This window comes from Mesorhizobium sp. P2_E9 (genome assembly GCF_056403815.1).
Genome location: NZ_JBFUET010000031.1, coordinates 1 through 53,111 on the forward strand (window position 1 = coordinate 1; position 53,111 = coordinate 53,111).

At 62.8% G+C, this 53,111-nt stretch carries 53 protein-coding genes, 4 pseudogenes and 1 riboswitch; of the genes and pseudogenes, 38 read left to right on the plus strand and 19 right to left on the minus strand.

What is annotated here, in order from left to right; all coding sequences use genetic code 11:
- A pseudogene (locus AC1D05_RS34460) lies at window positions 1–142 on the plus strand (IS5/IS1182 family transposase); the annotation flags it as partial.
- 240 nt (window positions 143–382) lie between these two features.
- On the opposite strand, the gene AC1D05_RS34465 reads toward AC1D05_RS34460, so the two are convergent.
- Window positions 383–844, minus strand: a complete 462-nt coding sequence (locus tag AC1D05_RS34465; RefSeq protein WP_477447307.1) for an N-acetyltransferase family protein — start codon at window positions 842–844, stop codon at window positions 383–385.
- A 223-nt stretch (window positions 845–1,067) separates the two neighbouring features.
- On the opposite strand from AC1D05_RS34465, the gene AC1D05_RS34470 reads away from it, so the two are divergent.
- From AC1D05_RS34470 to AC1D05_RS34485, 4 genes are all read left to right on the plus strand, one after another.
- Window positions 1,068–2,054, plus strand: a complete 987-nt coding sequence (locus tag AC1D05_RS34470) for a glycine--tRNA ligase subunit alpha (protein ID WP_477447309.1) — start codon at window positions 1,068–1,070, stop codon at window positions 2,052–2,054.
- A gap of 34 nt (window positions 2,055–2,088) precedes the next feature.
- Window positions 2,089–2,856, plus strand: coding sequence for an endonuclease domain-containing protein (locus AC1D05_RS34475; RefSeq protein ID WP_477447311.1), 768 nt, complete (start codon window positions 2,089–2,091; stop codon window positions 2,854–2,856).
- Between the two features lie 75 nt (window positions 2,857–2,931).
- Window positions 2,932–5,310 carry a glycine--tRNA ligase subunit beta gene (gene glyS / locus AC1D05_RS34480; protein ID WP_477447313.1) on the plus strand — a complete coding sequence of 793 codons (2,379 nt, stop codon included), beginning with the start codon at window positions 2,932–2,934 and terminating at the stop codon, window positions 5,308–5,310.
- Window positions 5,311–5,485: 175 nt separating this feature from the next.
- Window positions 5,486–5,812 (plus strand): ATPase, encoded by a 327-nt coding sequence (locus AC1D05_RS34485; RefSeq protein ID WP_477447315.1) that lies wholly within the window; start codon window positions 5,486–5,488, stop codon window positions 5,810–5,812.
- Between the two features lie 82 nt (window positions 5,813–5,894).
- On the opposite strand, the gene AC1D05_RS34490 is transcribed toward AC1D05_RS34485, so the two are convergent.
- Together AC1D05_RS34490 and AC1D05_RS34495 are read right to left on the minus strand one after the other, a co-directional pair.
- Window positions 5,895–6,284, minus strand: a complete 390-nt coding sequence (locus tag AC1D05_RS34490) for a hypothetical protein (RefSeq protein ID WP_477447317.1) — start codon at window positions 6,282–6,284, stop codon at window positions 5,895–5,897.
- Window positions 6,285–6,466: 182 nt separating this feature from the next.
- Complete coding sequence (locus AC1D05_RS34495) at window positions 6,467–6,904, minus strand: hypothetical protein (RefSeq protein WP_477447319.1); 438 nt, start codon at window positions 6,902–6,904, stop codon at window positions 6,467–6,469.
- A gap of 172 nt (window positions 6,905–7,076) precedes the next feature.
- On the opposite strand from AC1D05_RS34495, the gene AC1D05_RS34500 reads away from it, so the two are divergent.
- From AC1D05_RS34500 to AC1D05_RS34510, 3 genes are all read left to right on the plus strand, one after another.
- Window positions 7,077–8,057 carry an L-threonylcarbamoyladenylate synthase gene (locus tag AC1D05_RS34500; RefSeq protein ID WP_477447321.1) on the plus strand — a complete coding sequence of 327 codons (981 nt, stop codon included), beginning with the start codon at window positions 7,077–7,079 and terminating at the stop codon, window positions 8,055–8,057.
- Between the two features lie 9 nt (window positions 8,058–8,066).
- Entirely contained in the window at window positions 8,067–9,497 is a 1,431-nt protein-coding gene (locus AC1D05_RS34505; protein ID WP_477447323.1) for an FAD-binding oxidoreductase, read from the plus strand.
- A 184-nt stretch (window positions 9,498–9,681) separates the two neighbouring features.
- On the plus strand, window positions 9,682–10,248 hold the full coding sequence (locus AC1D05_RS34510; RefSeq protein ID WP_477447325.1) for a DUF6101 family protein: 567 nt from the start codon (window positions 9,682–9,684) through the stop codon (window positions 10,246–10,248).
- A gap of 95 nt (window positions 10,249–10,343) precedes the next feature.
- Here the strand turns inward: AC1D05_RS34510 and ubiA are convergent, their stop codons facing one another.
- Both ubiA and AC1D05_RS34520 read right to left on the minus strand, forming a co-directional pair.
- A complete protein-coding gene (gene ubiA / locus AC1D05_RS34515) occupies window positions 10,344–11,327 on the minus strand; it encodes a 4-hydroxybenzoate octaprenyltransferase (RefSeq protein ID WP_477447393.1) in 984 nt (327 codons plus the stop codon).
- A gap of 68 nt (window positions 11,328–11,395) precedes the next feature.
- The gene (locus AC1D05_RS34520) at window positions 11,396–12,307 is read right to left on the minus strand and encodes a LysR family transcriptional regulator (RefSeq protein WP_477447327.1); all 912 of its coding nucleotides are present in this window, start codon (window positions 12,305–12,307) and stop codon (window positions 11,396–11,398) included.
- 89 nt (window positions 12,308–12,396) lie between these two features.
- Between AC1D05_RS34520 and AC1D05_RS34525 the strand changes: the two genes are divergently transcribed.
- Window positions 12,397–13,218, plus strand: coding sequence for a phytanoyl-CoA dioxygenase family protein (locus tag AC1D05_RS34525; protein WP_477447328.1), 822 nt, complete (start codon window positions 12,397–12,399; stop codon window positions 13,216–13,218).
- Window positions 13,219–13,373: 155 nt separating this feature from the next.
- Window positions 13,374–14,654: a phosphoribosylamine--glycine ligase gene (purD, locus tag AC1D05_RS34530; RefSeq protein WP_477447330.1), complete on the plus strand. Its 1,281-nt coding sequence runs from the start codon at window positions 13,374–13,376 to the stop codon at window positions 14,652–14,654.
- 58 nt (window positions 14,655–14,712) lie between these two features.
- Here the strand turns inward: purD and AC1D05_RS34535 are convergent, their stop codons facing one another.
- From AC1D05_RS34535 to AC1D05_RS34545, 3 genes are all read right to left on the minus strand, one after another.
- Window positions 14,713–15,381, minus strand: a complete 669-nt coding sequence (locus AC1D05_RS34535; RefSeq protein WP_477447332.1) for a hypothetical protein — start codon at window positions 15,379–15,381, stop codon at window positions 14,713–14,715.
- 337 nt (window positions 15,382–15,718) lie between these two features.
- Entirely contained in the window at window positions 15,719–16,831 is a 1,113-nt protein-coding gene (locus AC1D05_RS34540) for a glycoside hydrolase family 25 protein (RefSeq protein ID WP_477447395.1), read from the minus strand.
- Window positions 16,832–16,964: 133 nt separating this feature from the next.
- Window positions 16,965–17,201, minus strand: coding sequence for a hypothetical protein (locus AC1D05_RS34545; RefSeq protein WP_477447334.1), 237 nt, complete (start codon window positions 17,199–17,201; stop codon window positions 16,965–16,967).
- A 209-nt stretch (window positions 17,202–17,410) separates the two neighbouring features.
- On the opposite strand from AC1D05_RS34545, the gene AC1D05_RS34550 reads away from it, so the two are divergent.
- Together AC1D05_RS34550 and AC1D05_RS34555 are read left to right on the plus strand one after the other, a co-directional pair.
- Window positions 17,411–19,180 carry an acyl-CoA dehydrogenase gene (locus AC1D05_RS34550; protein ID WP_477447336.1) on the plus strand — a complete coding sequence of 590 codons (1,770 nt, stop codon included), beginning with the start codon at window positions 17,411–17,413 and terminating at the stop codon, window positions 19,178–19,180.
- Between the two features lie 32 nt (window positions 19,181–19,212).
- Complete coding sequence (locus AC1D05_RS34555; protein ID WP_477447338.1) at window positions 19,213–19,965, plus strand: crotonase/enoyl-CoA hydratase family protein; 753 nt, start codon at window positions 19,213–19,215, stop codon at window positions 19,963–19,965.
- Between the two features lie 6 nt (window positions 19,966–19,971).
- Here the strand turns inward: AC1D05_RS34555 and pdxH are convergent, their stop codons facing one another.
- Window positions 19,972–20,589, minus strand: coding sequence for a pyridoxamine 5'-phosphate oxidase (gene pdxH, locus AC1D05_RS34560; protein WP_477447340.1), 618 nt, complete (start codon window positions 20,587–20,589; stop codon window positions 19,972–19,974).
- Window positions 20,590–20,629: 40 nt separating this feature from the next.
- Between pdxH and AC1D05_RS34565 the strand changes: the two genes are divergently transcribed.
- From AC1D05_RS34565 to AC1D05_RS34580, 4 genes are all read left to right on the plus strand, one after another.
- On the plus strand, window positions 20,630–21,091 hold the full coding sequence (locus tag AC1D05_RS34565) for an RT0821/Lpp0805 family surface protein (protein WP_477447342.1): 462 nt from the start codon (window positions 20,630–20,632) through the stop codon (window positions 21,089–21,091).
- Between the two features lie 100 nt (window positions 21,092–21,191).
- Window positions 21,192–22,121, plus strand: coding sequence for a DnaJ C-terminal domain-containing protein (locus AC1D05_RS34570; protein ID WP_477447343.1), 930 nt, complete (start codon window positions 21,192–21,194; stop codon window positions 22,119–22,121).
- A 105-nt stretch (window positions 22,122–22,226) separates the two neighbouring features.
- Window positions 22,227–23,048 carry an enoyl-ACP reductase FabI gene (gene fabI, locus AC1D05_RS34575; protein ID WP_477447345.1) on the plus strand — a complete coding sequence of 274 codons (822 nt, stop codon included), beginning with the start codon at window positions 22,227–22,229 and terminating at the stop codon, window positions 23,046–23,048.
- A 52-nt stretch (window positions 23,049–23,100) separates the two neighbouring features.
- Window positions 23,101–23,688, plus strand: a complete 588-nt coding sequence (locus AC1D05_RS34580) for a histidine phosphatase family protein (RefSeq protein ID WP_477447347.1) — start codon at window positions 23,101–23,103, stop codon at window positions 23,686–23,688.
- Window positions 23,689–23,802: 114 nt separating this feature from the next.
- Here AC1D05_RS34580 and AC1D05_RS34585 read toward each other — a convergent pair whose 3' ends face one another.
- Complete coding sequence (locus AC1D05_RS34585; protein ID WP_027041441.1) at window positions 23,803–24,063, minus strand: DUF1344 domain-containing protein; 261 nt, start codon at window positions 24,061–24,063, stop codon at window positions 23,803–23,805.
- A 185-nt stretch (window positions 24,064–24,248) separates the two neighbouring features.
- Here AC1D05_RS34585 and aroC point away from each other — a divergent pair, with 185 nt between their 5' ends.
- Both aroC and ribB read left to right on the plus strand, forming a co-directional pair.
- Window positions 24,249–25,364, plus strand: a complete 1,116-nt coding sequence (gene aroC, locus AC1D05_RS34590) for a chorismate synthase (RefSeq protein ID WP_477447348.1) — start codon at window positions 24,249–24,251, stop codon at window positions 25,362–25,364.
- A gap of 100 nt (window positions 25,365–25,464) precedes the next feature.
- Window positions 25,465–26,565, plus strand: coding sequence for a 3,4-dihydroxy-2-butanone-4-phosphate synthase (gene ribB / locus AC1D05_RS34595; RefSeq protein ID WP_477447350.1), 1,101 nt, complete (start codon window positions 25,465–25,467; stop codon window positions 26,563–26,565).
- A gap of 57 nt (window positions 26,566–26,622) precedes the next feature.
- Here ribB and AC1D05_RS34600 read toward each other — a convergent pair whose 3' ends face one another.
- Window positions 26,623–27,846 carry an MFS transporter gene (locus AC1D05_RS34600; protein WP_477447352.1) on the minus strand — a complete coding sequence of 408 codons (1,224 nt, stop codon included), beginning with the start codon at window positions 27,844–27,846 and terminating at the stop codon, window positions 26,623–26,625.
- A 119-nt stretch (window positions 27,847–27,965) separates the two neighbouring features.
- On the opposite strand from AC1D05_RS34600, the gene AC1D05_RS34605 reads away from it, so the two are divergent.
- Together AC1D05_RS34605 and AC1D05_RS34610 are read left to right on the plus strand one after the other, a co-directional pair.
- Window positions 27,966–28,565 (plus strand): TetR/AcrR family transcriptional regulator, encoded by a 600-nt coding sequence (locus AC1D05_RS34605; protein WP_258584948.1) that lies wholly within the window; start codon window positions 27,966–27,968, stop codon window positions 28,563–28,565.
- 106 nt (window positions 28,566–28,671) lie between these two features.
- Window positions 28,672–29,655, plus strand: a complete 984-nt coding sequence (locus tag AC1D05_RS34610; RefSeq protein WP_477447354.1) for a hypothetical protein — start codon at window positions 28,672–28,674, stop codon at window positions 29,653–29,655.
- A 95-nt stretch (window positions 29,656–29,750) separates the two neighbouring features.
- Here the strand turns inward: AC1D05_RS34610 and bluB are convergent.
- Window positions 29,751–30,389: pseudogene (bluB, locus tag AC1D05_RS34615) on the minus strand (5,6-dimethylbenzimidazole synthase); the annotation flags it as partial.
- Window positions 30,390–30,437: 48 nt separating this feature from the next.
- A riboswitch (cobalamin riboswitch) is annotated at window positions 30,438–30,617 on the minus strand.
- Window positions 30,618–30,737: 120 nt separating this feature from the next.
- Here bluB and AC1D05_RS34620 point away from each other — a divergent pair.
- From AC1D05_RS34620 to AC1D05_RS34645, 6 genes are all read left to right on the plus strand, one after another.
- Window positions 30,738–31,664 carry a histone deacetylase family protein gene (locus AC1D05_RS34620; protein ID WP_477447356.1) on the plus strand — a complete coding sequence of 309 codons (927 nt, stop codon included), beginning with the start codon at window positions 30,738–30,740 and terminating at the stop codon, window positions 31,662–31,664.
- Window positions 31,665–31,667: 3 nt separating this feature from the next.
- Entirely contained in the window at window positions 31,668–31,919 is a 252-nt protein-coding gene (locus AC1D05_RS34625; protein ID WP_027034215.1) for an exodeoxyribonuclease VII small subunit, read from the plus strand.
- A gap of 112 nt (window positions 31,920–32,031) precedes the next feature.
- Window positions 32,032–32,298, plus strand: a complete 267-nt coding sequence (locus AC1D05_RS34630; protein ID WP_023759114.1) for a DUF2277 domain-containing protein — start codon at window positions 32,032–32,034, stop codon at window positions 32,296–32,298.
- 40 nt (window positions 32,299–32,338) lie between these two features.
- A complete protein-coding gene (locus AC1D05_RS34635) occupies window positions 32,339–33,259 on the plus strand; it encodes a pirin family protein (RefSeq protein ID WP_477447358.1) in 921 nt (306 codons plus the stop codon).
- A 184-nt stretch (window positions 33,260–33,443) separates the two neighbouring features.
- Complete coding sequence (gene dxs, locus AC1D05_RS34640) at window positions 33,444–35,357, plus strand: 1-deoxy-D-xylulose-5-phosphate synthase (protein WP_477447360.1); 1,914 nt, start codon at window positions 33,444–33,446, stop codon at window positions 35,355–35,357.
- 148 nt (window positions 35,358–35,505) lie between these two features.
- Window positions 35,506–35,796 (plus strand): hypothetical protein, encoded by a 291-nt coding sequence (locus tag AC1D05_RS34645; protein ID WP_477447362.1) that lies wholly within the window; start codon window positions 35,506–35,508, stop codon window positions 35,794–35,796.
- Here the strand turns inward: AC1D05_RS34645 and AC1D05_RS34650 are convergent.
- Entirely contained in the window at window positions 35,793–36,194 is a 402-nt protein-coding gene (locus tag AC1D05_RS34650) for a GFA family protein (RefSeq protein ID WP_477447364.1), read from the minus strand. The genes AC1D05_RS34645 and AC1D05_RS34650 overlap by 4 nt on opposite strands.
- A 163-nt stretch (window positions 36,195–36,357) precedes the next feature.
- Between AC1D05_RS34650 and AC1D05_RS34655 the strand changes: the two genes are divergently transcribed.
- The 3 genes from AC1D05_RS34655 to AC1D05_RS34665 all read left to right on the plus strand — a co-directional run bounded on the left by AC1D05_RS34655 (window position 36,358) and on the right by AC1D05_RS34665 (window position 41,043).
- The gene (locus AC1D05_RS34655; protein WP_477447366.1) at window positions 36,358–37,122 is read left to right on the plus strand and encodes a TlyA family RNA methyltransferase; all 765 of its coding nucleotides are present in this window, start codon (window positions 36,358–36,360) and stop codon (window positions 37,120–37,122) included.
- Entirely contained in the window at window positions 37,119–38,354 is a 1,236-nt protein-coding gene (locus AC1D05_RS34660) for a class I SAM-dependent RNA methyltransferase (RefSeq protein ID WP_477447368.1), read from the plus strand. The genes AC1D05_RS34655 and AC1D05_RS34660 overlap by 4 nt, the downstream gene beginning before the upstream one ends.
- Before the next feature lie 187 nt (window positions 38,355–38,541).
- Window positions 38,542–41,043: a caspase family protein gene (locus tag AC1D05_RS34665; protein WP_477447370.1), complete on the plus strand. Its 2,502-nt coding sequence runs from the start codon at window positions 38,542–38,544 to the stop codon at window positions 41,041–41,043.
- Between the two features lie 173 nt (window positions 41,044–41,216).
- Here AC1D05_RS34665 and AC1D05_RS34670 read toward each other — a convergent pair whose 3' ends face one another.
- The 5 genes from AC1D05_RS34670 to AC1D05_RS34690 all read right to left on the minus strand — a co-directional run bounded on the left by AC1D05_RS34670 (window position 41,217) and on the right by AC1D05_RS34690 (window position 45,458).
- Entirely contained in the window at window positions 41,217–41,906 is a 690-nt protein-coding gene (locus tag AC1D05_RS34670) for a transglutaminase-like cysteine peptidase (protein ID WP_477447397.1), read from the minus strand.
- A 147-nt stretch (window positions 41,907–42,053) separates the two neighbouring features.
- Window positions 42,054–42,761 carry an NAD-dependent deacylase gene (locus AC1D05_RS34675; RefSeq protein ID WP_477447372.1) on the minus strand — a complete coding sequence of 236 codons (708 nt, stop codon included), beginning with the start codon at window positions 42,759–42,761 and terminating at the stop codon, window positions 42,054–42,056.
- Between the two features lie 60 nt (window positions 42,762–42,821).
- A complete protein-coding gene (gene tldD, locus AC1D05_RS34680; RefSeq protein WP_477447374.1) occupies window positions 42,822–44,234 on the minus strand; it encodes a metalloprotease TldD in 1,413 nt (470 codons plus the stop codon).
- Window positions 44,235–44,352: 118 nt separating this feature from the next.
- On the minus strand, window positions 44,353–44,820 hold the full coding sequence (locus AC1D05_RS34685; protein WP_477447376.1) for a YbjN domain-containing protein: 468 nt from the start codon (window positions 44,818–44,820) through the stop codon (window positions 44,353–44,355).
- Between the two features lie 77 nt (window positions 44,821–44,897).
- Window positions 44,898–45,458: an invasion associated locus B family protein gene (locus tag AC1D05_RS34690; protein WP_475451837.1), complete on the minus strand. Its 561-nt coding sequence runs from the start codon at window positions 45,456–45,458 to the stop codon at window positions 44,898–44,900.
- Window positions 45,459–45,834: 376 nt separating this feature from the next.
- Between AC1D05_RS34690 and coxB the strand changes: the two genes are divergently transcribed.
- From coxB to AC1D05_RS34735, 9 genes and pseudogenes are all read left to right on the plus strand, one after another.
- On the plus strand, window positions 45,835–46,734 hold the full coding sequence (coxB, locus tag AC1D05_RS34695; RefSeq protein ID WP_477447378.1) for a cytochrome c oxidase subunit II: 900 nt from the start codon (window positions 45,835–45,837) through the stop codon (window positions 46,732–46,734).
- 38 nt (window positions 46,735–46,772) lie between these two features.
- Window positions 46,773–48,425: a cytochrome c oxidase subunit I gene (gene ctaD / locus AC1D05_RS34700; protein WP_477447380.1), complete on the plus strand. Its 1,653-nt coding sequence runs from the start codon at window positions 46,773–46,775 to the stop codon at window positions 48,423–48,425.
- Window positions 48,426–48,501: 76 nt separating this feature from the next.
- Window positions 48,502–49,446: a heme o synthase gene (locus AC1D05_RS34705; protein WP_477447381.1), complete on the plus strand. Its 945-nt coding sequence runs from the start codon at window positions 48,502–48,504 to the stop codon at window positions 49,444–49,446.
- On the plus strand, window positions 49,443–49,607 hold the full coding sequence (locus AC1D05_RS34710) for a hypothetical protein (RefSeq protein ID WP_477447383.1): 165 nt from the start codon (window positions 49,443–49,445) through the stop codon (window positions 49,605–49,607). The genes AC1D05_RS34705 and AC1D05_RS34710 overlap by 4 nt, the downstream gene beginning before the upstream one ends.
- Window positions 49,607–50,239, plus strand: coding sequence for a cytochrome c oxidase assembly protein (locus tag AC1D05_RS34715; RefSeq protein WP_477447385.1), 633 nt, complete (start codon window positions 49,607–49,609; stop codon window positions 50,237–50,239). Before AC1D05_RS34710 ends, AC1D05_RS34715 begins: the two co-directional genes overlap by 1 nt.
- Window position 50,240: 1 nt before the next feature.
- Window positions 50,241–51,122, plus strand: coding sequence for a cytochrome c oxidase subunit 3 (locus tag AC1D05_RS34720; protein WP_477447387.1), 882 nt, complete (start codon window positions 50,241–50,243; stop codon window positions 51,120–51,122).
- 91 nt (window positions 51,123–51,213) lie between these two features.
- Window positions 51,214–51,691, plus strand: a pseudogene (locus AC1D05_RS34725) (L,D-transpeptidase family protein).
- Between the two features lie 3 nt (window positions 51,692–51,694).
- Window positions 51,695–52,081, plus strand: coding sequence for a DUF983 domain-containing protein (locus tag AC1D05_RS34730; RefSeq protein WP_477447389.1), 387 nt, complete (start codon window positions 51,695–51,697; stop codon window positions 52,079–52,081).
- On the plus strand, window positions 52,078–52,833 hold the full coding sequence (locus tag AC1D05_RS34735) for an SURF1 family protein (RefSeq protein ID WP_477447391.1): 756 nt from the start codon (window positions 52,078–52,080) through the stop codon (window positions 52,831–52,833). Before AC1D05_RS34730 ends, AC1D05_RS34735 begins: the two co-directional genes overlap by 4 nt.
- A 54-nt stretch (window positions 52,834–52,887) precedes the next feature.
- On the opposite strand, the pseudogene AC1D05_RS34740 reads toward AC1D05_RS34735, so the two are convergent.
- Window positions 52,888–53,111, minus strand: a pseudogene (locus AC1D05_RS34740) (ISAs1 family transposase); the annotation flags it as partial.

The window sequence follows — 53,111 nt, forward strand, 5'->3', positions numbered from 1 at the left end:
CAAGCAACTGCATGGTCACCGCTATGCGCGGTTCCGAAGTCTCATCAGGGTCGCCTGCCAGTGCCTGATCGCCGCCGCCGCCCAGAACATCAAAAAGATCGCCCTTTGCCTATGGCCGAACCCCAAACCGGCCCTCGCATGAGGCCCTACGCCTCCTGTCAAAATCTCCTGACACAAACATTCCAAGACACTTCAATCACATAACAAAAAAACCCCGCCGAAAATCGACGGGGTTTGTCAGCAGTCTGACGGGGCTCTTTGGGAGCCCCGTTTTCGTTTAGAGCAATTCGAGGAAAAGTGTGAACGGTTTTCCCGGGAAAAGCGCGTAGCGCTTTCCCTTGGGAATTCCGTCAAAACAAGGACTTGGAACGGCGCGTCGTCCTCAAAATAGTTTGCGGTAGACGACGAACCCGGAGCGTTCGCCGACCTTGTCATAGAGCTTCATCGCGGTTTGATTGGTTTCGTGCGTCAGCCAATACACCCGGCCTGAGCCGGCGGTCTGGGCGCGCTCATAGACGCCTTCGATCAGCGCCCGGCCGATGCCCTTTCCGCGCGATGCCTGCGTGGTGAAAAGGTCCTGCAAATAACAGTTCGGCGCGATCGCCGCCGTGCTGCGGTGGAAGAGATAGTGCACGAGGCCGAGAAGCTGTCCCTTGCTTTCGCCCACCAGCGCATGCATCGGCTCATAGGCATCGAAGAAGCGCGACCATGTCATCGCGGTGATCTCGCTCGCCAGCGCCGTCTCGCCCGAGCGGTCATAAAACGCGTTGTAGCCATCCCACAGCGGCAGCCATCGGTCGAAATCCTGTCGCGTGACCGGGCGGACGATGATGGAGCTGGGCATGGCTGAACCTGTCGTCGTTGCTGTGGGTTGCAGGGGACGAACCAGACCGCAGCCTCCATAGGCCGGCAATGGGCCAGTCTCTGGCAAAGTCTTCAACACCGCGCAGCGTGTTCATTGCGACCCGCATCCTGCGCGCCTTGCTTGACGCTTTGCCGCCGTGTCTCTAGGACGTGCCGCTAAGAGCATGATCCCGAAAAGTGGGTACCGGTTTTCGGAAAAGATCATGCTCAAGGGACAGGCTCTAGCCTTTGCTGTCGAGGCCACCGTGACGATTGAACTTCCCGCCCATATGCACCCCAGCCGCTCGTTCCAGGGGCTGATCCTGACCTTGCACAATTACTGGGCCGCCTATGGTTGCGTCATCCTCCAGCCCTACGACATGGAGGTCGGCGCCGGCACCTTTCACCCGGCAACGACGCTGCGCGCCCTTGGGCCGCGTCGCTGGAACGCCGCCTACGTCCAGCCCTCGCGCCGTCCCAAGGATGGCCGCTATGGCGAGAACCCGAACCGGCTGCAGCACTATTACCAGTACCAGGTGATCCTGAAGCCGAACCCGCCCAACCTGCAGGAGCTCTATCTCGGCTCGCTGGCGGCGATCGGCGTCGATCCGCTGCTGCATGACATCCGTTTTGTCGAGGATGACTGGGAGAGCCCGACGCTGGGTGCCTGGGGGCTTGGCTGGGAATGCTGGTGCGACGGCATGGAAGTCTCGCAGTTCACCTATTTCCAGCAGGTCTGCGGCATCGAATGCGCGCCGGTGGCCGGCGAGTTGACCTACGGGCTAGAGCGGCTGGCCATGTATGTGCAGGGTGTCGACAACATCTACGACCTCAACTTCAATGGCCGTGAAGGCGCCGAAAAGGTCACCTATGGCGACGTCTTCCTGCAGGCCGAGCAGGAATATTCGCGCCACAATTTCGAATATGCCAACACGGCGATGCTGCTGCGCCACTTCGAGGATGCCGAGGCCGAGTGCAAGGCCCTGCTCGATGCCGGCGCGCCGGCTTCGAATGACAATCTGCCGATGCACAAGATGGTCTTCCCGGCCTACGACCAGTGCATCAAGGCCAGCCATGTCTTCAACCTGCTCGATGCGCGCGGCGTCATCTCGGTCACCGAGCGGCAAAGCTACATCCTGCGGGTGCGCAATCTGGCGAAGGCTTGCGGCGAGGCATTTTTAAAGACACAGGCGGGCGGTCTGGCGGCCTGAGTTTCAGGCACCCTTCATCATTTTGAGGGAAGCGTTGATCGGCGACAGGATCGGGGCGTTCTGCCCGGCCATCGTCCGCAGTGCCTGCCGCACACCCGGCATCGAGAAGGCGCCGTGGACCTGCGCGGTGAAGCAGGCGCTGAGCGCGAGGATCTGTAGAAGTCTGGATGCCGTTTTCATGGTCGTTGAGCCAAGTGTTCCCTGCCTGAGCGTGTGTCGCTTCAGCGCTGCGTTCGGTTCATGGAAATCTTTGATCCAAGGACGGGCGGGATCGTCGTGCCCCGACAGAGCGGTCAAAATTTCTGGAAAGGGTGACAGCGGCCAGCCGAGTTGCTATGCCCTCTTTACCTCCCCCTCGATGGGGGAGGTCGCCGCGAAGCGGCGGGTGGGGGTGACAGCGCGACGTTCCATGCCGAAACTCGATCGGTTCAAGCTGCAGTCCGCGCAACGGCTTCGTGCGGCAATGACCGATGAGGAACGCATCCTATGGCGGCATCTGTGGCGCATTCCAGTCGAAGGCACTCATTTCCGCAGACAGGCGTCGGTCGGGATCTACTTCCCTGATTTCATCTCACACCGGCTGAAGCTGATCATCGAGGTGGATGGTGCCCATCACAGCTTCGATGACCAGCAACGCCACGACGAGCGTCGAACAAAATGGTTTGAGAGCCAGGGCTATCGCGTCATCCGCTTCTGGAACCATGAAATCAAAAACGAACTGGATTCCGTGCTCGATACGATTTATGCGGCGGTGGAAGAACGAAAATCCCACCTTGGCCCGCGAGACGCCGAAGGCGCTTGAGACAGAGACGCCGCCACCCCACCCCGGCGCTAACGCGCCGACCCTCCCCATCAAGGGGAGGGTGAGGAGCTAACAATGCCCGACCTGCTTCTAGAACTCCGCTCGGAAGAGATTCCTGCCCGCATGCAGCGCAAAGCGGCGGGTGATCTGAGGAAGATGCTGATCGACGGTCTGGTCGAGGCGGGTTTGACCTATGAGGCGGCGCGCGAGTACTGGACGCCGCGGCGTCTGACGCTCGATATCAGGGGGCTGACCGCACGCTCGAAAGACATAAGCGAGGAGATCAAGGGGCCGTCGACGACGGCGCCTGAACAGGCGGTGCAGGGGTTCCTGCGCAAGGCCGGCCTGTCTTCGGTCGCCGAGGCGCATGTCCATTCCGATCCGAAGAAGGGCGACTTCTATGTCGCCCACATTTCGAAACCGGGCAGGGCGGCCGAAGAGATCGTCGCCGAACTGGTGCCTGGCATCATCCGCAACTTCCCGTGGCCGAAATCGATGCGCTGGGGGCCGGCCTCGGCCAAGCCGGGCTCGCTGCGCTGGGTGCGGCCGCTGCAATCCATCCTGTGTACCTTCGGCCCGGAGACCGAGGAGCCTGTCGTGGTCGATTTCGAGATCGACGGCATCCGCTCCGGCAACATCACCTACGGCCACCGCTTCCTCGCGCCGGGCGAAATCAGCGTGCGTCGCTTCGACGATTATGTGAGCAAGCTGGAAGCGGCGAAGGTCGTGCTCGACGCCGACCGCCGCAAGGAGATCATCCTCGCCGACGCCCGCAATCTTGCTTTCGCCAACGGGCTCGACCTGGTCGAGGACGAAGGCTTGCTGGAGGAAGTGTCAGGCCTAGTCGAATGGCCTGTCGTGCTGATGGGCGAGTTCGAGCAGGCTTTTCTGGCCATTCCGGCCGAAGTGATCCGGCTGACCATCCGCGCCAACCAGAAGTGCTTTGTCACGCGTCCGCAAGGTGAAAGGGAAGCACTCTCCAATCGCTTCATCCTCACCGCTAACATCGAGGCCAAGGACGGCGGCAAGGAAATTGCCCACGGCAACGGCAAGGTGGTGCGCGCACGCCTCTCCGACGCGCTCTATTTCTGGACGACCGACCAGGGCGATCTGCCGGATCTCGCAACGCTTGAAGCATCGGCTGAAAAGTTCGGGCTCGATCTGAAAAAGCCGCTCGACCAGCGCGTGGCCCGGCTCGACCATCTCAATGTGACGTTCCATGCCAAGCTCGGCACACAGGGCGAGCGGGTGGAGCGGATCAAGCGGTTGGCAGAGGAATTGGCGCCGATCGTCGGCGCCGATCCCATGCTCGCGGCTCGAGCCGCGGTTCTCGCCAAGGCCGACCTCACCACCGAAGTCGTCGGCGAGTTCCCAGAATTGCAGGGCACCATGGGCCGCAAATACGCGCTGCTGCAAGGCGAGCATCCATCCGTGGCCGGGGCCATCGAGGAACATTACAAGCCGCAAGGCCCGTCCGATTATGTGCCGAGCGATCCGGTGTCGATCGCTGTCGCGCTCGCCGACAAGCTCGATACGCTGGTCGGCTTCTGGGCGATCGATGAAAAGCCGACAGGGTCGAAGGATCCCTATGCTCTGCGCCGTGCCGCGCTGGGTGTGGTGAGGATCATTCTGGAAAACAAGCTCAAGCTTTCATTGGGCATTGCCATTGCGGCCGCGGTCTCTTCGGCTCTCGCCGCATATGAACAAAAATGCGAAGGGGCTGAGAGCCGTGGCGTCGTCGCGATGCTCGATTCCCGTATTCGCGACTACAAGGGGGCAAGCCAGCTACTGTCCGAGGCTGGCCTGATCTCCAATTTGTTGAAGGGTGGGTTGGACAAGGCGGGGTCAGAAACCTTTGGCAACGCCGATCAGGAACGAGAGTTCTTCGATGGCCAGCGTGTGATGGAATTGGGAGCATCGCTGTCGCCATTCATCGCCGACCTCGTTGCATTCTTCCACGACCGTCTAAAGGTCTACCTCCGCGATCAGGGCGCCCGCCACGATCTCATCGACGCAGTGATCACGCCACAGTCCGACGACCTCCTGCAGATCGTCCGCCGCGTCGAAGCGCTGGGCTCCTTCCTCGATACCGAGGACGGCAAGAACCTGCTCGCCGGCACCAAGCGTGCGGCCAACATCCTGGCTGCCGAGGAGAAGAAGAAAACGGCGATTGCCGAAGCCGTTGAGCCGGCTCTGTTCAAGGAGAACGCCGAGAAATCGCTGTTTGCGGCGGTGAATCAGGCCGAGAAGCAAGCCGGCGAAGCGATTCAAAACGAAGACTTTTCCGCTGCCATGCTGGCGCTTAGCGTTTTGCGCGAACCCGTTGATTCATTCTTTGAGGGTGTTCTCGTGAATGATGAGGACTTGTCCGTACGCGCCAACCGTCTGGCGCTGCTCGCCCGCATCCGTGCGGCCACCGGTCAGGTCGCGGATTTCGCGAAAATAGCGGGTTGAGAGCATGATCCCGAAAAGTGGTCACCGGTTTTCGGACAAGATCATGCTCAGACAAAAAAGGCCGCAGGCCTAAGAAAAATATCTTCCAGCCGGCCGTTCGAGCCGGCTTACAGTCATATGACGATGATCTCTCCGTGGCAAAAGGGACATGTTCCCCAACCCAACGGAGGCTTCCATGAATTCCGATCACGAAATCGAAGTGACTGAAGAAACCTCGGCTCCTGTCGAGGCGATTGAAACCGCTTCCGAAACCGCCCTCGATCATGCCGCCGCTGCCACGGTCGAAGCCGCCGATCACTCTGATGATGAGGACGGCGACGAAGAAGAAGGCGACGACGAAGACGGCGAAGAGTCCGACGAAGCCGCCACGCTCTCGGGCGATGACGACGAAGACGAGGATGAAGATGACGCCGTAAAGGCCGCAGGCGATGACGCTGAAGGCGAAGAAGAATCCAAAGACGGCGAGTCCGAAGAAGACGACGACAAGGAAGAAGCGGCCTGAGATTTCAATCCGGCTCTGTCGAGAAGAGAGGGCGGCGCATCAGCGCCGCCCTTTTTTGTCGATCTTCCCAGATGCCGATTGATCAGTTTTCCAGGATGCTGACGCGCACGCTGTCCTCGTAGACGTCGACCTGGATCAGCGGTTCGCCATTGACGATGGCGCGCTTGGTCGAGGAACTCATCGCGCCGGGACGCTCCAGCATGCGCTGCAGATCGGCGCGCTGGTCGTTGGTCCTGAACCAGGCATCAGCCTCATCGTCGCTGTCGCGGCGATGGAACTTGTGCCAGTTGGCGCGATCCTGCCGCACCATTTGCGCGGCGCTGTCCAGCGCATAGCCGTCGCTCGCCTGATGATCGCGATCGGAAATGCGCGCGACATAGGACCCCAGCATGTCATCGGCTTGCGCTGCACTGACGCCCAGCAGCGACGCCAGCAGAAGCCCGGCGACGGTAACGGTCTTGGATATTCTCATGATCAACCCCCTTTGAACGACGAAATCCGTTTGCCAGAGCCGCCCCTTTGCCTGAATTGCTTGACCAAATTCAGGCGTCAGCGTCGAGCAGCCAGATAGGCCAGGACGAGCTCGCGCGACAATGGTGCACAGGGCGCCGTCAAGCTGTCAACGATCTGGCCAGTCCACCAGTTTGTTGGCCGCTACTTGACCTTGCCGACCCCGGGAACGGGTGCGGTCGGTGCCGGCGCCGGCGCCGTCGGTTTCTTCTGTGCGTCCGGGGTCGGAGCGGCCGAGGCGGTCGCCTTGGCGGGCGCCGCCGCGGTGGTCGCGGCGGGTGCCTTGCCTTGCGTCGGTGTCGAGAAGTCGCCGCCGACGACGCCGCCGCGAATGATCATCGGGCCTGGCATGAAACCGTGCCGGGCCTCGGGCGCGTTGGGGATCGCCGCTACCTTCTCATAGGTGACGTCCGGTTCGCCGAGCGCAACGACGGACACCACATCGCTTGCCTCGACATCGGCTGCCTTCAGCACGAGGATGGAGGGCGTCGCGGTTGGCGGGCCGGGAAAGACGAGCGACGAGGCCTGAGCTCCGCCGCTCAACGCCGCCAGGGTGATCCCCAGCAAGATACGCACAAACACGATGACCACTCCCCTTTGCCCCAAGCCCGGATGGTAGCGGACCGGAATTGATACCGGCTTTCGCGGAAACATAGCATTTTAGGAATTGATAAATCGCCAAGGCCCTCTGTTGCCGAACAGCCGGCTTGCCCAACAGCCGCCATCGTACTACGCAGCCGCCATCTGCGAGGTGATGAGAGTGGCTGAGATACTTGCCGTTGGCGACGCGTTCGAGCGGGCGCTGGCACTGCTCCAGGACGGCGATGTCGTCGCTATCCCGACGGAAACCGTCTACGGGCTTGCTGGCGACGCCACCAATGGCATCGGCGTGGCGCGCATTTTCGAAGCCAAGGGTCGGCCACGCTTCAATCCGCTGATCGCCCATGTCGCCGACATGGACATGGCCGAGCGCATCGCTGTGTTCGATCCGCTGTCGAGAAAACTGGCGCTGGCTTTCTGGCCGGGTCCGCTGACGCTGGTGCTGCCGCAGCGGTCAGGCAACGGCATTCATCCGCTGGTCACGGCCGGGCTCGACACGATCGCCTTACGCATGCCGAGGGGCTTTGGCGGCGACCTCATAGCAAAACTCGGCCGCCCGCTTGCCGCACCCAGCGCCAATTCATCCGGCAAGATCAGCGCGACGACGGCGCAAGCGGTGGCGGCCGATCTCGGCGCCCGCATCAAGCTGGTCGTCGATGGCGGCGCGACACCGGTCGGGCTGGAATCGACCATCGTCAAGGCCGAAGGGGAACGACTGCGCCTGCTCCGGCCCGGCGGCATTGCCGCAGAGGAGATCGAGGCGGCCCTCGGCATGGCGCTGTTGCGCGGCGGCACCGCCGGTGTCGAGGCGCCGGGCATGCTTGCCTCGCACTACGCGCCAGGTGCCGCGATGCGGCTCAATGCCGGCACGGTTGGCAAGGACGAAGCGTTACTCGGCTTCGGCGGCCAACGAGCGGAAGGCTGGCGCAGCGCGGCTGCCTTCCGGAACCTGTCCGCGTCAGGTGACCTGCGCGAAGCGGCAAGCAATCTTTTCGCTTACATGCAGGAACTCGATCGCAGCGGCGCACGCACCATTGCAGTCGAGACGATTCCCTTCGACGGGCTTGGCGAGGCCATCAACGACCGGCTCTCTCGCGCCGCCGCCCCTCGTGACAACACTGAGCCCACACCGTAGTTTTCCCACATGACCGAAATTTCAAAGAGACTTGATCCCGCTCTGATCGATCGCTTCGCGGCCATCGTCGGCGACAAATACGCCATTCGCGACGAACAGGACATCGCGCCCTACCTCATTGAGCGACGCGGGCTCTGGCATGGCGTAACATCGCTGGTGCTGCGGCCGGGCAGTGTCGACGAGGTCAGCCGCATCATGCGGCTGGCGACCGAGACGGGGACGCCGATCGTGCCGCAAAGCGGCAACACCGGTCTGGTCGGCGCCCAGGTGCCGGACAGGTCCGGCCGCGAGATCATCCTGTCGCTGTCGCGGCTGAACCGCATCCGCGAGATCGATGTCCTGTCCAACACAGTGACGGTCGAGGCCGGCGTCATCCTGCAGACGCTGCAGGAGGCGGCCGATGCGGCCGACCGGCTGTTTCCGCTGTCGCTCGCCGCACAGGGCTCCTGCCAGATCGGCGGCAACCTTTCTTCCAATGCCGGCGGCACCGGCGTGCTTGCCTATGGCAACGCCCGCGAACTCTGCCTCGGCGTCGAAGTGGTGTTGCCGACCGGCGAGGTGTTCGACGATCTGCGCAAGCTGAAGAAGGACAACACCGGCTACGATTTGAAGAACCTGTTCGTCGGCGCCGAAGGCACGCTCGGTATCATCACCGCCGCTGTCTTGAAGCTCTTCCCGAGGCCGAAGGGCAGGGAGGTCGCCTTTGCCGGCATGTCGTCGCCCAAGGCGGCGCTGTCGCTCTTTACCTTGGCGATGGACCGGGCCGGCGGCTCGCTCACCGCGTTCGAACTGATCGGTAAAAGGCCTTACGACTTCACGCTGAAGCATGGCCAAGGCATCACGCGGCCGCTGGCCGATAATTGGCCATGGTATGTGCTGATGCAGGTCTCTTCAGGGCGTTCCGAGGAAGACGGCAGGGCGCTGATCGAGGAGATTCTGGGCGAAGCGCTCGAGCAAGGTATCATCGGCGACGCAGTGGTCTCGGCAAGCCTTGCCCAGGGCGATGCCTTCTGGAATTTCCGCGAGACGCTGCCCGAGTGCCAGAAGCCCGAGGGCGCTTCGATCAAGCACGACATCTCGGTGCCGACAGCCGCGATCCCGGAGTTCATCGACAAGGCGGCCGGCGTGGTGGAAGGGGTCTGCCCCGGCGCGCGCGTGGTCTGCTTCGGCCACATGGGCGACGGCAATCTCCACTATAACATCTCGCGGCCCGTCGATGGCGATGACGAGGCGTTCCTCGCCCTCTACCATCCCATGAACAAGGCCGTGCACGATGTCGTGCGGTCCTTCCATGGATCGATCTCGGCCGAGCACGGCATCGGCCAGTTGAAGCGCGACGAACTGATTGCCACCGCGCCGCCGATGGCGATCGATCTGATGCGCCGGGTGAAAGCCGCCTTCGATCCGGCCGGCATCATGAATCCCGGTAAGGTTATCTGATCCTTTCAACATCTAGTGGTCGGTGGCATTCCGATAACCATCCCTGAGATCAGCAAAATTTAACCGACTTTCTTAAGCGCGGCGGTAAGGACCCCACGCTACTGTTTCCCCATAACGAGGCCGGGAAAACTGGCCCGGAGAGAACCGGACACCGGCTCTCAGGAGACAGACAGGAAGGCACTCTATGAACACCGGACTGAAGCCAGTCTGGGCGGGACGCAACATGCGCCTCGACCCATTCCGACTGCCCCAGATGGTCAGCTACGCCACGCGCGACGATTACGGCGACGTGACGTTCACCATCGACCACCGCGGCGCCGTGATCCGTCGCCTGCTCGAGATGAGCGGCGTGCCGGCGATCATCGCACTGCCCGCCAATGCGTTCCGCGGCGTTGCCGCCCGCGCAATGGAGGATCCGGAAGGCAATGTCACGGTGACCCTGGAACTCCTGCACAATGATCCGATGCTGTCGGTGCCGCTGCTGGTGGCCGACGATCTCGAAGACGTCGCCGCCGACTGGCGCGCCTGGGCCGATGCCTACCGCCTGCCGATGCTGCTGATCGAATCGGACGGTGTTGCCCGCACCCTGGAAGAATCGCTTGGCGCCGCCATCAAGACGCTGCCGCCGCAGGATCGCCGCAAGGGTCGCGTTTCGAACACACGCCGCCCGCGCTTCCTCGCCCGCCGCAGGGCCGGCAACCTCGGTCTCAGGCTGGTCATCGATGGCCAGGAGATCATTTCAAGGGAGTGAGAAGCGGTTCGCGTAGCGATTGAAAAGCCAATTGCTTGGCTTTTCGAGCTTCGAACGCCGTGAGCCTGCGAAGGGCCAGGGCGTGGAAAAAGCCGCTACACCAGCGGCTTCAGCGCCACCCACAATGCGCCACCGATCAGGCCGAGGAAGATCAGCCAGCCGACCTGGTTGTTCGACCGGAACAGCCGCAGGCATTGGTCCGGCTCGTTGATATCCAGAACCGCGATCTGCCGGGCCATATGGGCACCGGCGGCAATCAATCCCGCCAGCGCCACCACCGGCGCCTGCGCCGAGGCGAAGGCGATGGCGAAGCAGATCAGCGTGCCGCCATAAAGCCCAGCCAGCCACGCCTTGGTGTTGTCGCCAAACAGGCGCGCCGTCGAGCGCACGCCGACAATGGCGTCGTCTTCCTTGTCCTGATGCGCATAGATCGTGTCGTAGCCGATCACCCACAGGATCGAGCCGATATAGAGCATGATGGCGGGGCCATCGAGATCGCCGAACTCGACCGCCCATCCCATCAGCGCGCCCCAGGAAAAGGCAAGGCCGAGAAACAATTGCGGCCAGTTGGTTATCCGCTTCATGAATGGATAGATGGCAACGATCGCCAGTGAACAGATGCCGAGCAGAATGGCGAAACTGTTGAACTGTATGAGCACCGCCAGGCCGACCAGGGCCTGCAGCACAAGAAACAGCCAGGCCCGCCGGCGCGTAGCCTGGCCTGACGGCAGCGGGCGCGAGCGCGTGCGTTCGACCTGATTGTCGATGTCTTCGTCGACGAGGTCGTTGTAGGTGCAGCCGGCGCCGCGCATGGCGATGGCGCCGACCAGGAACAGCACGAGATACCATGGCGCCGGCAGCAGCGAGAGTAGCGGATCGCCGGGGCGCGGATAGGCGCTCGCGGCGAGTGCGGCCGACCACCAGCATGGCCACAAAAGCAACTGCCAGCCGATCGGCCTGTCCCATCGCGCAAGCTGCGCATAGGGCCAGATCGAGCGCGGCAGCACGCGGTAGACCCAATGGCCGTTCGGCGCATCGGCGACACGGCCCTGGGCGGCTTTCGACTGGATAGGTTCCATGTCCATGGAGTGGCAGCAGCCGCGGAAACCGTCAAGCGGCAAGCGGATGAGCGGCGACCGTCAGCCCGTCAGGAGGTGAAGATGTCGCGCTTGGAAAACCAGTCTTTCGCCGTCTCGACGAATGCCAGTGCCGCGTTCGACACGCGCTGATGCGTGTCATAGGTGAGAATGATCCGCTGCATCGGCAGTGGGTCCGACAATCGCTTGCAGATCAGCGGCAGCCCGTCATAGCTGCGGTCGCCATGCGGGCGGGTGTAGCTGACGGCGACGCCAAAACCGTTCGCCACCATGCTGCGCTGGAGTTCGAATGAACTTGTCGCCCTGTCGGCCAGCGGCGAGAGGCCGCGGCTGCGGAACAGATCGAGCATATGCTGCCAGCTCTGCGGCTGGTCCGTCGTGACCAGCGGATAGGCGGCCAGATCGGCCAGGCTGACCTCGGGGCGATCCGCCAGCGCATGGCCTGCCGGCAACAAAGCATGCGGCCGCAACTCATGCAGCAGGATGCGGGCGAAATGCGATGGCAGACCGAGATCGTAGCTGAGACCGAGATCGATGGCGGCGTCCGCTAGACGCCGCCCGAGCGTCTCGAACGTTTCGTCGCGAACGATGACATCGACACTTGGATGGCGTTCGGAGAAAGCGCGGATGAGACCCGGCGCGAAATAGGGCGCCAGATCCTCGAAACATCCAAGCACCAGTTCGCCGCCGACAGCCGAATTGCCCGAACCCAGGCTCATGAGTTCGTCCGTCTCGGCAAGAACCTGTTTTGCCTTCGTCACGACGACACGGCCGAAAGAGGTCAGCGAGACGCCGCTTCCGCGCTGGCGCACGAAGATTTTTTGGCCGAAATCCTTTTCGATGGCGTCGATCGCCACCGAAATCGATGGCTGCGAAATGTTCAGCGCCTTGGCCGCACCGGTGACGCTGCCGTGGCGGGCGACGGCGACCAGATAACGCAACTGCGTGAGGGTTGGACTCATAGTTAAAACCTATGTGTCAGATGAGAAGTTATTATTTTACTGAATGAATTGATGTTGCGATAGTCGGTTCATTCCAAGAGGAGAACGCCATGGCTTCCCAAACTGCTACCCGTGCAATCAAAACCGACATCATCGACGCGGATACAATCGCCGACTACCAGCGTGACGGGGCGGTTTGCATCCGTGGCGCCTTCAAGGGCTGGGTCGACACGATCGCCGCTGGCATCGAACGCAACATGCAGAACCGCAGCGCCACCGCATCGGACATCGCCAATGGTCGAGGCAGTTTCTTCGACGACTACTGCAATTGGGAGCGCATTCCTGAATTCGTCGAGGTGGTGCGGAAATCGCCGGCCGCGCAAATCGCGGCGGCGGTGATGCAGTCACGCACGGCGCAGTTCTTCCACGATCACGTGCTGGTCAAGGAACCCGGAACGCAGAAGCCGACGCCCTGGCATCAGGACATCCCCTATTATTTCGTCGATGGCCAGCAGACGGTCAGCTTCTGGATCCCCATCGACCCGGTGAAGGAAGCGACGCTGCGCCTGATCGCCGGCTCGCATAAATGGGACAAGATGATCCTGCCGGTGCGGTGGCTCGACGACAGCAATTTCTACGCCGGCGAGGGCGACTATTTGCCGGTGCCCGATCCCGACAAGGATCCGTCGATGAAGGTTCTCGAATGGGAGATGGAGCCGGGTGACGCCATCCTGTTCGACTTCCGCACCGCGCATGGCGCGCGCGGCAACCCGACCGCGGCACGGCGCCGGGCGCTGTCGCTGCGCTGGGTCGGCGACGATGCCCATTATGTCGAGCGGCCGGGCCGCACGTCGCCGCCCTATCACGGCCATGGCATGCAGCCGGGCCAGAAATTGCGCGAGGACTGGTTCCCGGTCGTTTTCCCCGGCTGAAGCGGGCCAGAATATGGGCGCCGGAATTTGGCGCCTATATTCGGCTGGGGAGAACGTTCCCGTGCGCAATTTCGATCAAAACACCCTGATGCCTTGACCCGTGGCCCGGAGAGCAATAGCGGGTGCTCTTCAAGGGTTAGCATCAAGAGGTGGCCATGAACGTTCTTCTTCTCGGCTCCGGCGGCCGCGAACATGCGCTGGCCTGGAAGATCGCCGCTTCGCCGCTGCTGACCAAGCTTTACGCGGCTCCCGGCAATCCGGGCATCGGCAGCGAGGCCGAACTGGTGAAGCTTGATATCACCGATCATGCCGCCGTCGTCGCCTTCTGCCGCGAGAAAAAGATCGATCTCGTCGTGGTTGGTCCGGAAGGGCCGCTCGTCGCCGGCATTGCCGATGATCTGCGTGCCGAAAACATCCGCGTCTTCGGGCCTTCCAAGGCCGCCGCGCGGCTGGAGGGTTCGAAGGGTTTCACCAAGGATCTCTGCGCCCGATACGACATCCCGACCGCCGCCTACGGACGCTTCAGCGATCTGGCCTCGGCAAAAGCCTATGTCGAAAAGACGGGCGCACCGATCGTCATCAAGGCCGACGGGCTCGCCGCCGGCAAAGGCGTCACCGTCGCCATGACGCTGGACGAGGCGCGGGCAGCCCTCGATGCCTGTTTTGAGGGCTCCTTCGGCGCCGCCGGCGCGGAGGTGGTGGTCGAGGAATTCATGACCGGCGAGGAGGCGAGCTTCTTCTGCCTCTGCGACGGCACCACCGCACTGCCCTTCGGCACGGCGCAGGACCACAAGCGCGTCGGCGATGGCGACACCGGCCCCAACACCGGCGGCATGGGCGCCTATTCGCCGGCCCCGGTGATGACGCCGGAAATGATCGAGCGCACCATGCGTGAAATCATCGAGCCGACCATGCGCGGCATGGCGGAGCTCGGCGCGCCTTTCGCCGGCATTCTCTTCGCCGGGCTGATGATCACGGACAAGGGGCCGAAGCTGATCGAATACAACACCCGCTTCGGCGATCCCGAATGCCAGGTGCTGATGATGCGTCTCAAGGATGATCTGCTGGTCCTGCTCAACGCCGCCGTGGACGGCCAGCTGGCGCACACGTCCATACGCTGGCGCGACGAGGCGGCACTCACCGTGGTGATGGCGGCGAGGGGCTATCCCGGCACGCCGGAAAAAGGCTCCGTCATCCGTGGCGTCGAACAGGCGGCGGGCGACGGCGTCCAGGTCTTCCACGCCGGCACCGCCATCAATGGCGGCGCGCTGGTCGCCAATGGCGGCCGCGTCCTCAATGTTACCGCGACTGGTGCCACGGTCGGCGAGGCGCAGGCGCGGGCCTATGCCGCGCTCGACCGGATCGACTGGCCAGATGGATTCTGCCGCCGCGACATCGGCTGGCAGGCTGTGGCGCGCGAGAAGACCGGCGCCTGATTGGATCGAGCGCTACGGGCTCGAGGCCATCATCCATGAAGCCTTCGGAACGCAGACCTTAGACAATTCGCTTCGGATCGACCTTGGCCATTGGAACGGCGCACTCGATCGCGATTCGCGCCGCCAGCGTCGGATCGATAGCATCCTTGCCTGCCTCGATCGCACGCTGAAGTGCAAAACCGATCGCGATCGGCGCCTGCGTTGGCGGCACTTCATAGAGCTTTAGCCCTTCGAGGACTCTTGGCCACAGGAATCTGACATAGTTGAATGGGAGATCGCCGGGGCGGTGTTCCGCGGGAAGCTGTGGCTGCCCGAAACTCTCACCACCTACCGTGCCCGCGACGTGGCGCATGGTTTGATGCACCATGTCCAACGAGACACTGCCGCCAAAGGCTCGTGCCGCCCCCAAGGCCAAACTCAGCAATGCGAATTCGCTTTCAATCAGATAGCGGTTGGGGAGATCACCGAAGAAGTAGTGATGGCCGTCCTTCCCGGTCACTATTGTCAGACTGTTGCCGCCGCTTGGCGGGCTCTGGCCGATCTCGCTCAATGCGGCCACGAGGCATGAGAAACCGCCGGTCGAGGCGAGGATCGCAAGGAGATCTTCCATACGCACGCCGCGATCATTGGCGATCATTTTGCAGATCATGTCGAAGAGCAAACGCCCGACGAGTTGTGGACGCACAAGAGGCTGGTCACCTTCGCTCCTGCGCAGATGATCGAGCACGGCGCGATGCCCAGGATGAGCTTCGCCATTTCCACCACTTGCTGGCGGAGAAGGAGATGTTTGTGGCGACGAAGATGGTTTGCGGCCAAAAAAAGGAAGTTTCATAGAAACACTTTGGCGCAGAGCCGTTAAGACCCTGTAACTTGCAAGACGGCCGCTGATTGCTGTCCTTTTTGCTTCTATGGATGCGATGGCACTGCACGGCGATCGTACAACGCTGATCCTTCTTGGGCTTGCGCGCACCAGCACCAGCAAGGCCACGGCGAGGATCGGCAGAATCGTGCCCAGCCTGGGTATGTCGGCTGGATGCGGCTAGGGAATTCTGCCTCCGCCGATGTCAGCGCTGATCGCGGTCGAGCGTTGTCGAAGCAGTGCTGAGCGGGTCGGCCGCGGCAAACGCGGCGTCGAGTTGCTCCGGAGAACGCTGCTCGGTGCGCTTCCAGGCGACATACTGCACGATGCCGAAGCTCGGCCGCCGTGGCACCGTCTTCACCACGGGCATGCGGAATCCATCGCTGAATTTGGACCAGCGCGAGCCCAGCACCGCGACCATTTCCTCGAATGTCGGCGGCGTTGCCACATCGGCATAGATGAGGGTGGCCTTGCCGGCGAGCGCTGCTTCCCGGGAGAGCGGAACCGGCACGCTAGCAAGATAGTCTGATGGCACGTCGATAAGCCCACCAAACGGCCATTGCTGGCGCAGCGTGGCGGCATCGGTCGGTGCGACGTTGACGTCGATATCGTTGGGCGTGCCGGCAACCCTGTAGGGGCAACGGAAGCGGCCGCAATTGGCTTGCGCCGAGAACTGCCAGAGCGCGTAGCCCTGCCAGTTGCCCATCGGAAAATGCACGTCGATATCTGTCTTGTAGCGGGCATACCAGAGCGGCAGCCGCGACAAGAGCCGGTATTTATAGCGGTTGTCGGCGATGTACTGGGCCGTCTTGCCGTTGGTGTAGAGCACCGGGAAGCGGCCGATGCGCCGATGCACCTGGCGCACGAACTCCTCGGCATCGTCGAGCGACATCCACTGCGATGGATCGATGCCTTCGATGTCGAGCGCCATGAGATCGTCCGGCGCGGGATCGGCAAAATCGAGGAAATTATTGGCCTGCTCGACCGGATTGCCGGGGCGGGCGAGATGATAGGCGCCCCATTTCATGCCGAGAGCCTTGGCGACGACCCGGCGCGTCTGGAACAGTTCGCGCGTCACCGCATGGCGTTTCCACAGCGCCTTGCAGAGCTTCACCTCGGTGTCGTTGCCGAAACAGAAATAGGGCGGCGGCATGCCGTCCGACGCCTTGTTGATGAAACCGGCGATGCGCTTGTCGGTGGCAAGCTGCGCCCAGTCGATGGAATTGTACTCGTAAGCGTCGACCACAAGAGCCCGGTCGGCGCTCTTCCACGGCTCGGAAAAGTCCGAGGCCTTTGCCGCCGATATCAGCGCCATCATCGCCGCAAGAGCGATGGCTGAGCGGTGAAGAGGATGCGCCGGCGTTTTCAAACAGGGAATCCCCGCTGACCAAACACCGATGGTGAGCCGGTATGGTTAAGAAATGCTTCCCGATGCTGAGGCCGTGGGGAAGTTAGCGTCGGTTGAACGGCTGGAGTTCAAACGGATCGGGCGCGGGGTCTTGCTGCAGCGTGCCTTCGGCGGCGCGTTTGCGATGGTGGGCGAGAGAGCATTGCGGCGAGCACAATATGCCGCGATCCGACCAATAGGCGGCACCGTGTTCGAGCTGACCCCCATGATGCCAGAACCCCGTTGCGCGGTAGGGCAAGCCGCATTCGATGCAGCGATAGGCGTCGGGTCTGGCGAGCATGGGCTGGTTCCGGTCGGCTGGCTCTGTCTGTGGACGTTCGACTTGATGCGACGTCCATCGAATTTAATACAGGCCGGCGCGATTGCAAAATCCGCGTGACAAAATTTGACGTTTACGTAAAAAGAAGATGGGAGACCGCCCAAAGGCGGATGGTTTTGCGGCTCCGCGAGCCATAGGGTCGGCAGGCGGAAGCTGAGGAGGAAAGCGGCATGTATCGGGCACCGGTCGAGGATATCGCGTTCACGCTCAAGCATGTGGCTGGCATGAAGCCGGCCCTTGATGCGGGCACGTTCGGCGATCTCGGCGAGGATCTGGTCGATGCCGTCATTGGCGAGGCTGGCCGGTTCGCCACCGAGGAGATGGCGCCGCTCTACAAGATCGGCGATGAACACGGTGCGGTGCTGAAGGACGCTGCCGTCACCACGCCACCGGGCTGGAAGGACCTCTATCGCCGCTGGATCGACGGCGGCTGGAACGCGCTTTCCGGGCCGGAAGAGTATGGCGGCCAGGCGCTGCCGACGATGCTCGGCGTCGCCGCGCTCGAAATGTGGAACTCCGCCGCCATGGCTTTCGGCATCGGCCCGACGCTGACCATGGGCGCGGTCGAAGCGCTGGACAAGCATGCTTCCAAAGACCTCAAGGCGAAGTACCTCGCCAAGCTTGTGTCGGGCGAGTGGATGGGGACGATGAACCTGACCGAACCGCAGGCCGGTTCCGATCTCGCCGCCTTGCGCAGCCGCGCCGAGCCGGCCGGCGACGGCACCTACCGCATCTTCGGCCAGAAGATTTTCATCACCTATGGCGAGCACGATTTTACCGACAACATCATCCATCTGGTGCTGGCGCGGCTGCCCGATGCGCCGGCCGGCACGCGCGGCATCTCGCTGTTCCTGGTGCCGAAATTCCTGGTCGGCGACGACGGCTCGCTTGGCGCGCGCAACGACGTCTTCTGTTCCGGCCTCGAGCACAAGCTCGGCATCCATGCCTCGCCCACCTGCACGATGATCTATGGCGACGGTTTCCAGGGCGCCAAGCCCGGCGCCATCGGCTGGCTGATCGGCGAGGAGAACAAGGGCCTCGCCTGCATGTTCACCATGATGAACAATGCCCGGCTTTGCGTCGGCATGCAGGGGGTCGCCGTCGCGGAAGCCGCCACGCAGAAGGCAATCGCCTATGCCAACGACCGCCGCCAGGGCAAGGCGGCGGGTTACTCCGGTGCGGGCATGGCGCCGATCGTCCATCACCCCGACGTGCAGCGCAATCTCCTGACCATGAAGGCGCTGACGCAGACCGCGCGGGCGATCAGCTATTCCTGTGCCCACGCCATCGACATGGCGCGGGTCTCGGATGGTGATCAGGCTGCGCACTGGCGCGACCGCGCCAATCTGTTGACACCGCTGGCCAAGGCATTTTCGACCGATGTCGGCGTTGACGTCGCTTCGCTCGGCCTTCAGGTGCATGGCGGCATGGGCTTCATCGAGGAGACGGGTGCGGCGGCCTTCTACCGCGACGCGCGCATAGCGCCGATCTACGAGGGCACCAACGGCATCCAGGCGATCGATCTGGTCACCCGCAAACTGCCGCTCGGCGGCGGCGAACATGTGCATGGCTTCATCAGCGAATTGGCCACGGTCGCCAACGCCGTGCGCACCTCCAACCTGCAAGGTTTCGGCCGCACCGCCGATGCGCTCGATGCCGCACTCGACGATCTGACACAGGCGACCCGTTTCCTGCAGAAATTGTCGGCCGACGGTCGGGTGGAGGAGGTGCTGGCGGGTGCGACGCCGTATCTCAGGCTGATCTCGCTTGCCGCCGGCGGTGCCTATCTGGCGCGTGGCGGTCTTGCCGATCAGGGCCGCATCGCCCTTTGCCGCTTCTTCGCCGAAAACCTGCTCGGCGAGGCGCGCGCCTTGAAAGGGCGTGTTGTCGATGGCGCAGAGAGCCTCGCCGCTGCTGGCAAGACGCTGATATCAGCCTGAATTCTCACAGCGCTCACCAGGGAAAAAAGACCGTGACAGACCATATCCTCGTCGAGCGCCAGGGCGCCATCCAGATCATCCGCATGAACCGCCCGGAAAAGAAGAACGCGCTGACGCGCGCCATGTACGCCAAGATGTCGGCGGCCCTTGCCGAAGGCGATGCCGATCCGGCGATCCGCGTCCATGTCTTCCTCGGCGTGCCCGGCGCCTTCTCCTCCGGCAATGACCTTGCCGATTTCATGGTTGTCGCCACCGGCGGCGATGGCGGCACCGAGGTCTGGGATTTCCTGATGGCGCTGGCCAGGGTCGAAAAACCCATCGTCTCCGGCGTCGACGGCATCGCGGTCGGCATCGGCACCACGATCAACCTGCATTGCGACCTGACCTTCGCCACGCCGCGCACCGTGTTCAGGACGCCTTTCGTCGACCTCGGCCTGGTGCCCGAGGCAGGATCGAGTCTTTTGGCGCCGCGCATTTTGGGCCAGCAAGCCGCGTTTGCGTTGCTTGGCCTTGGCGAGGGCTTTTCCGCCGAGCGCGCGAAGGCCGCGGGCCTGATCTACGAAGTGGTCGAGGAGGGCGCGCTTGAAGCCTCGGTCCTGGCGGCCGCCGGCCAGATCGCCTGCAAGCCGCCGCAGGCATTGAAGATCGCACGCGACCTGATGCGTGGCTCACGTGACGACCTCGTCGCCCGCATTGGCGAGGAAAGCGAGCATTTCCGCGAGCGGCTGAAGTCGGATGAGGCTCGTGCGGCGCTCACCGCATTCATGACCAGAAAGAAGAACTGAGACCTTTCAGGGATAAAGCCGCGTCTTGTCCCAACCGCCTTTGGCGTTGCGGGAAAAAACCACCCGGTCATGCAGCCGGAACGGCCGATCATGCCAGAACTCGATCGTCTTCGGCACGATGCGGAAGCCTGACCAGTGCTTTGGCCGAGGGATCTCGCCGATGGCATAGCGCGCTGTGTATTCGGCGACAGCTTTTTCCAGCGCGAAGCGGCTTTCAAGCGGCCGCGACTGCTTCGAGGCCCAGGCGCCGATGCGGCTGCCGCGTGGGCGCGTCGCATAATAGTTGTCGGCATCGGCATCGCTGACGATCTCCACCGGACCGCGAATGCGCACCTGACGGCGCAGCGATTTCCAGTGGAAACACATCGCCGCTTTCATACTGCCAAGAATCTCCTGGCCCTTCGCGCTCTCGAAATTCGTGTAGAAAACAAAGCCGCCCTCATCGAACCCCTTGAGCAGCACCATCCGCACATCCGGCATGCCTTCGGCATCGACGGTCGCCAGTGCCACGCCATTGGCGTCGTTGATTTCGCTCTTGGTGGCGTCGTCCAGCCATGCGGCAAAGAGACGAAACGGCTCGGCCGCTTCGGTAAAGTCACTGCTTGTTAACTCGGTGTCACTCATAGTTTTTCTCAAATTGTCACGAAATCAGGGAGGTTGCCGATTGTCGCGTATCGCGCAAGCTTTTGACAGCAGGCAATGGGGCGTTATCGCTTCGGCCAGCGCGAAAGCGGCGATCGTGTCAATCGCCCTGCCGCTTGTTGGCTGTGGCGCGGGTGGCTTCAGCCTGGAAAAAGCCGAAGTCGACCGCTCGATCCTGACCAGCAGCACGCAGACTTCGGCCAAGCCAACTGATTCGGATCGCGACTCAGACCAGACGACGATCGGCAATGCGGTGTCCTCCGCCGACATCGAGCAACTCGGCGGCCAGGCCGTGCCGTGGGCGAATACCGGCACCGGCTCACGCGGCTCCATCACCGAACTGGCGGAATTGAAGGACAGGGGCCAGACCTGCCGCCGCTTCAAGGCCTCGCGCGAAAGCTTTGATGGTGTTGCCATGTTCGAAGGCGAACTGTGCCTCGCCAGTGCCGGCGGCTGGCGCATGCAGGGCTTCAAGGCGCTCTGACTTTCTGCCTTTGATATGACGCTCCGCTACTGGAATTTCTTCCTATGCGAGCGCATATAGGGGGCAAGTATGGACTCAACTCATTTCCAGGGCAGGAAGCATGCGCGACCCGTATGAGGTCCTGGGCGTTGCAAAGAACGCATCGGCCAAGGACATAAAATCGGCGTATCGGAAACTCGCCAAGAAACATCATCCGGACCAGAATCCGGATGATCCCAAGGCGAAGGACCGTTTTGCCCAGGCCAACCAGGCCTATGAGATCGTCGGCGACGAGAAGAACCGCGCCGCCTTCGATCGCGGCGAGATCGACGCCGACGGCAAGCCACGCTTCCAGGGATTTGAGGGCGCTGCCGGTGGCGGCGATCCCTTCGGTGGGTTTCGCCGCCAGCAAGGACCCGGTGGTTCGCGATTCGAATTCCGGTCTGGGCGCCCTGGCGGTGATCCGTTCGACGGCAACAGCGATATTTTCAGCCAGATTTTCGGCGACGCCTTTTCTGGCGCGCGCGGCGCCGGTGCCGGCGATCGCCGCCAGCCGGCGACGGCGGCCGATGTCAACGTCACGCTCGACGTCACCATCGAGGAAGCCGCGACCGCCGAAAAGGTGACGGCGATGTTCCCCGATGGCCGCAAGGTGGCGGTCAAACTGCCGGCCTTTGTCGAGGATGGCCAGACCATCCGGTTGAAGGGGCAGGGCGAGCAAGGCCCGGGCCAGCCTGGCGACGCGCTGGTCAAGATCCATATCCGCCGGCATCCGCGCTACCGCATCGAAGGCCGCGACCTGCATGCCGATCTGCCGGTTTCGCTGGCCGATGCCGTGCTGGGCGCCAAGGTGCCGGTCGAGACGCCAACCGGCAGGCTCGCGGTCAATGTTCCCGCCTGGTCGAGCTCGGACAAGGTCCTGCGACTCAAGGGCAGGGGCTTGCCGGAGAAAGCCGGCGGCCATGGCGATCTCTATGCCCATGTGCGCATCATGCTGCCGGAGGGCGGGGATTCTGCACTCGAAGCCCTGCTGCGCGGCCAAAAAGGCTGATCCAGCGCTTTTGTCCCCCGAACTGTCCGGTTTGAACGCTTGAAGGGGCTGTGTGCCTGTGCGATAGGCACTCCACAAAGCAGAAACCTTGCGGAGAGCGCTCACATGGCGGGTGGACAGGGCCTGATGGCCGGCAAGCGCGGCCTGATTCTTGGCGTCGCGAACAACAGGTCGATTGCCTATGGCATCGCCAAGGCCTGTGTGGATCATGGTGCCGAGATCGCGCTGACCTATCAGGGCGAGGCGTTCAAGAAGCGCGTCGAGCCGCTGGCGGCGGAACTGGGCGCCTTTGTCGCCGGCCATTGCGACGTCACCGATCCGGGGAGCCTCGACGAGGTTTTCGCCAATGTCGCCAGGCATTGGGGTGGCAAGCTCGACTTCCTCGTCCATGCCATCGCTTTTTCCGACAAGGACGAACTGACCGGCCGCTATGTCGAGACGACGCGCGACAACTTCCTGCGCACCATGGACATTTCGGTCTATTCCTTCACCACCATCGCCAAGCGCGCCGAGGCGCTGATGACCGATGGCGGTTCGCTTCTGACGCTGACCTATTACGGCGCCGAGAAGGTGATGCCGCACTACAACGTCATGGGCGTCGCCAAGGCCGCGCTCGAGGCCAGCGTGCGTTATCTCGCCGTCGATCTCGGCGCCAAGAAGATCCGCGTCAACGCCATCTCCGCCGGCCCGATCAAGACGCTTGCCGCATCCGGCATCGGCGACTTCCGCTACATCCTGAAATGGAACGAATACAATTCGCCGCTGAAGCGGACGGTCACGCAGGAAGAGGTCGGCGATTCCGGCGTCTATTTCCTGTCCGACCTGTCGCGTGGCGTCACCGGCGAAGTGCATCATGTCGATTCCGGCTATCACGTGGTCGGCATGAAGGCGGTCGACGCGCCTGATATCTCGACGGTCAAGGACTAGCTCCCTCCGCCTATCCTCCGCCCAGGCCCTGGCCCGATCTCCGGAAGACCTGATGTACCCGCTGGTTTATATCGTGCGCCACGGCCAGACCGCGTGGAACGCCGAGTTCCGGCTTCAGGGCCAGGCCGATACCGATCTCAATGTCCTTGGCCGCGAACAGGCGACCGGGAACGGGCATCGGCTGGCCGAACTTGTCGGCAATCCCGGGGAATTCGATTTCGTCGCCAGCCCGATGCGGCGAACGCGCGAAACGATGGAACGCATCCGCGCAGCGATGATGCTCGATCCGCTCGCCTATCGGACCGATGCACGCCTCATCGAAGTCAATTTCGGTGACTGGCAGAGTTTTACCTTTGCCGAACTCGAGACGCAGTCACCCGGAGCGAGCCGGTCCCGCGCACTGGACAAATGGAATTTTCAGCCGCCCGGCGACGGGTCGGAAAGCTACCAGATGCTGCTCGAACGGGTAAAACCCTGCTTCGACGAGATGGACCGCAGGACGGTCTGCGTGACGCACGGTGGCGTCATGCGCACCCTGTTCCGGTTCGTGCTCGACATGGCCGAAGACGAGGCCGCGAACCTGGAGATACCGCAGGATCGCGTGCTCAAACTCCAAGGCAAGAGCCTGGAGTGGCTTTAGGCCGTCTACAATGGCCAGACACGGCAGTTTGCGGCCACAATCGCGTAAGAGGCGACTGGGCCGGCTCGGCGGAATGTCGAACCGACGGCACACATCCAAATTGGGTCGGAAGCTTTAGTTCGTGTCGCCGTCCGGCAACTGCATGTCAGTGATGACGTTCTCGCCATTGGTCACGTCATAGGCGATGACGATGTCCATGCCCGGCTTCAGCGCGTCGAGATCGGTCTCTGCGTTCAGCTTGTAGGATTTGCCGTCGTCCAGCGTCAGGGTCAGCGCGTCCTTGTCGACCTTCTTGATCAGGCCTTCGGTCTGGCCGGCGAAAGCAGCGGTGGAAAGCAGCAGCGTGGCGGCAACAGCGCCAATCAGGGTACGCATAATCGTCCTCTTTGGTCATTGCGCCGGCTTGGGTGGCGGCGGATCCTCAACGGCGGATGGAAGAAAGCAGAAACCAGCCGAATGTGTCAAAACTTAAACGGCGGGGATGACAGTTTGACCACTGCAAAAAACGCCAATAGAAGGCAGGCTTCAACCGGCTCCGCTGCCGGGCAGGGCACTTTTCCATGTCTCACAACACGTTCGGCCATCTTTTCCGTGTCACCACCTGGGGCGAAAGCCATGGTGCAGCACTGGGCTGCGTGGTCGACGGCTGCCCCCCGGGCATCCGCTTCACGCGTGACGAAATCCAGGCCGAGCTCGACAAGCGCCGGCCGGGCCAGTCGCGCTTCGTCACCCAGCGCCGCGAGCCGGACGAGGTGAAGGTGCTGTCGGGCTTCGTGCTCGACGAGGACGGCGAGACGATGATCACCACCGGCACGCCGGTCTCGATGCTGATCGAAAATGTCGACCAGCGTTCGAAGGACTATGGCGAGATCGCTCGCCAGTACCGGCCGGGCCATGCCGACTACACCTATGACGTCAAATACGGCATACGCGACTATCGCGGCGGTGGCCGCTCCTCGGCCCGCGAAACAGCGGCGCGGGTGGCGGCAGGCGCGCTCGCCCGCAAGGTGGTGCCGGGCATGGTGGTGCGCGGCGCGCTGGTCTCGATGGGTGAAAAGTCGATCGATCGCGCCAACTGGAACTGGAATTTCATCGGTGACGCCGAGAACCCGTTCTTCACCCCCGATCCCGCTTCCGTTCCCGTCTTCACGCAGTATCTCGACGGCATCCGCAAGGCCGGTTCCTCTGTCGGCGCGGTGATCGAGATCGTCGCTGACGGCGTTCCGCCGGGGCTTGGCGCGCCGATCTACGCCAAGCTCGATCAGGACATCGCCTCCGGGCTGATGTCGATCAACGCCGTCAAGGGCGTCGAGATTGGCAACGGCTTCGAGGCTGCGCGTATCACCGGCGAACGGAATGCCGACGAGATGCGCATGGGCAATGACGGCAAGCCGGTGTTCCTGTCCAACAATGCCGGCGGCATCCTCGGTGGCATCTCGACCGGCCAGGCGATCATTGCCCGCTTCGCCGTCAAGCCGACCTCGTCGATCCTGACGGCGCGCAAGTCGATAGACAAGGACGGCAACGACGTTGAGGTGATGACCAAGGGCCGGCACGATCCCTGCGTCGGCATCCGCGCCGTGCCGATCGGCGAAGCGATGGTTGCCTGTGCCATCGCCGATCATTATCTGCGGCATAGGGGACAGACAGGGCAGGGAGTAGGCAGTAGGCAGTAGGCATTGTGCTACGCAGCCCACTGAAACAGCCAAATTTTTCCTTTCCCCTACTGCCCTACTGCCGTACTCCCTTATTCCCTGCTAGCGAAGCGAGCATTCCATGCCTTACGACCAGAAGAAGATCGTCGAAGCTATCCGCGCCTTCGAACGCGGCGAGATCGTCGTCGTCATGGACGATGACGGGCGCGAGAATGAAGGCGACCTGATCGTCGCCGCCGTCCACTGCACGCCGGAGAAGATGGCCTTCATCGTGCGTAACACCTCGGGCATCGTCTGCACGCCGATGCCACGCGAGGAAGCCAAGCGGCTCAACCTGCAGCCGATGGTCGCCGACAATGATTCCGCCCACACCACCGCCTTCACCGTCAGCGTCGATTTCAAGCATGGCACGACGACAGGCATTTCGGCCGACGACCGCACGCTGACCGTGCGCAACCTCGCCAATGGCAATGTCGGCGCTTCCGATTTCGTCCGCCCGGGCCACATCTTTCCGCTGATCGCGCGCGAAGGCGGCGTGCTGATGCGTTCGGGCCATACCGAAGCCGCGGTCGATTTGTGCAAGCTCGCCGGTCTGCCGCCGATCGGCGTCATTTCCGAACTGGTCAATGATGACGGCACCGTCAAGCGCGGCCCGCAGGTGCAGGCTTTCGCCGAGGAGCATGGCCTCAAGCAGGTGTCGGTCGCCGACCTCATCGCCTACCGCCAGCGCAAGGAAACGCTGGTCGAGCGCGTCGCCTGCTCCGATATCGACACGCTTGGCGGCAAGGCGCAGGTCTTCACCTACACGCTTCCCTGGGACACGATGCATCACGTCGCTATCGTCTTCGGCGATATCCGCGACGGCGAGGACGTGCCGGTGCGCCTGCATTCCGAGGATGTGGTGACCGACGTCTTCGGCACCAGCCACCGGCTGGACGCCATCATGAAAGCGATGGGCGAGCGCAAGCGCGGCGTCATCGTCTATCTCAGAGAGGGTTCGGTCGGCGTCGCCCACCAGGAGCGGAAGCGTCCGCTAAGCGGCGACCGCGAGGATCATGAAGAGGCCCGCCGTCGCGAGAACGAATGGCGCGAGATCGGCCTCGGCGCGCAGATCCTGAAGGATCTCGGCATTTCCTCGATCAACCTGATCGCCTCGCGCGAGCGCCATTATGTCGGCCTCGAAGGCTTTGGCATCCACATCGCCAAGACCGAGATTATCTAGGCCATGTTGATATTCAGGTGAGGTCGGCCTGACCTGAATCTCGACATATCCTGGCGGTCACTCGGCCGGAACAGCGGCGGCGTCGCATCCCTCCAGCTCGCATTTATGGGTGGCAAGGCTGCGCTGGCCAAGCAGCACGGTGATCAGCGCGATGGTGCCTGCCGCCACTGAAACCCAGAACCCGCTCTGGGCGCCGAACGCATCCACCACCGCGCCGGCGACGAACGCGCCCAGCGCCATGCCGATGCCGATCCCTGTCGTCACCCAGGTGATGCCCTCGGTCAGCATTGCTTCCGGCACATGCCGCTCGATCAGGCCGAAAGCGGTGATGAAGGTCGGCGAGATCGCCACGCCGCTCAGGAACACGGTCAGGGCCAGCAGCGGCACTGAGCCAGCCGTGAGCGGCAGCAATGTGCTGAGCGCCAGGGTGGCGACTGCAATGGCGAGTTGCCGCTGTAGCGGCGCTTTCAGGTTGAGCGCGCCGACCACAATGCCGAGCGCGAACGATCCCACTGCATAGACGCCGATGACGAGGCTGGCGGCACTGGGCTGGCCGAGCTCCTTGGTGAGCGCTATCGTGCTGACCTCCGTCGTCGCGAAGGTCGCGCCAACGAAAATTATGGCGAAGGTGATGATCTGCACGGGCCGCAGACGTATTGCCGAGCCGGCGGAGCCATCACCAACCGGCCGCACTTGTGGTTCGGTTGAACGCTGCAGGATGAACGCGGCCCAGCCAATGGCAAGAAACAGCGTGCTTGCGAGAACGCCGGCTTCCGGAAACAGCGCAGCGCTAAGTCCCACCGAAAGCGATGCGCCGACAATATAGACCAGCTCGTCCGCGACCGACTCGAACGCGAATGCAGTGTTCATTTGCGGACGTCCGCGAAAAAGCTCGGTCCAGCGCGCGCGAACCATTGCCGGCATGCTGGGCATGGCGGCGGCCGCCAGTGCCGACACGAACAGCGTCCATACCGGCCAGTCCTGATTGGCCGCAACAATCAGCACCGCAAAGGCGATAAATGTGATGAGGGTGGTGGGGACCGCAACCCGCGTCTGGCCAAGTCGGTCCACCAGCCTCGACGTTTGCGGCGAGACGAATGCGTTGCCGAGAGCGAATGTCGCCGAGACCGCACCCGCCAACCAGTATTCGCCGCGCGTCTGCGACAGCATGGCGACGATGCCGATCGGCGCCATGGCGATCGGCAGGCGCGCGATGAAGCCGGCGGCCGCAAAGCCCTTGGCTCCCGGAGCACGAAAGATTTCAGCATAGGGGTTTTGCATGGCGGTTCCTCGACAAAAGGCGATCTGACAATTACATACGGAGCGTATGAGGATTAGATAGACCATACGCGACGTATGTCAATTGGCATACGGAACGTATGTGGATAAGGCCAGGCAGAATGCACAGACCCCGCAAGGAGATGATTGCCGAGACGCGCGCCAAGCTGATCGCCGCGGCGCGCCAGGCCTTCGGCACGACAGGCTATGCCGAAGCGTCGATGGATGATTTCACTGCCTCGGCCGGACTGACGCGCGGCGCGCTCTATCATCACTTCGGCGACAAGAAGGGACTGCTGGAGGCGGTTATCGCCGAAATCGACGGCGAGATGGCGGCTCGGGTGAATGAGGTCGCCTCGAAAGCGCCGACTCGCTGGCAACACTTCGTCGACGAATGCACGACCTATATCGAGATGGCGCTGGAGCCGGAAATCCAGCGCATCATGTTCCGCGATGGTCCAGCCGTGCTGGGCGATCCGGCGCAATGGTCCAATGCCAATGCCTGCGTCGGTTCAATGACCGATCATCTGACCGCGCTGCAGGGGGAAGGGGTGGTCGTCCCGAGCGTCGACCCCGAGACCGCCGCACGGCTGATCAATGGCGCCAGCAGCCAGGCGGCGCAGCGGATCGCCAATTCGAACGATCCCGAAGCGACATCGAAGATGGTGGTGGCGGCCTTCAAGCAGCTGCTTGAAGGCCTCCTCAGAAAACCAGGTTCATAACAGACCCAAATCCCCGTTGGGCGCCTCGCTGACCACCGCCCCCGATTGACCAATCTATGGGGTGAGCGCATCCTTCGCAGCCATCTCTGAGGGGAGATTCGGAGCCATGTGGGATTTCGAGATCGGCCGGTCGGTGTCCATCATGATCAGGACCTGGCCCTTCATTGTCTTTCGCATGATCGTCTATTTCGGCATCACTCTGGCCTACATCGTGGCGACCGGCACGGGCGCCTCCGTCGGTTATGGCGTCGGCCATATCTCCACCGATCCCGACGGGCCAATGTCCTTCGCCCTGTGGGGTGGCGTGGTCGGTTTCGGCATCGTTTCGATCGCCGTCTATTGGATCCGCGAATACATCCTCTACGTCGTCAAGGCTGGCCATATCGCCGTCATGGTCCATCTGATCGATGGCCGGGATGTTCCCGATGGCCAGAACCAGATCGCCTATGCAAAGCAGGTCGTCACAGAGCGTTTTGCCGAGGCCAATATCCTTTTCGTCGTCGACCAGCTGGTCAAGGGCGCCATCCGCGCCATCACCGGCCTGCTCGGCGGCATCGCCGCTTTCCTGCCGATCCCGGGCCTGAGCGGCCTGGTCTCCTTCATCAACACGGTGATCCGCCTGTCGCTGACCTATGTCGACGAGATCATCCTCGGCTACAACATCCGCATCAATTCGTCCTCGCCCTTCGAGACGGCCCGACAAGGCGTCGTGCTCTACGCCCAGAACGGCAAGACCATGGTCAAGAACGCCGTCTGGCTGGCGGTCATCATGTGGGGCGTGTCTTTCGTCATCTTCCTGCTGATGCTGGCCCCGGCCGCCGCCATTTTGTTCATGATGCCAGGGCAGCTCGCCGGCTGGGCCTTCGTGCTCGCCATCGTCTTCGCCTGGGCCTTCAAGGCGGCCTTCATCGAGCCATTCGCCATCGCTTGCCTGATGCAGGTCTATTTCAAGACCATCGCCGGCCAGGTGCCCGATCCGGCCTGGGATGCCCGGCTGGCCGAAGCGTCGTCGAAGTTCAGGGAGTTGAAGGACAAGGCGCTGGCCTCCTTTGGCGGGTCGCGCTGGGGTACTGCAGGCGCGACACGCTGATCGGCGGGATGCGCGGGCGCGATAACAGCGATGTTGAGGTCCGCCACGGCTGACTTGAGCCGCGCCTCGCCTTGCCCGCAAAAAGTTTCGCTCGTGATCAATTCGGGCAGCGGCAGCCGTCGGCCCCAGCCATGCGTTTCAAGGTCCGGTTTCGGCGCGAATTCCGAGACACGGCCGACGCAGAGATAGGCGATCGGTGTCACGTGCTCGGGAATGGCCAACAGGCTCTTCAGCGCTTGCGGCTCGATGATGCTGACCCAACCAACGCCGACGCCTTCGGCGCGCGCCGCCAGCCAGAAATTCTGCACCGCGCAGACCGTGCTGTAGAGATCCATCTCCGGATTGTGCCAGCGTCCCAATGGCGACCCCTGCGAACGTTGGCGGTCGCAGGTGATGCAGATGTTGAGCGCGCTTTCGCAGATGCCTTCCAGTTTGAGCTTGCGGTAGAGCGCCTGTTTGTCTTCTTCGATTTCAGGCAGTTCCTGTTCTCGCGCGGCCAGGAACAGGTCGCGCACCTCCGCCCGTCGCGCGGCATCGCGGATGACAATGAAATTCCACGGCTGCATGAAACCGACAGACGGCGCGTGATGGGCGGCAAGCAGCAGCCGCGCCAGCACCTCATCATCGAGTGCCGTGGGGAGGAAATGGCTGCGCACGTCGCGCCGCGTGAACATGGCGCGGTAGACCGCGTCGCGCGCTATCTGGTCAAATCCGTCGTTCATAGAATCCGGCATCGCTTGTCCCCTTGCGATCGCAGTCCATGTCCTCCGCCTGACCATGCGGATGACGATGCCTGCCAGGCCGGTCTTCTGGCTCGGGATCAACCCGCGTCCGGTGCCTTCCCGTCATCGACAGTGGCATTTACCGGCGCGGTCCCCCTCACAGCGTTGGGCACGCCACGGAGTTCAACCGTGTTCCCGATTCTCCCGCTTGCGGCGGGCACCAGGCAGTGGCGGGACCTTACGCCGAAGCGCCTGCGGCGCCAATCCCCGCAGCGACGCCGATGGACGCAGGCGTGATTTTCCCCAGCGATCGAGCCGCAATGCATGGCCATCGCGGCGCCGGGGCACTAGATAGGGAGCATGACAACCCGTCTCTACACCCACCCGATCTTTCTTGAGCACATCACACCGCCCGGTCACCCCGAACGGCCGGACCGCTTGCGCGCCATCGAGCGCGTCCTCGACGACGAAGCCTTTGCCGCGCTTGATCGCGTCAAGGCGCCGGAGGGCGACGAGGCCACCATCCTCTACGCGCATCCCGCCGATTTCGTCGCGCGCATCCGCGCCGCCATTCCCGAAGAGGGCCTTGCCCGCGTCGATGCCGACACCACCGCCAGCCCGAAGAGCTGGCAGGCGGTGATCACCGCCATCGGTGCCGCCAACGCTGCTGTCGATGATGTTTTTTCAGGCCGCGCCGACAATGTCTTCGTCGCCGCGAGGCCGCCTGGTCACCATGCCGAAAAAACGACGGCGATGGGCTTCTGCTTCTTCAACACGGCGGCGATCGCGGCGCGCTATGCGCAGAAGAAGCATGGCGTCGAGCGTGTCGCGGTCGTCGACTGGGACGTGCACCATGGCAACGGCACGCAGGATATTTTCTGGGACGATCCGTCGGTGCTCTATTGCTCGACGCACCAGATGCCGCTCTATCCCGGCACCGGCGCGACGAGCGAGACCGGCGCCGGCAACATCGTCAACGCGCCTTTGGCGCCGCAGACCGGCAGCGAGGTGTTTCGCGATGCCTTCCTGTCGCGCGTCCTGCCGGCGCTCGACAATTTCGCGCCCGATCTGATCATCATTTCGGCGGGCTTCGACGCACACCACCGCGACCCGCTGGCCGAGATCAATCTGACCGAAGACGATTTCGACTGGGCGACCGGCCAGCTGATGCAGCGCGCGGCCCGCCACAGCGGCAACCGGCTCGTCAGCCTGCTTGAGGGCGGCTACGATCTGCAAGGATTGGCATTTTCGGTCGCCGCCCATGTCGGGCGACTGATGAAAGGATGAATAATGGCTGCTGAGACCAATGAAGACGTCAAGGCGATGAGCTTCGAGCAGGCACTCGACGCGTTGGAGAAGATCGTCGATGATCTGGAGCGTGGCGACGTGCCGCTCGACCAGTCGATCAAGATCTATGAGCGCGGCGAGGCGCTGAAGGCGCATTGCGACCGGCTGCTGAAGGCCGCTGAGGACAAGGTCGAGAAGATCAGGCTGTCGCGCGACGGCAAGCCGGTTGGCACGGAGCCGCTCGACGCGGATTGATGCACAGTCGCGAACGGCGGTCTTGCCTCGCCGGTTTTTGGACACGATCATGGTTGGGGATTAAACTCATCCCGATTGAAACGGCTCCAGGACGAGAGGAGATACGGAAGCGATGTGCAGAAACATCAAGACCCTGTTCAATTTTGATCCGCCGGCAACCAATGACGAAGTCCGCGACGCAGCCCTTCAGTTCGTCCGCAAGCTGAGCGGAACGACACGGCCGTCGAAGCAGAACCAGCACGCGTTCGACCACGCCGTCGAAGCCATTGCGGCATCAGCGCGCGAGTTGCTCGATTCGCTCGAAACCCACCAGCATCCGCGCAATCGTGAAGAGGTGGCGGCGAAACTACGGGCAAAGTCAGCCATCCGCTTTGCCTGATGCCGCCAAAGCGGCCCTTGGCCGCTGACAAGGAGAGTTCATGAGCTTCTTCCCAGGGAAAGACCCTGAAGCCGGCGACGCCTTTGCCAGCGACCAGATCGAATTGATGGTGATACCAAACGCCAAGGACATTGGTGGTTTTCCGGTCCGTCGCGCTCTGCCGACCGCCAAAAGGCGGCTGGTCGGGCCTTTCATCTTTTTCGATCGCATGGGCCCGGCGATCCTGCGCGCCGGCCAGGCGCTCGATGTCCGTCCCCATCCGCATATCGGCCTGTCGACAGTGACCTATCTGTTCGACGGCAAGATCCGGCATCGCGATTCGCTGGGCACGGAAATGGTGATCCAGCCCGGCGACGTGAATTTGATGACCGCCGGCCGCGGCATCGTCCACTCCGAGCGCACGCCCGAGGAACTGCGCGGTGCGCCAATGTCGATCTCCGGCCTGCAGACATGGCTGGCCTTGCCTGATGGCAAGGAAGAGGTCGCGCCGGTGTTCGAGAACACGGCTGCCTTGCGGCTGCCCGAGATCGACGCCGAAGGTGTCCGCGGTCGCGTGGTCATCGGTGACTTCCAGGGGCTGCGCTCGCCAGTGCGGGCCGATACCGAGACGCTCTATGCTGATCTCAGGTTGACGCCGGGCGCCAGCGTGAAAATCCCGGCCGATGCGGAAGAGCGCGCCATCTATACGCTGGAAGGCGAGGTCTCGATTTCGGGCGATGTTTTCCCGGCGGAGCGGCTGCTGGTGTTCCGGCCCGGTGACGAGATCGTCGTATCGTCGGATACCGGCGCGCATTTCATGCTGTTCGGCGGTGCCTCGCTCGGCTCGCAGCGCTACATCTGGTGGAATTTCGTTTCCTCGTCGAAGGAACGCATCGAACAGGCCAAGCAGGAATGGAAGACGGGCCGCTTCGATATCGTTCCTGGAGATGAGGAAGAGTTCATCCCGCTGCCGGAAAACTAATGAATATCGCCCAAAAGGCGCCCGGTTTCGGGACCACGATAGGCACGAAAACAAGGACTTGAAAGCGCGGGCATAAGCTGTTTCGACGCGCTGTGCTTTTGGCAGCGGGCCCGCGTCACTGGCACGCATTTACTTTCGCAGGCCGGCGGCCTATCCCGCCGTTGAACAGAAAGCCTGAGCACCCGTGAACGCAACGCCGCATACGCCGCTTCTCGACAAGGTCCGCATTCCGGCGGATTTGCGCGCGCTTGACGAGAACGAATTGCCGCAACTGGCGTCCGAACTGCGCCTTGAACTGGTCGATGCGGTGTCCCGCACCGGCGGCCATCTTGGCGCCGGCCTCGGCGTGGTCGAACTGACGGTGGCGCTGCACTATGTCTTCAACACGCCGGATGACCGGCTGATCTGGGATGTCGGCCATCAGGCCTATCCGCACAAGATTCTCACCGGTCGCCGCGACCGCATCCGCACACTGCGCCAGGAAGGCGGCCTGTCCGGCTTCACCCGCCGCACCGAGAGCGAATATGATCCGTTTGGCGCGGCGCACTCCTCGACATCGATATCGGCCGGCCTCGGCATGGCCGCCGCCCGCGATCTCGCGGGTGGCCGCAACAATGTCATCGCCGTCATCGGTGACGGCGCCATGTCGGCGGGCATGGCCTATGAGGCGATGAACAATGCCGGCGCGCTCGATGCCCGGCTCATCGTCATCCTCAACGACAACGATATGTCGATCGCCCCACCGACCGGCGCCATGAGCGCCTATCTGGCGCGTCTCGCCTCGGGCAAGGCCTATGCCGGCCTGCGCGACTTCGGCAAGAAACTGACATCCTATCTCGGCAAGCGCGCCGACCGCGCCATCACACGGGCGGTCGAGCATGCACGCGGCTATGTCACCGGCGGCACCTTGTTCGAGGAGCTCGGCTTCTACCACATCGGCCCGATCGACGGTCACAATCTCGAACATCTGATCCCGGTGCTCAAAAACGTCCGCGACAATGGCGAAGGCCCGGTGCTGATCCATGTCGTCACCCAGAAGGGCAAGGGCTACGCGCCGGCGGAAGAAGCCGCCGACAAATATCACGGCGTCAACAAGTTCGACGTCATCACCGGGGCGCAGGCCAAGGCGCCGGCCAACGCACCGGCCTACACCAAGGTGTTCGCCGAAAGCCTGATCCAGGAGGCCCGCGAGGACGACCGCATCGTCGCCGTCACCGCCGCCATGCCGAGCGGCACGGGGCTCGACCTGTTTGGCGAAGTGTTCCCGTCAAGGACCTTCGATGTCGGCATCGCCGAACAGCACGCTGTGACCTTCGCCGCCGGTCTCGCGACCGAAGGCTACAAGCCGTTCGCGGCGATCTATTCGACCTTCCTGCAGCGCGCCTACGACCAGGTCGTCCACGACGTCGCGATCCAGAAACTGCCGGTGCGTTTCCCGATCGACCGTGCCGGCTTCGTCGGCGCCGATGGCGCTACCCATTGCGGCGCCTTCGACACCACCTTCCTGGCGAGCCTGCCGGGCTTTGTCGTGATGGCTGCGGCCGATGAGGCGGAACTGCGCCACATGGTGCGCACCGCGGCAAGCTATGATGACGGCCCGATCGCCTTCCGCTATCCCCGCGGCAACGGCGTCGGCGTCGACATGCCGGAGCGCGGTTCGGTCCTTGAAATCGGCAAGGGCCGCATCGTCAGGGAAGGTAGCAAGGTGGCGCTATTGTCCTTCGGCACGCGGCTGCAGGATTGCCTGATCGCTGCTGAAGAACTCGGCGCGGCCGGGCTTTCCACCACAGTTGCCGATGCCCGCTTCGCTAAGCCGCTCGACGAAGATCTGATCCGGCGGCTGGCCCGCTCGCACGAGGTTCTGGTGACGGTGGAGGAGGGCGCCATCGGCGGCTTCGCCAGCCACGTGCTGCAGTTCCTTGCCCATGAAGGACTGCTGGAAAGCGGCCTGAAGGTGCGCCCGCTGGTGCTGCCCGATGTGTTCGCCGACCACGCCAAGCCGGAAAAGATGTACGCCGATGCCGGCCTCGACGCCGCCGGCATCGTGCGCACCGTTTTCACGGCGCTCGGTCATACGGCCCGCGCTCAACGCGCGTGACTCAAAATCTCAAGCGCTTGAATCAGTTTGCCGGCTTGATTTCTTAACGCATTGTTTACGCTGCCGTTTGGCGCTTTGCTTACCGTGTCTCTTGGCCGTTTTTTCAACGGCGCCCTGCTAGATGGTGATCAGGCAGGGAGACAATACAATGAGAACGCTTCTGTGTGGCGTGGCGCTTTCAGCCACCATCGCAGCATCCGCCGCCGAAACGCCTTACGACCGCAGTCTCGAAAAAGCAGCGGTGGGCATCGTCGCCAGCAAGATGGGCGATATCAGGGGCGGCTTTTCCTACAAGCAGGTGCCGCAGCTCGTCGTCCTGCCCGATCCCGTGCCTGCGTCCGCGGTTGCGGCTGAGCCTCCACGGGAGCAAGCTTCAGGGGATGGGCACGACGGTCTGTCTCCTGCCGTCGAGCGCCAGGTGTCGCGCAACATTTTCTAAAACCACATATCGCGGACGCAGCGGCCATCGCGCGGCAGGTCGTCGTATGAGTCGAGGCCATCGAAATGGTCGATCGGCAGATCGGCGATGGCCTCCGGCGGCGCCAGCCGTACATTGACGGCGATGCGTGTTCGACCGGAGGCGCCGGCGCGCAAGCCGCGCCAGGCCAGCACGCAAGCACAGGTCGGGCAGAACAGGATTTCGAGCGACGGCGTGTCCTTCCCGGCACGCGTATAGCTGCCCGTCGGGCCCGCAACACGGATGCGTTCGTCGACATAATCATAGGCCCAGAGCGTGCCATAGCGCCGGCAAAGCGTGCAGTTGCAGGCTGTGATCGGCCCAGGATCGCCCTCCAGGGTCCAGTGGGTTGCACCACAGTGACAGGTTCCCGTCAGCATTCCTTCTCTCCCAGGTTTCGACGAGCGAGGGCTCTGCTGACGACCATTTTGCCGGACTTGATAAGGTGCGCGCAAGCCGCCAAGCGGCTCGATGCGTTCGCCGCTCTTCCCTTGTTGCGCCCAATGTCCTTGCCTTCGCTGCCGGCTTTCGCCATGAAGGCCGATGAACTCGCCTCTGCCAGCCAGCACACGCCAGCGGCTCGACGACCTGCTCGTCCAGCGCGGCCTGTTTGCCAGCCGCTCGCGTGCCCGTGACGCGGTCGAGCGCGGCGCGGTGACGGTCGACGGCGTCATGGCCCGCAAGCCCGGTCAGAACGTTTCGCCGCAATGCCTTGTTGCCATCGATGATCCGGCGCAGGGCTATGTTTCGCGCGCGGCGCTGAAGCTGATCGGCGGGCTCGACCATTTTAGTCTCGACCCAGCCGGCTGCGAAGCGCTCGACATCGGGGCCTCGACCGGTGGGTTCACCCAGGTGCTGCTCGAACGCGGTGCCTCCCATGTCATGGCAATCGATGTCGGACACGGCCAGATGCATCCCGATGTCGGCAAGGACCCACGCGTGACGGTCATCGAGGGCTTGAACGCCCGCGATCTCACTGCTGCAGATCTTGCCGGCCGTGCTCCGGATTTCATCGTTTCCGACGTCAGCTTCATCTCGCTGAAACTGGCGTTGCCGCCGGCGCTCGCCCTTGCGAAACCCGGTGCCGCCGCGATCTTTCTGGTCAAACCGCAATTCGAGGCCGGTCGCGAGGCGATCGGCAAGGGCGGTCTGCTGAAAGACCCCTTCGATGCCGCCCGTGTCGCCGGCCTGCTGCAGGATTGGCTTGATGCCGTACCCGGCTGGCGCTCGCTCGGCCTGCATCTGTCGCCGATCGAAGGTGGCGACGGCAATCGCGAATTCCTGCTCGGTGGGATCAAGGATCGATGAGCACGCGCTTCACCATCAAAAAGCTGGGCGCCCAGGGCGACGGCATCGCCGAGACGGAAAGCGGCGATCTGTTCATTCCCTTTACGCTTCCTGGCGAGACCGTCACCGCCGCGCGCGAAAGGGATCGCGCCGCGTTGATGGCGGTGCTGGCGGCCTCGCCGCTGCGCATCGAACCCGCCTGCCGCCATTTTACCGAATGCGGCGGTTGCGCCCTGCAACATTTCGAGGCCGAAGCCTATCGCCAGTGGAAACGCGACAAGGTGGTGCACGCCCTGAAGGGCTTCGATTGCGACATCGATGCGCTGGTCGCCTGCGCGCCGCACACGCGCCGCCGTGTCGTGCTCGCCGCCCGGCGCAGCGACACGGGGATGCTGCTCGGCTTCAACCGCCATCTGTCGCCGGAAATCATCTCCATATCCGAATGCCCGATCTCGCTGCCCGAGATCGTCGCAGCACTCGACCGGTTGAGAGCGCTCGCAGACTTGATATGCGCCACCACCAAATCGTTCCGGATGGCGGTCACGGTGACGGGTTCCGGCCTCGACGTCGCGGTGCATGACTCCGGCAAGCTCGGCGAACACCAGCGCCGCATCGCCTCCAATTTTGTCCTTGCGCAAGGCTTTGCCAGACTGTCCATCGATGACGAGATCGTCATCGAGCCAAGGAAGCCCGTGGTCATGTTCGGCAGCGTCGCGGTCGCCGTGCCGCCGGGTGCCTTCCTGCAGGCGACCGAGGCCGCCGAACAGACCATGGCCGAGATCGTTGGCGGCCATCTGAGGCGCGCCAAGAAAGTCGCCGATCTTTTCGCCGGCTGCGGCAGCTTTGCCTTGCGGTTGGCCGTGAAGTCGGAAGTCCATGCGGTGGAAGGCGATGCGGCGGCCCTCTCGGCGCTCGACCGGGGGGCGCGTTTCGCGACCGGCCTGAAGCGGGTGACGGGCGAACGCCGCGACCTGTTCCGCCGGCCGCTGACCTTCAAGGAGTTGAACGCCTTTGACGGACTTGTCTTCGATCCGCCGCGCGCGGGCGCCGAGGACCAGTCGAAGCAGATCGCCCGCTCGGATGTTCCCTTGGTTGCAGCGGTGTCCTGCAACCCGGTGACGCTGGCGCGCGACCTGCGCATCCTCATCGATGGCGGCTACACCTTGAAAAGTGTCACGCCGATCGATCAGTTCCTGTGGTCGCCCCATGTCGAGGCGGTCGCCTTGCTGGAAAAGCCGCGAAAGCGGCGATAGCGTCGTTCGCATTTTTGCTTCGGTTCACGCGCAACCGAAAATCATCACATTTTCTTGAGGTTGTCGCGACGGACGAGCTTCCTGAAGTCGCGCCGCAAAGCCGCCCCTTTGCGCCGGTCTATTTCGGAATCACTGGAGGAGGGAACCATCCTGCTCCATGACCGTTTGTTTCACATGGTGGCCAGAAATGCGGACGCTCCAGAAATTCCTCGGGTTCTTCCTCCTCTTCATTTTCATGGCCGCTTCGGCGACGGGGGTCCTTGCGCAGGGCGAAAAACGCCTCGCTTTCGTGATCGGCAATGCCGCCTATCCTTCGGGCGCGCTCGCGACTCCGGCCAATGATGCCGGCCTGATCGCACAGACTTTGCAAGCGGCGGGGTTCGATGTGGTCGGCGCGCGCGATGTCGACCAGGAATCGCTGCGTGGCACGTTGCGCGATTTCCTCGGCAAGGTTTCTGCCGCCGGTCCCGACGCGGTCGTCTTCGTCTATCTCGCCGGCCATGGTGTGCAGTTCGAAGGCGAGAACTACTTCTTGCCGGTCGATGCCCAGATCGCCAATCCAACCGACGTCCCGCTTCAGGGGATGCGGCTCTCCGATGTCTCCAAGTCGCTAGCCGGACTGCCGACGAAGGTCAACATCGTCGTGCTCGATGCGGCGCGGCCGAATGCATTCCCGCAGACGAACCAGCCGCTGGCCGGAGGTCTCGCGCTGGTCGATCCCGATCCGAACATGCTTATTGCATTCAATGCCGCTCCGGGAACCGTCGCGCCGGAGGGCAAGGGTCCATACGGCGCCTATGCCCAGGCGCTGGCCGAGATGATGCGCGAAGGCGGCCTGCCGCTTGACGATGTTTTCGATCGCACGCGCCTGCGCGTCAACGAGGTGACCCAGGGCGCGGAAGTTCCGTGGAGCGCCTCAAAGATCACGGCGCCCTTCGTCTTCTTCGACCGCGCTCCGGATGCGCCCGCGCCCAAGGTCTCGGAGGCTGAGTCCCAGGCCAACCGGACCAGAGAGATCCGCGACTTCGACGCCCACGACGCCTATGTCGCGGCCCTCGACCGTGACACGCTACGCGGCTACGAGGATTTCATCGGCGCCTACCCACACGATCCAATGGCCAAGCGTGTGCGTGCCATCATCGCTGCGCGGCGCGAAGCGGTCACTTGGCGCGAAACCTGGCTCCAGGATACACCGGAAGCCTACTGGTCGTACCTCGATCGCTATCCGCACGGCCCGCATGCTTGGGATGCCCGCCGCCGGCTCGAGCATTTCGATGCAGCGCTGGAGCCGCCGGAGGATTTCACCGTCTACGCTTATGATGTGCCGCCGCCGCCGGAGGAGGAAATCATCTATGTCGACCGGCCGGTGCTCTATTTCGACGATCCCGATTTCGACTTCGAGCCGCCGCCACCGGTCGCGGTGATCTTCCTGCCGCCGCCGCCGCCGGATTTCATCGTGTTGGCGCCCCCGCGACCGGCAGTCGATGTCTTCGTTCTGCCAGTACCGGTCTTCGTGCCGGTGCCGGTGTGGGTTAACCCGCCGCGCAACATCGTGCCGCCGCGCGACAACATCGTCTTCAACAACATCCACAACACCATCATCAACAACACGGCGATCAACAACGAGACCAACAGTCAGGCTGGGCAGTCCAATGGCAACGCGCCGGGCGCTCTCACCACCGGCCAAAAGCTCGGCGCCGCCGCAGGCCTGGGCGCGGCCGCGCTCGCGGCCAAGGTCGCGCTGCCGCCCCTGCTGCAGAAAAGGGCCGCGCTGGCCAAGCACAACCCGGGCGGCCTGCCGGCGAAGCTTGGCCAGGGTGCGGCGCAGGGCCAGCAGCCAGGTGGCACTACGCCGATGTCGAAGACGCTCTCGACGGATCACGCTCTGCCGGGAGCGAACGGCAAGACGCTGCCGCTCGTCAACGGCAAACCGCCAGTGCTCAACGGACAGAATTTGGCCAATAACAGGTCAAGGAAGCTGCTTGGCCAGCAAGGCACCTTGGGCGGCAACCAGCAGTCTACCGGAAATGCCGGCGCTGCCGTTACCGGACAGGGCAATGGCCAGCAGAACGGAGCCGGCAATGGGCTGGGCAAGAACGGCAAGTTCCGCAAGCTGCCGACCGTTAACGGTGCACCGGCCGGCCAGGGCCAGAGCGCACAGGAAAAATTCAGGAAGAACAATCCAGCCGTCCTCTCCGATCAGGGTGGCGGCAAGCCGAAGAAGCTGACGCGCAAGGATCTGTCCGTCGGCCAGGCCGTTGTCGAACCGAGCGATCAGGCTTCGGGCAACGGGAACAAGAAGTTTCGCAAGCTGCCGACCGTCAACGGTGCACCGGCCGGCCAGGGCCAGAGCGCACAGGAAAAATTCAGGAAGAACAATCCAGCTGTCTTCTCCGACCAAGGTGGCGGCAAGCCGAAGAAGCTGACGCGCAGGGATCTGTCCGCCGGCCAGGCCGTTGTCGCACCGGGCGCCGGAAACAAGAAGTTTCGCGAGCTGCAGACCGGCGGTGGAGGTTCCGCTGGTGCGGAAGTCAACGTCCAGCGGAACTTCAAGGTCAACAAGCCGCAGAAGCCGGAATTCCAGGCACAACCGCAAGTGCGGCAGCCACCACCGGCACAGCAAAAGCCACAGCCGCAACCCGGCAGGAAGCCATCTTGCGGGCACCCCAACGAGCCTGCCTGCAAATGATAATGCAAGTCGCCCAGAGGCGACACGCATGAAAACTAAGGCTTAACGCGCGCCGACCGGAGTTGTGTGAGGCAATGTCGAGGGCGGAAGAGAGGGGTGTGGAATCCTCCGTCTCGACTGTCGGAACTCGCCAAACGCCGCAGTTGCCTGGACCGCTCCGGTCCTGAACAGGCTCAGTCTACGAGCTTGGCAACATTGACGAGGCTCTTCGGCGTGCCACCCCGCTTGTTGATCGAAACCCAGATATTCGGGTTCTGCTGCGACTGGCGTTTCACGAAGTAGTAGCCGGTCGCGTTCCACGGCCTGATTTCGTTGACCAGATTGTCGAGCACCAGATCGCCTTTGTCGGTTTTCACCGTCAGGATGGTGTGGCCTTCATTGTCGAGGTCGTGCACCACGGTCATCAGCAGCGCCTGCCGGGGGAATCCAGCCTCCTGAAGAAGTTTACGCTTGTAGAGCGCGTAAATCTTGCAGTCGCCCTTGCCGTCAACCGGGTAATCCCAGTGGTCCGCCATCGTGCCCCAGTGATCGAAATTGCTGACGGGTTTGATGGCACTGTTCGCCTTCTGATTTATCCGCTTGAGGGTGCGCAGATTCTGCGCGGTCAGCTTGACATTGGTGGCCGGCAGAGCGGGCACCTTGCACTCTTTTGGTCGGCGATGGCAGAAATCGACCCAACCGTAGGGGACGCTGGTGGAGCCGCCCACGGCGGCAGAGAGTGACCCATCCTTAGATGGTTGCATCGATATTCGCTTGTACAAGGTCGACTGTGCCGCCGCCGAGCTGACTTGCAGTGATGTCGCACCAATCAGCGAAACGAAGCCAAGCAGGATAGACGAAATCAGGACGGAGGAACGCCGCATTGCCGAAACCACCACCGCAACGAAGGAAACTGGTGCTGCGTTCGTGCGCAAAAGGCAGCCCAGGCAGTCAGACACTTAACAATTTCCTGACGTGGATTGTGTTCGCTTCAAGGTCCCCACCAGGATTCAGGCTGGAAAACGCCGGCCTCAGCCCGTCGCTGAGAGAATACGCGCCACAAAGGCAGGCACTATCTGTGTCGCTGGACCTTCCATCTGTTCGTCGAAACGGGAGGCCCAGCCGGCACATTTCAAGTTGAGTTCGATCGTCAAGGCGCCGGCAGCGCGCGCCTCCTCGACGAAGCCCGCCGCCGGGTAAACGCTGCCGCTCGTTCCGATTGCCAGGAACAGGTCGCAACGCGTCAGCGCCTCGCCGATCTCTTCCATGCGGTAGGGCATCTCCCCGAACCAGACCACGTCGGGCCGCAACTTGCCCTTAGCGCCGCAGGTCGGGCATCCGGATTGAACCACGGTGTCACCGGCCCAGGCGCTGCTTCTGCCACAGTCCTGGCAAAGCGCGCGGCCGAGTTCGCCATGCATATGGATCAGGTTTCGCGAGCCGGCGCGCTCATGCAGATCGTCGATGTTCTGTGTGACGAGGAGGACGTCGCCCTGGACTTCGCGCTCAACCCTGGCCAGTGCTGCGTGGGCAGCGTTCGGTTCGACGCCGCCCATCTGCCGCCGGCGCATATTGTAGAAATCCTGCACCTTGGCGGGGTCGCGGGCAAAACCTTCGGGCGTCGCAACATCTTCGAGGTTGAATTTCGCCCACACACCATCGGGGTCGCGAAACGTTGCGACCCCCGATTCCGCGGAAATGCCGGCGCCTGTCAGAATGACGATCTTGGATCTGGACATGATCGCTTGCCCCCGGAAACATCTCTTAGGAGGCGACGTTACCGGAACGGTCCCAAGGCCTCAAACCCGGGTGCCGCCGACCGTCATCTGGTTCATCCTGAGATGCGGCTGGCCGACGCCGACCGGCACGCCTTGTCCGGCCTTGCCGCACATGCCGATGCCATTGTCGAGCTTCATGTCGTTGCCGACCATCGAGACGCGGTGCATGGCATCCGGCCCGTTGCCGATCAGCATCGCGCCCTTGATCGGCTGCGTCACCTTGCCGTTCTCGATCATGTAGGCCTCGGTGCAGCCGAACACGAATTTGCCCGACGTGATGTCGACCTGACCGCCGCCGAAGGAGACGGCGTAGATGCCGTTCTTGACCGAAGCGATGATCTCGTCCGGCTCCATGTCGCCTGACGTCATGTAGGTGTTGGTCATGCGCGGCATCGGCTGGTGGGCGTAGCCTTCACGCCGGCCGTTGCCGGTGGCTTTCATGCCCATCAGCCGGGCGTTCTGCCGATCCTGCATGTAGCCGACCAGTTTGCCGTCCTCAATCAGCACGTTGCGGGCCGAAGGCGTGCCTTCATCATCGACGGTGAGCGAGCCGCGCCGTTCCGGGATGGTGCCGTCGTCGACGACGGTGACGCCCTTGGCGGCGACCTGCTGCCCCAGCAGGCCGGCGAAGGCCGAGGTCTTCTTGCGGTTGAAGTCGCCTTCCAGCCCGTGCCCGACGGCCTCGTGCAGCATGACACCCGGCCAGCCGCTGGACAGCACGATATCGAAGGTGCCGGCCGGGGCGGGGATCGCCTCGAGATTGACCAGCGCCTGCCTGAGCGCCTCCTTGGCCGCGTGCTTCCAGCTGTCCTCGATCAGGAAGTCGCCAAAAGCCTTGCGTCCGCCCATACCGTAGGAGCCGCTTTCCTGGCGGTCGCCATCGCCGACCACGACCGAGACGTTGATGCGGACCAGCGGCCTGATATCGCGCACCATCTGGCCGTCGGCGCGGACGATCTCGACATGCTGCCAGGACGCGGCAAGCGAGGCTGTCACCTGGCGCACGCGCGGATCCTCGGCGCGCAGCCAGGCGTCGATTTCCTGCAGCAGCTTTGCCTTGGCCTCGAAAGAGGGCGAGGGGATCGGATTCTCCTCGCCGTAGAGATGGCGGTTGGTGCGGGCGGGTGCTGCGGCAAGCGTGCCGGAATGGCCACCCTTGACGGTCGAGACGGCGGCGGCCGCGCGCAGCAGCGAGGCCTCGGACAGGTCGCTCGAATGGGCGTAGCCGCTGGCTTCACCGGCGACCGCGCGCAGGCCAAAGCCCTGGTCGGTGCTGAAATTGGCGGTCTTCAGCCGGCCATTGTCGAACATCAGCGCTTCGCTCTCGCTGTATTCGAGAAACAGTTCGCCGTCGTCGGCGCCGTTGATGGTGTCGGCGACGATCTGCTTGATGCGATCGTCGGAAATGTCGAATTGGCCGATCAGGCTGTTCATGGCGCATCCGTTCGTGGGAAGAGAGCTGGTTTCCCACGATGTAGGCGCGAAGCCGCGCCGAGACAATCGCCCCCGACGCGCTGTGCGGGCAAATGCGATCGCCGACAGGCCGCCAGCGTCACTTTTGGTTGATGAAATCCTTGATGTTGGTGGTCATCGAATCCCAGTTCGAGAACTGTTCCTCGAGATTGGCCTTGGTGATGCCGCCGATGAAGCTGACATCCATCTTGAAGTTGGAACCGTCACCGGAGAAGGCCTTCACCCAGCGATACTTCTTGTTCCACTCGTTGGCCTGCTCGGCCGTGAAGGCGTCGGTGTAGCCCGAGGAAAACTGGATGGATTTGCACTTCTCGTGGTTTTCGCAGCCATAGAAGTAGATCAAGTACTTCATGCCTTCGAGCCGGCCGGAGACCATGGGGTCGCCACCATCGTCCTTGTCCAGCTTGGCCGAGCCGTAACCCTTGGCAATGTCGAGAATTGCAGCCGGATCAGGCGTTGTGATGACTTCGCTATCTTCAGCCCAAGCAACGGAAACCGCGCCGGTCGAAATCAGACCGGCGGATAGAAGCAATGAAAACGAGCGCATGATGATCCCCACCGCCAAAAACCCGCATCCCCTGGGAATTCTGCGTCAGGGCAGGGTTTTTCGCAAGCGTCCTGCTGTCAGGGCAGGGCGGCGAAGCCGTCGGCAAAACCCTTGAGGTCGACAGGGATGCCGATGCCTTCTTCAGGCGTCTGAAAGACGATGAACGTCGCCGACGTGCCGGTCTTTAGCGTGTCGAGCAGCGGCTTTTCGAGAATGACTTCCGCGTAGCAGCCGTCCTGGAAGCAGCGCACGAAATAGGCGCGGCCGATGTCCTTGCCGTCGACATTGAGGCCGAGGCCGTTCGGCAAAAGCACGCCGAGCGGCGCCAGCACGCGCAGGATCTCGGCCTTGTTGTCGGCGGTGCGCAGCACGACGACCGACAGCCCCATCTCCGGACGATCCTCGGCGACGACATTCTGCATCATCACGCATTGTTCAGAGGTTGCACCGGCCGGCGTGTCGCAGATGATCGACCATGCGCCATGCGTCGAGCGCACCGTGCCGCTCGGCTGGGCGGCATTGGCCTGACCGGTGACGAACAGACCGGCCGCGGACAAGATAGCGAGAAACACGGCCTTCGCCAGTGCTCTCGAAAGCTCCTGTCGCGTATGCCTCAGTCCCGAAAGCCAAGAGTTCATGACGGCTCCATTGCGAATCACGGCACTTTAAGCCGCGCCAATGCCAAGTAAAGGACGAGACCGCGGCCGAACTGTCCCGAAACAGGCAATACAGCGCTTTTCCCTGCCAAATTCGCCTGAATTACGACGCTTCGCACACCCCGCCAGCATGAGGCCGGCAACCCGCCGAACATACGCGATTCGTCGCCGTGGCCGCTGCCCCGGAAGGGCCATGCCAGCTTGCGCGCAAAAATGCCGCACAGTTTCCTCCGCTCCTTTCTTGCGGAGGGAAAAAGAGTATGGTTTGAACCACCTTGAGACTGTCGGGATTCCCGTCCCGGCATTGTTCGTTATTCTCGTTGGCACGGCCGCGAGGAACTGGGAGACGAAGAGGGCGATGAGAAATTTCCTAGCAGACGCCAGGTTTCTAGCCAGTGCCAAGTTTCTGGGTGCTTGTGCTGCCACCGCGTTTTTCGCCGGCACATCCGCCCATGCCGATCAGCCCGTGGCGTGGGAAACGACCTTCCAGGCGCCAGCGACCGACATGATGCGGCAGATCGAGTGGTTCGGAAACTACACGATGTGGTTCATCGTCCCGATCACCCTGTTGGTGCTGTTCCTTCTTGCCTATTGCATCTTCAGATTCCGGGCGAGCGCCAATCCGGTTCCCTCCAAGACCAGCCACAACACGTTTATCGAGGTGATTTGGACGGTCGGACCCGTCATCGTGCTGCTGCTGATCGCCATTCCTTCGTTCCAGCTCCTGACCGCGCAGTACACGCCGCCGGAAGAAGCCAAGCTGACCGTCAAGGCGACCGGCAACCAGTGGAACTGGGACTACGAATACCAGACCGACAACACGCTTACCTTCAACTCCGCCATCCTCCAGGATGGTGACCGCGCTGCCGCCGGCAAGGAGGACCGCAAGGTCTATCCGCGCCTGCTCGCCGTCGACAACGAGTTGGTGGTGCCGGTCAACACGATGACCCGCGTGCTTGTCACTGCGACCGACGTGATCCACTCCTTCGCCATGCCGTCTTTCGGCATCAAGATCGACGCCGTTCCGGGGCGCACTAACGAAACCTGGTTCAAGGCGGAGAAGGAAGGTATTTTTTACGGCCAGTGCTCGCAGCTGTGCGGCAAGGACCATGCCTTCATGCCGATTGCCATCCGTGTCGTCTCCGATGCGCAGTTCAAGACCTGGCTGGCGGCAGCCAAGACCAATCTGCCCGGCGCCAACAAGACGTTGATGGCCGAGGTCGACGGCCAGAACAAGGTAGCGGCCGCCGGCAATTGATGCCGCGGGTTAGCAAGATTTAGGGAACGGAGCGGAACATGGCAGACGCTGCAGCTCACGACGGGCACGACCACAAACCTTATCACGGTTGGGTGCGCTGGGTTTATTCGACCAACCACAAGGATATCGGTACGCTCTACCTGATCTTCGCGATCATGGCGGGCATCATCGGCGGCGCACTGTCGGTTGCCATCCGCATGGAGCTGCAGGAGCCTGGCATCCAGATCTTCAGCGGTCTGGCGCAGATGGTCTATGGCATGAACGGTGACGCCGCTGTCGACGGCGGCAAGAGCATGTACAATGCCTTTGCCACCGCGCATGCGCTGATCATGATCTTCTTCATGGTCATGCCGGCGCTGATCGGCGGCTTCGCCAACTGGATGGTGCCGATCATGATCGGTGCTCCCGACATGGCGTTCCCGCGCATGAACAACATCTCCTTCTGGCTGCTGCCGCCGGCCTTCATCCTGCTGCTCACCTCGATGTTCATGCCGAGCGCGCCTGGCGCCTACGGCGTCGGCGGTGGCTGGACGCTTTATCCGCCACTCTCGACCTCAGGTCAGCCCGGACCGGCCATGGACCTGGCGATCCTGTCGATCCACATTGCCGGTGCCTCGTCGATCCTCGGCGCCATCAACTTCATCACCACCATCTTCAACATGCGCGCTCCGGGCATGACGCTGCACAAGATGCCACTGTTTGCCTGGTCGGTGCTGGTCACCGCCTTCCTGCTGCTGTTGTCGTTGCCGGTTCTGGCCGGCGGCATCACCATGCTGCTCACCGACCGCAATTTCGGCACCACCTTCTTTGCTCCCGATGGTGGCGGCGACCCGATCCTGTTCCAGCACCTGTTCTGGTTCTTCGGTCACCCGGAAGTCTACATCCTGATCCTGCCGGGCTTCGGCATTATCAGCCACGTCATCTCGACCTTCTCGAAGAAGCCGGTGTTCGGTTATCTCGGCATGGCCTACGCCATGGTCGCGATCGGCGCCGTCGGTTTCATCGTGTGGGCGCACCACATGTACACGACCGGCCTGTCGCTCGACACGCAACGCTACTTCGTCTTCGCCACCATGGTCATCGCGGTGCCGACCGGCGTGAAGATCTTCTCCTGGATCGCGACGATGTGGGGCGGGTCGATCTCGTTCAAGACGCCGATGCTGTGGGCGCTGGGCTTCATCTTCCTGTTCACCATCGGCGGCGTCACCGGCGTCCAGCTGGCCAATGCCGGTCTCGACCGCTCGCTGCATGACACCTATTTCGTCATCGCCCACTTCCACTACGTGCTGTCGCTGGGCGCGGTGTTCGCCATCTTCGCCGGCTGGTACTACTGGTTCCCGAAGATGACCGGCTACATGTACTCGCCGGTCATCGCCAACACCCATTTCTGGGTCACCTTCGTCGGCGTCAACCTGATCTTCTTCCCGCAGCATTTCCTCGGCCTCGCCGGCATGCCGCGCCGCACCATCGACTATCCGGACGCGTTTGCCGGATGGAACTATGTGTCGTCGATCGGCTCCTATATCTCGGCCGTCGGCGTGGCGATCTTCCTCTACTGCGTGTTCGAAGCTTTCCAGAAGAAGCGGGTCGCCGGTGCCAACCCATGGGGTGAGGGCGCCACCACGCTCGAATGGCAGCTGCCTTCGCCGCCGCCTTTCCACCAGTGGGAGCAACTGCCCAAGATCAAGTAAGGCGGCTCCCCGCTCGAATACGAAACCGCCGGCCCGCCGGCGGTTTTGGCCAACGGAATGATGGACTTGAGTACGCATGGCCCTAGTCGACGAAACCAGCATTGACGAAGCGGGCTTCCGCATGTCGGAAGCGACGGCGGGCGATTTCTTCGCCCTGCTGAAGCCGCGCGTCATGTCGCTGGTGGTGTTCACTGCCTTTGTCGGGCTTGTTGCCGCACCGGTGACCATCAACCCGCTGCTGGCGGTGATCGCCATCCTGGCCATTGCCATCGGCGCCGGCGCCTCGGGCGCGCTCAACATGTGGTACGACGCCGACATCGACGCGGTGATGACCAGGACGGCCAGCCGTCCGGTGCCATCCGGCCGCATCCAGCCGCACGAGGCGCTGACCTTCGGCCTGGTGCTCTCGGTGCTGTCGGTGATGACGCTCGGCGTGCTGGTCAACTGGCTGTCAGCGACACTGCTGGCCTTCACCATCTTCTTCTATGCCGTGGTCTACACGATGTGGCTGAAGCGCTGGACGCCGCAGAACATCGTCATTGGCGGTGCGGCCGGCGCCATTCCGCCGGTCATCGGCTGGGCCGCGGTGACCGGCTCGGTCAGCCTCGAAAGCATCATCCTGTTCCTGATCATCTTCCTGTGGACGCCACCGCATTTCTGGGCACTCGCGCTGTTCAAGTCCGAGGATTATGGGCGCGCCGGCATCCCGATGATGCCCAATGTCGCCGGCGAGGCGTCGACCCGCCGTCAGATCTTCGCCTATGCGCTGGTGCTGGCCCCGGTCGGCGTGCTGCCGTGGCTGCTCGGCTACACCACGCCGATCTATGGCGTGGCCTCCGTGCTGCTGGGCGTTGGCTTTGTCTGGTATGCGTGGAAAGTGCTCGGCATGGCCGACGACGACCGCGCCATGAAGCCGGCCAAGGCGCTGTTTGCCTATTCGCTGCTTTATCTCTTCGCCATCTTCGCTGCCTACCTGGCCGACAGCGTTGTCGAACGCGCACTTGCCATGGGTGGGGCATGACCATGGCCGAGGAAAAACTCGAGACGGTCACTTTGACCGATCGCCAGAAGAAGGCCCAACGCAGCCGATCCATCGCCATAGGCGTGGCGCTGGCGGCGCTGGTCGTCATTTTCTACATCGCGACGATCGTCAAGTTCGGCCACAATCTGGGCACGATGTGATGAGCGTCGAGATGTCCAAAAAGCCGGCCGGAAGGAACAGCAACGTCATCGTCGCGGCGGTCTGCCTTGCCTTCTTCACCGGCATGATCGGCATGGCCTATGCCGCCGTGCCGCTCTACAAGATGTTCTGCCAGGCCACCGGCTATGGCGGCAAGACGCAACGTGCCGAGAAGCAGTATGCCGGCCGCGTGCTCGATCGAGAGATCACGGTGCGCTTCGATGCCAATATTGCCGGCGTGCCGTGGGAATTTCAGCCGGTCCAGCGCTCGATGACCATGAAGATCGGCGAGACCGTGCAGGCGCACTACCGGGCGACCAACAAGTTCGATCGCCCCGTCACCGGCCGCGCCACCTTCAACGTGCAGCCCGAACTGGCTGGCCCGTATTTCAACAAGGTCGAGTGTTTCTGCTTCACCGATACGTCGCTGAAGCCCGGCGAGACGCTGGACATGCCGGTCCTGTTCTATGTGGATCCCGATATCGTCAATGTGCCGGAACTGAAGGACGTGAAGACGATCACCCTGTCCTACACGATGTTCCCGGTCGAGAAGACCAAGCCGATCGCCTCCTCGGAGCCGGTCCAGGGCAGCAGCAAGACAATTTCCAATACCGAAGCAAATCTCGGGGGTTGATATGGCAGACGCGCACGCAAAACCACAGCATGACTATCATCTCGTCGACCCGAGCCCGTGGCCTTTCCTGGGCTCGATAGGGGCGCTCGTCATGGCCTTTGGCGGTGTCGCCTTGATGGAGTACCTGAAGGGCGGCACCTTCCCGATCTTCGGCTTCAACATCGCCAATCCGTGGCTGTTCTTCATCGGCATCGTGATCGTGCTCTACACCATGTTTGCCTGGTGGTCGGATACGATCAAGGAAGCGCATGAGGGCCATCACACGCGCGTCGTGTCGCTGCATCTGCGCTACGGCATGATCATGTTCATCGCCTCCGAGGTGATGTTCTTCGTCGCCTGGTTCTGGGCCTATTTCGATGCCAGCCTTTTTGCCGGCGAGGCGCAGAACTACGCGCGCGCCACATTTACCGGTGGTGTCTGGCCGCCTAAGGGCATGGAAGTTCTCGATCCCTTCCATTTGCCGCTCTACAACACCATCATCCTGCTGCTGTCGGGCACCACGGTCACCTGGGCGCACCATTCGCTTATTCATGGTGATCGCAAGGGCCTGATCAACGGCCTCGTGCTGACCGTCGGCCTCGGCATGCTCTTCACCATGGTGCAGGCCTATGAGTACATGCACGCTCCGTTCGGCTTCAAGGATTCCATCTACGGCGCCACCTTCTTCATGGCGACCGGCTTTCACGGTTTCCATGTCATTATCGGCACCATCTTCCTGCTGGTCTGCCTGGTCAGGGCGATGAAGGGCGATTTCACCCCCAAGCAGCATTTCGGCTTCGAGGCTGCCGCCTGGTACTGGCACTTCGTCGACGTGGTCTGGCTGTTCCTGTTCTCAGCGATCTATGTCTGGGGATCTGCCGGCGCGGTGATCGAAGGTCACTGATCCAGTCTTTGGGATATTGATTTCAAGGAGGCGGCCGCGGCGACGGGGCCGCCTTCTTCTTTTCGGCCCAATGATCGTCGATCGATTGCTGATGCGGCTGACAACTCCCTGGGCGATTTGCGCATTCATCCTGCTGGCGTTCCCGGCCCATGCGGCTAAGACGGTCGATCTGGTGCGTGTCCACAAGGCGGAACGGCTGCTGGAACTGATCGGCGACGGCAAGGTCCTGCGCAGCCACAGCATCGCGCTCGGCGGGGATGCCGTCGGCCACAAACACCAGGAGGTGACCAGCGCACGCCCGAGGGTCGCTATGTCCTCGACTGGCGCAACCCCGACAGCATCGCGCACAGATCGATCCACATCTCCTATCCCAATGCCGACGATCTGGCTGCCGCGACGGCACGCAATGTCGACGCCGGCGGCATGATCATGATCCACGGCCAGCCGAACGCTTTCGGCTGCTTCAATTGGTCGACTGGACCGACGGCTGCATTGCCGCTACGGACTCCTACATGGACGAAATCTGGGCAATGGTGGCCGACGGCACACCGATCGAGATCGAGCAATAAGCAATGAGCGACGACAAGGCGATCTGGCCTCCGATCGAACCGATTTCGGCCGGCCTGCATGGCCGTTGCCCGCGCTGCGGCGAAGGGCGGCTGTTTTCCGGTTTCCTCACCGTCGGCAAACGCTGCCTCAATTGCGGCCTCGACTACTCCTTCGCCGATGCCGGCGACGGACCGGCGGTCTTCGTCATCCTGATCATCGGCTTCATCATCGTCGGCCTGGCGCTCTGGGTGGAAGTGACGCTGAGCCCGCCGCTCTGGCTGCATCTGCTGATATGGATCCCGCTGGCCCTGGTGCTGTGCCTGACGGCGCTGCGGTTGATCAAGGGCGTGCTGCTCACCCTGCAATATGCCAACAAGGCGGCCGAAGGCCGGCTGGACCGCGGCGAATGAGCGAGGCATCCATCAAAAGTGGCGGCCGTTCGCGGCCACGATCGGCGTTGCTGCTCGGTCTTGGCCTGGTGCTGCTTTCGATCCTGCTGGCGCTCGGCACGTGGCAGGTCCAGCGCCTGCACTGGAAGGAAGGTCTCCTGCAGACCATCGACCAGCGCACCCACTCGGCGCCACGCCCACTGGCCGAGGTCGAGAAGGAGTTCGCCTCGACGGGGGACGTCGACTACACACCGGTCACGGTCTCCGGCACGTTCCTGCATTCAGGCGAACGGCATTTCTACGCGACCTGGGAGGGTGATGCCGGCTTCAACGTCTATACGCCGCTTGCCCTCGACGATGGCCGCTTCGTGCTGATCAATCGTGGTTTCATCCCCTATGATCTGAAAGATCCCGCCAAGCGCGCCAAGGGGCAGGTGACAGGCAAGGTGACCATCACCGGGCTCGCCCGCAACCCGCTGCCGGCCAAGCCGTCGATGATGCTTCCAGACAATGATGTGGCGAAGAACATCTTCTACTGGAAGGACCGCGACGACATGGCGGCGAGCGCCGGCCTGCCTGCCGGGTTCACGCTGGTGCCGATCTTCATCGATGCCGACAAGACGCCGAATCCCGGTGGTCTGCCGATCGGCGGCGTCACCATCATCGACCTGCCGAACAGCCATCTGCAATATGCCGTCACCTGGTATGGGCTTGCCGCAGCACTCGCCGCCGTGCTCATCCTGCGGCTTCGCGGTCCCGCGAAAGAGGAATGAACGCGCGCGCCTTTCTACCGACACCCTTGACGGCAGGGGAATCGGGTGAGTTAATTATCGTGTGATGAGGGTTGCCAGAAAGTCATCGTCCCATGCGGCGACCTTTCGTTTCAGCCGCAAGGAATCCTTTCCGGGGGCTTTTCGTATCAGGTTGAGAGCGATGTGCTTTATGGTTGTGAAGTTTGCGGGAGCATGATCGGTACGCAGGCGGCATTCATCGTCTCGGAAGACCATGTCCAGCACCCAATGGAGGCTGTTCTCGACGGCCCAATGGTCGC

Bases quoted from the DNA above. Each gene is read 5' to 3' on its own strand.
- AC1D05_RS34465 (WP_477447307.1), bottom strand. From the start codon at position 844: ATGCCCAGCTCCATCATCGTCCGCCCGGTCACGCGACAGGATTTCGAC.
- AC1D05_RS34470 (WP_477447309.1), top strand. From the start codon at position 1,068: ATGCTCAAGGGACAGGCTCTAGCCTTTGCTGTCGAGGCCACCGTGACG.
- glyS (WP_477447313.1), top strand. From the start codon at position 2,932: ATGCCCGACCTGCTTCTAGAACTCCGCTCGGAAGAGATTCCTGCCCGC.
- AC1D05_RS34485 (WP_477447315.1), top strand. From the start codon at position 5,486: ATGAATTCCGATCACGAAATCGAAGTGACTGAAGAAACCTCGGCTCCT.
- AC1D05_RS34490 (WP_477447317.1), bottom strand. From the start codon at position 6,284: ATGAGAATATCCAAGACCGTTACCGTCGCCGGGCTTCTGCTGGCGTCG.
- AC1D05_RS34500 (WP_477447321.1), top strand. From the start codon at position 7,077: ATGAGAGTGGCTGAGATACTTGCCGTTGGCGACGCGTTCGAGCGGGCG.
- AC1D05_RS34505 (WP_477447323.1), top strand. From the start codon at position 8,067: ATGACCGAAATTTCAAAGAGACTTGATCCCGCTCTGATCGATCGCTTC.
- AC1D05_RS34510 (WP_477447325.1), top strand. From the start codon at position 9,682: ATGAACACCGGACTGAAGCCAGTCTGGGCGGGACGCAACATGCGCCTC.
- ubiA (WP_477447393.1), bottom strand. From the start codon at position 11,327: ATGGAACCTATCCAGTCGAAAGCCGCCCAGGGCCGTGTCGCCGATGCG.
- AC1D05_RS34520 (WP_477447327.1), bottom strand. From the start codon at position 12,307: ATGAGTCCAACCCTCACGCAGTTGCGTTATCTGGTCGCCGTCGCCCGC.
- AC1D05_RS34525 (WP_477447328.1), top strand. From the start codon at position 12,397: ATGGCTTCCCAAACTGCTACCCGTGCAATCAAAACCGACATCATCGAC.
- purD (WP_477447330.1), top strand. From the start codon at position 13,374: ATGAACGTTCTTCTTCTCGGCTCCGGCGGCCGCGAACATGCGCTGGCC.
- AC1D05_RS34540 (WP_477447395.1), bottom strand. From the start codon at position 16,831: ATGATGGCGCTGATATCGGCGGCAAAGGCCTCGGACTTTTCCGAGCCG.
- AC1D05_RS34545 (WP_477447334.1), bottom strand. From the start codon at position 17,201: ATGCTCGCCAGACCCGACGCCTATCGCTGCATCGAATGCGGCTTGCCC.
- AC1D05_RS34550 (WP_477447336.1), top strand. From the start codon at position 17,411: ATGTATCGGGCACCGGTCGAGGATATCGCGTTCACGCTCAAGCATGTG.
- pdxH (WP_477447340.1), bottom strand. From the start codon at position 20,589: ATGAGTGACACCGAGTTAACAAGCAGTGACTTTACCGAAGCGGCCGAG.
- AC1D05_RS34570 (WP_477447343.1), top strand. From the start codon at position 21,192: ATGCGCGACCCGTATGAGGTCCTGGGCGTTGCAAAGAACGCATCGGCC.
- fabI (WP_477447345.1), top strand. From the start codon at position 22,227: ATGGCGGGTGGACAGGGCCTGATGGCCGGCAAGCGCGGCCTGATTCTT.
- AC1D05_RS34580 (WP_477447347.1), top strand. From the start codon at position 23,101: ATGTACCCGCTGGTTTATATCGTGCGCCACGGCCAGACCGCGTGGAAC.
- AC1D05_RS34585 (WP_027041441.1), bottom strand. From the start codon at position 24,063: ATGCGTACCCTGATTGGCGCTGTTGCCGCCACGCTGCTGCTTTCCACC.
- aroC (WP_477447348.1), top strand. From the start codon at position 24,249: ATGTCTCACAACACGTTCGGCCATCTTTTCCGTGTCACCACCTGGGGC.
- ribB (WP_477447350.1), top strand. From the start codon at position 25,465: ATGCCTTACGACCAGAAGAAGATCGTCGAAGCTATCCGCGCCTTCGAA.
- AC1D05_RS34600 (WP_477447352.1), bottom strand. From the start codon at position 27,846: ATGCAAAACCCCTATGCTGAAATCTTTCGTGCTCCGGGAGCCAAGGGC.
- AC1D05_RS34605 (WP_258584948.1), top strand. From the start codon at position 27,966: ATGCACAGACCCCGCAAGGAGATGATTGCCGAGACGCGCGCCAAGCTG.
- AC1D05_RS34610 (WP_477447354.1), top strand. From the start codon at position 28,672: ATGTGGGATTTCGAGATCGGCCGGTCGGTGTCCATCATGATCAGGACC.
- AC1D05_RS34620 (WP_477447356.1), top strand. From the start codon at position 30,738: ATGACAACCCGTCTCTACACCCACCCGATCTTTCTTGAGCACATCACA.
- AC1D05_RS34625 (WP_027034215.1), top strand. From the start codon at position 31,668: ATGGCTGCTGAGACCAATGAAGACGTCAAGGCGATGAGCTTCGAGCAG.
- AC1D05_RS34630 (WP_023759114.1), top strand. From the start codon at position 32,032: ATGTGCAGAAACATCAAGACCCTGTTCAATTTTGATCCGCCGGCAACC.
- AC1D05_RS34635 (WP_477447358.1), top strand. From the start codon at position 32,339: ATGAGCTTCTTCCCAGGGAAAGACCCTGAAGCCGGCGACGCCTTTGCC.
- AC1D05_RS34645 (WP_477447362.1), top strand. From the start codon at position 35,506: ATGAGAACGCTTCTGTGTGGCGTGGCGCTTTCAGCCACCATCGCAGCA.
- AC1D05_RS34650 (WP_477447364.1), bottom strand. From the start codon at position 36,194: ATGCTGACGGGAACCTGTCACTGTGGTGCAACCCACTGGACCCTGGAG.
- AC1D05_RS34655 (WP_477447366.1), top strand. From the start codon at position 36,358: ATGAACTCGCCTCTGCCAGCCAGCACACGCCAGCGGCTCGACGACCTG.
- AC1D05_RS34660 (WP_477447368.1), top strand. From the start codon at position 37,119: ATGAGCACGCGCTTCACCATCAAAAAGCTGGGCGCCCAGGGCGACGGC.
- AC1D05_RS34665 (WP_477447370.1), top strand. From the start codon at position 38,542: ATGCGGACGCTCCAGAAATTCCTCGGGTTCTTCCTCCTCTTCATTTTC.
- AC1D05_RS34670 (WP_477447397.1), bottom strand. From the start codon at position 41,906: ATGCGGCGTTCCTCCGTCCTGATTTCGTCTATCCTGCTTGGCTTCGTT.
- AC1D05_RS34675 (WP_477447372.1), bottom strand. From the start codon at position 42,761: ATGTCCAGATCCAAGATCGTCATTCTGACAGGCGCCGGCATTTCCGCG.
- tldD (WP_477447374.1), bottom strand. From the start codon at position 44,234: ATGAACAGCCTGATCGGCCAATTCGACATTTCCGACGATCGCATCAAG.
- AC1D05_RS34685 (WP_477447376.1), bottom strand. From the start codon at position 44,820: ATGCGCTCGTTTTCATTGCTTCTATCCGCCGGTCTGATTTCGACCGGC.
- AC1D05_RS34690 (WP_475451837.1), bottom strand. From the start codon at position 45,458: ATGAACTCTTGGCTTTCGGGACTGAGGCATACGCGACAGGAGCTTTCG.
- coxB (WP_477447378.1), top strand. From the start codon at position 45,835: ATGAGAAATTTCCTAGCAGACGCCAGGTTTCTAGCCAGTGCCAAGTTT.
- ctaD (WP_477447380.1), top strand. From the start codon at position 46,773: ATGGCAGACGCTGCAGCTCACGACGGGCACGACCACAAACCTTATCAC.
- AC1D05_RS34705 (WP_477447381.1), top strand. From the start codon at position 48,502: ATGGCCCTAGTCGACGAAACCAGCATTGACGAAGCGGGCTTCCGCATG.
- AC1D05_RS34710 (WP_477447383.1), top strand. From the start codon at position 49,443: ATGACCATGGCCGAGGAAAAACTCGAGACGGTCACTTTGACCGATCGC.
- AC1D05_RS34715 (WP_477447385.1), top strand. From the start codon at position 49,607: ATGAGCGTCGAGATGTCCAAAAAGCCGGCCGGAAGGAACAGCAACGTC.
- AC1D05_RS34720 (WP_477447387.1), top strand. From the start codon at position 50,241: ATGGCAGACGCGCACGCAAAACCACAGCATGACTATCATCTCGTCGAC.
- AC1D05_RS34730 (WP_477447389.1), top strand. From the start codon at position 51,695: ATGAGCGACGACAAGGCGATCTGGCCTCCGATCGAACCGATTTCGGCC.
- AC1D05_RS34735 (WP_477447391.1), top strand. From the start codon at position 52,078: ATGAGCGAGGCATCCATCAAAAGTGGCGGCCGTTCGCGGCCACGATCG.